At 55.7% G+C, this 57671-nt stretch carries 52 protein-coding genes (2 of these 52 only partly in view); 20 read left to right on the top strand and 32 right to left on the bottom strand.

Going from position 1 to position 57671, the window contains the following annotated elements; all coding sequences use genetic code 11:
- A protein-coding gene (locus C7820_RS24935; protein ID WP_258875388.1) for a hypothetical protein crosses the window boundary here: on the top strand, positions 1-164 show its 3' portion. The gene continues 466 nt to the left of window position 1, outside the view; only the last 164 of its 630 coding nucleotides appear in the window; its start codon lies beyond the left edge, outside the window; its stop codon occupies positions 162-164.
- A 72-nt stretch (positions 165-236) separates the two neighbouring features.
- Entirely contained in the window at positions 237-602 is a 366-nt protein-coding gene (locus tag C7820_RS24930; RefSeq protein ID WP_105445472.1) for a DUF423 domain-containing protein, read from the top strand.
- 238 nt (positions 603-840) lie between these two features.
- On the opposite strand, the gene rlmN is transcribed toward C7820_RS24930, so the two are convergent.
- Positions 841-1938: a dual-specificity RNA methyltransferase RlmN gene (rlmN, locus tag C7820_RS24925; RefSeq protein WP_116233330.1), complete on the bottom strand. Its 1098-nt coding sequence runs from the start codon at positions 1936-1938 to the stop codon at positions 841-843.
- Between the two features lie 272 nt (positions 1939-2210).
- On the opposite strand from rlmN, the gene C7820_RS24920 reads away from it, so the two are divergent.
- Positions 2211-3275 carry a bifunctional transcriptional activator/DNA repair enzyme AdaA gene (locus C7820_RS24920; RefSeq protein WP_116233329.1) on the top strand — a complete coding sequence of 355 codons (1065 nt, stop codon included), beginning with the start codon at positions 2211-2213 and terminating at the stop codon, positions 3273-3275.
- Between the two features lie 113 nt (positions 3276-3388).
- On the opposite strand, the gene C7820_RS24915 is transcribed toward C7820_RS24920, so the two are convergent.
- From C7820_RS24915 to C7820_RS24905, 3 genes are all read right to left on the bottom strand, one after another.
- On the bottom strand, positions 3389-4510 hold the full coding sequence (locus C7820_RS24915) for a DNA alkylation repair protein (protein WP_116233328.1): 1122 nt from the start codon (positions 4508-4510) through the stop codon (positions 3389-3391).
- A gap of 159 nt (positions 4511-4669) precedes the next feature.
- Entirely contained in the window at positions 4670-5128 is a 459-nt protein-coding gene (locus C7820_RS24910; RefSeq protein WP_116233327.1) for an SRPBCC family protein, read from the bottom strand.
- Positions 5129-5212: 84 nt separating this feature from the next.
- Positions 5213-5818, bottom strand: a complete 606-nt coding sequence (locus C7820_RS24905) for a TetR/AcrR family transcriptional regulator (RefSeq protein ID WP_116233326.1) — start codon at positions 5816-5818, stop codon at positions 5213-5215.
- Positions 5819-6083: 265 nt separating this feature from the next.
- Between C7820_RS24905 and C7820_RS24900 the strand changes: the two genes are divergently transcribed.
- Entirely contained in the window at positions 6084-7013 is a 930-nt protein-coding gene (locus C7820_RS24900) for an NAD(P)-dependent oxidoreductase (protein WP_116233325.1), read from the top strand.
- 61 nt (positions 7014-7074) lie between these two features.
- Positions 7075-7986 carry an NAD(P)-dependent oxidoreductase gene (locus C7820_RS24895; RefSeq protein ID WP_258875387.1) on the top strand — a complete coding sequence of 304 codons (912 nt, stop codon included), beginning with the start codon at positions 7075-7077 and terminating at the stop codon, positions 7984-7986.
- A gap of 92 nt (positions 7987-8078) precedes the next feature.
- Here C7820_RS24895 and C7820_RS24890 read toward each other — a convergent pair whose 3' ends face one another.
- On the bottom strand, positions 8079-8510 hold the full coding sequence (locus tag C7820_RS24890) for a MerR family transcriptional regulator (RefSeq protein ID WP_116233324.1): 432 nt from the start codon (positions 8508-8510) through the stop codon (positions 8079-8081).
- A 318-nt stretch (positions 8511-8828) separates the two neighbouring features.
- Here C7820_RS24890 and C7820_RS24885 point away from each other — a divergent pair, with 318 nt between their 5' ends.
- The 4 genes from C7820_RS24885 to C7820_RS24870 all read left to right on the top strand — a co-directional run bounded on the left by C7820_RS24885 (position 8829) and on the right by C7820_RS24870 (position 12463).
- Complete coding sequence (locus C7820_RS24885; protein ID WP_181909188.1) at positions 8829-9530, top strand: hypothetical protein; 702 nt, start codon at positions 8829-8831, stop codon at positions 9528-9530.
- Between the two features lie 81 nt (positions 9531-9611).
- Positions 9612-10043, top strand: coding sequence for a hypothetical protein (locus C7820_RS24880; RefSeq protein ID WP_116233322.1), 432 nt, complete (start codon positions 9612-9614; stop codon positions 10041-10043).
- Between the two features lie 99 nt (positions 10044-10142).
- Positions 10143-11306 carry a winged helix DNA-binding domain-containing protein gene (locus tag C7820_RS24875; protein WP_258875386.1) on the top strand — a complete coding sequence of 388 codons (1164 nt, stop codon included), beginning with the start codon at positions 10143-10145 and terminating at the stop codon, positions 11304-11306.
- Positions 11307-11563: 257 nt separating this feature from the next.
- Positions 11564-12463 (top strand): helix-turn-helix domain-containing protein, encoded by a 900-nt coding sequence (locus tag C7820_RS24870; RefSeq protein WP_397334224.1) that lies wholly within the window; start codon positions 11564-11566, stop codon positions 12461-12463.
- 39 nt (positions 12464-12502) lie between these two features.
- Here the strand turns inward: C7820_RS24870 and C7820_RS24865 are convergent, their stop codons facing one another.
- The gene (locus C7820_RS24865; RefSeq protein WP_116233321.1) at positions 12503-12880 is read right to left on the bottom strand and encodes a winged helix-turn-helix transcriptional regulator; all 378 of its coding nucleotides are present in this window, start codon (positions 12878-12880) and stop codon (positions 12503-12505) included.
- Positions 12881-13142: 262 nt separating this feature from the next.
- Between C7820_RS24865 and C7820_RS24860 the strand changes: the two genes are divergently transcribed.
- Positions 13143-13682: an NAD(P)H-dependent oxidoreductase gene (locus C7820_RS24860; RefSeq protein ID WP_116233320.1), complete on the top strand. Its 540-nt coding sequence runs from the start codon at positions 13143-13145 to the stop codon at positions 13680-13682.
- Between the two features lie 115 nt (positions 13683-13797).
- On the opposite strand, the gene C7820_RS24855 is transcribed toward C7820_RS24860, so the two are convergent.
- A complete protein-coding gene (locus tag C7820_RS24855) occupies positions 13798-14445 on the bottom strand; it encodes a FusB/FusC family EF-G-binding protein (protein ID WP_116233319.1) in 648 nt (215 codons plus the stop codon).
- 697 nt (positions 14446-15142) lie between these two features.
- Here C7820_RS24855 and C7820_RS24850 point away from each other — a divergent pair.
- On the top strand, positions 15143-16678 hold the full coding sequence (locus C7820_RS24850; RefSeq protein WP_116233318.1) for an ABC-F family ATP-binding cassette domain-containing protein: 1536 nt from the start codon (positions 15143-15145) through the stop codon (positions 16676-16678).
- A gap of 131 nt (positions 16679-16809) precedes the next feature.
- On the opposite strand, the gene C7820_RS24845 is transcribed toward C7820_RS24850, so the two are convergent.
- The 11 genes from C7820_RS24845 to C7820_RS24795 all read right to left on the bottom strand — a co-directional run bounded on the left by C7820_RS24845 (position 16810) and on the right by C7820_RS24795 (position 32143).
- Complete coding sequence (locus C7820_RS24845; RefSeq protein ID WP_116233317.1) at positions 16810-18636, bottom strand: APC family permease; 1827 nt, start codon at positions 18634-18636, stop codon at positions 16810-16812.
- Positions 18637-18830: 194 nt separating this feature from the next.
- A complete protein-coding gene (locus C7820_RS24840) occupies positions 18831-20249 on the bottom strand; it encodes a hypothetical protein (protein ID WP_116233316.1) in 1419 nt (472 codons plus the stop codon).
- A 76-nt stretch (positions 20250-20325) separates the two neighbouring features.
- Complete coding sequence (locus C7820_RS24835; RefSeq protein WP_116233315.1) at positions 20326-21300, bottom strand: aldo/keto reductase; 975 nt, start codon at positions 21298-21300, stop codon at positions 20326-20328.
- 98 nt (positions 21301-21398) lie between these two features.
- Positions 21399-22268 carry a DMT family transporter gene (locus C7820_RS24830; protein ID WP_116233314.1) on the bottom strand — a complete coding sequence of 290 codons (870 nt, stop codon included), beginning with the start codon at positions 22266-22268 and terminating at the stop codon, positions 21399-21401.
- Between the two features lie 216 nt (positions 22269-22484).
- A complete protein-coding gene (locus tag C7820_RS24825) occupies positions 22485-23891 on the bottom strand; it encodes a YfcC family protein (RefSeq protein WP_116233313.1) in 1407 nt (468 codons plus the stop codon).
- A gap of 3 nt (positions 23892-23894) precedes the next feature.
- Positions 23895-25091, bottom strand: a complete 1197-nt coding sequence (locus C7820_RS24820) for a M20 family metallopeptidase (RefSeq protein WP_116233312.1) — start codon at positions 25089-25091, stop codon at positions 23895-23897.
- Between the two features lie 228 nt (positions 25092-25319).
- Entirely contained in the window at positions 25320-26210 is an 891-nt protein-coding gene (locus C7820_RS24815; RefSeq protein WP_116233311.1) for a LysR family transcriptional regulator, read from the bottom strand.
- Positions 26211-26694: 484 nt separating this feature from the next.
- Complete coding sequence (locus C7820_RS24810; protein ID WP_116233310.1) at positions 26695-28290, bottom strand: PTS sugar transporter; 1596 nt, start codon at positions 28288-28290, stop codon at positions 26695-26697.
- 340 nt (positions 28291-28630) lie between these two features.
- Entirely contained in the window at positions 28631-30304 is a 1674-nt protein-coding gene (locus tag C7820_RS24805; protein WP_258875384.1) for a class I adenylate-forming enzyme family protein, read from the bottom strand.
- Between the two features lie 82 nt (positions 30305-30386).
- Positions 30387-31625 (bottom strand): beta-ketoacyl-ACP synthase II, encoded by a 1239-nt coding sequence (gene fabF, locus C7820_RS24800; protein WP_116233309.1) that lies wholly within the window; start codon positions 31623-31625, stop codon positions 30387-30389.
- Positions 31626-31681: 56 nt separating this feature from the next.
- Positions 31682-32143 (bottom strand): acyl-CoA thioesterase, encoded by a 462-nt coding sequence (locus C7820_RS24795; RefSeq protein WP_116233308.1) that lies wholly within the window; start codon positions 32141-32143, stop codon positions 31682-31684.
- Between the two features lie 265 nt (positions 32144-32408).
- On the opposite strand from C7820_RS24795, the gene C7820_RS24790 reads away from it, so the two are divergent.
- Complete coding sequence (locus C7820_RS24790) at positions 32409-34271, top strand: S-layer homology domain-containing protein (protein WP_116233307.1); 1863 nt, start codon at positions 32409-32411, stop codon at positions 34269-34271.
- Between the two features lie 42 nt (positions 34272-34313).
- Here C7820_RS24790 and C7820_RS24785 read toward each other — a convergent pair whose 3' ends face one another.
- The 4 genes from C7820_RS24785 to C7820_RS24770 form a co-directional block, all read right to left on the bottom strand.
- Positions 34314-35096 carry a GNAT family N-acetyltransferase gene (locus tag C7820_RS24785; protein ID WP_147306304.1) on the bottom strand — a complete coding sequence of 261 codons (783 nt, stop codon included), beginning with the start codon at positions 35094-35096 and terminating at the stop codon, positions 34314-34316.
- 146 nt (positions 35097-35242) lie between these two features.
- Complete coding sequence (locus C7820_RS24780) at positions 35243-35611, bottom strand: LSm family protein (RefSeq protein ID WP_116233305.1); 369 nt, start codon at positions 35609-35611, stop codon at positions 35243-35245.
- A gap of 17 nt (positions 35612-35628) precedes the next feature.
- A complete protein-coding gene (locus C7820_RS24775) occupies positions 35629-36375 on the bottom strand; it encodes a class I SAM-dependent methyltransferase (protein ID WP_116233304.1) in 747 nt (248 codons plus the stop codon).
- Positions 36376-36537: 162 nt separating this feature from the next.
- Positions 36538-36891 (bottom strand): hypothetical protein, encoded by a 354-nt coding sequence (locus C7820_RS24770; RefSeq protein ID WP_244867613.1) that lies wholly within the window; start codon positions 36889-36891, stop codon positions 36538-36540.
- A 534-nt stretch (positions 36892-37425) separates the two neighbouring features.
- Here C7820_RS24770 and C7820_RS24765 point away from each other — a divergent pair.
- The 3 genes from C7820_RS24765 to C7820_RS24755 all read left to right on the top strand — a co-directional run bounded on the left by C7820_RS24765 (position 37426) and on the right by C7820_RS24755 (position 42694).
- On the top strand, positions 37426-37767 hold the full coding sequence (locus C7820_RS24765; RefSeq protein WP_147306303.1) for a hypothetical protein: 342 nt from the start codon (positions 37426-37428) through the stop codon (positions 37765-37767).
- A 38-nt stretch (positions 37768-37805) separates the two neighbouring features.
- Positions 37806-41429 (top strand): CheR family methyltransferase, encoded by a 3624-nt coding sequence (locus C7820_RS24760; RefSeq protein ID WP_116233302.1) that lies wholly within the window; start codon positions 37806-37808, stop codon positions 41427-41429.
- A 188-nt stretch (positions 41430-41617) separates the two neighbouring features.
- Positions 41618-42694 carry a DUF4037 domain-containing protein gene (locus tag C7820_RS24755; RefSeq protein ID WP_116233301.1) on the top strand — a complete coding sequence of 359 codons (1077 nt, stop codon included), beginning with the start codon at positions 41618-41620 and terminating at the stop codon, positions 42692-42694.
- Positions 42695-43027: 333 nt separating this feature from the next.
- Here C7820_RS24755 and C7820_RS24750 read toward each other — a convergent pair whose 3' ends face one another.
- Together C7820_RS24750 and C7820_RS24745 are read right to left on the bottom strand one after the other, a co-directional pair.
- Positions 43028-44089, bottom strand: a complete 1062-nt coding sequence (locus C7820_RS24750; RefSeq protein ID WP_116233300.1) for an LLM class flavin-dependent oxidoreductase — start codon at positions 44087-44089, stop codon at positions 43028-43030.
- A 155-nt stretch (positions 44090-44244) separates the two neighbouring features.
- A complete protein-coding gene (locus C7820_RS24745) occupies positions 44245-44832 on the bottom strand; it encodes an NAD(P)H-dependent oxidoreductase (protein WP_116233299.1) in 588 nt (195 codons plus the stop codon).
- 124 nt (positions 44833-44956) lie between these two features.
- Here C7820_RS24745 and C7820_RS24740 point away from each other — a divergent pair, with 124 nt between their 5' ends.
- Positions 44957-45394, top strand: coding sequence for a MarR family winged helix-turn-helix transcriptional regulator (locus C7820_RS24740; RefSeq protein WP_116233298.1), 438 nt, complete (start codon positions 44957-44959; stop codon positions 45392-45394).
- Between the two features lie 133 nt (positions 45395-45527).
- Here the strand turns inward: C7820_RS24740 and C7820_RS24735 are convergent, their stop codons facing one another.
- From C7820_RS24735 to C7820_RS24720, 4 genes are all read right to left on the bottom strand, one after another.
- Entirely contained in the window at positions 45528-46544 is a 1017-nt protein-coding gene (locus C7820_RS24735) for an SDR family oxidoreductase (protein WP_116233297.1), read from the bottom strand.
- A gap of 87 nt (positions 46545-46631) precedes the next feature.
- Entirely contained in the window at positions 46632-47375 is a 744-nt protein-coding gene (locus C7820_RS24730) for a hypothetical protein (RefSeq protein WP_116233296.1), read from the bottom strand.
- 114 nt (positions 47376-47489) lie between these two features.
- Positions 47490-47813 carry a DUF6944 family repetitive protein gene (locus C7820_RS24725; protein ID WP_251678415.1) on the bottom strand — a complete coding sequence of 108 codons (324 nt, stop codon included), beginning with the start codon at positions 47811-47813 and terminating at the stop codon, positions 47490-47492.
- A gap of 172 nt (positions 47814-47985) precedes the next feature.
- On the bottom strand, positions 47986-48936 hold the full coding sequence (locus tag C7820_RS24720) for a bile acid:sodium symporter family protein (protein ID WP_089549556.1): 951 nt from the start codon (positions 48934-48936) through the stop codon (positions 47986-47988).
- A 191-nt stretch (positions 48937-49127) separates the two neighbouring features.
- Between C7820_RS24720 and C7820_RS24715 the strand changes: the two genes are divergently transcribed.
- The 3 genes from C7820_RS24715 (at position 49128) to C7820_RS24705 (ending at position 51571) form a co-directional block, all read left to right on the top strand.
- Positions 49128-49616 (top strand): RNA polymerase sigma factor, encoded by a 489-nt coding sequence (locus tag C7820_RS24715; RefSeq protein ID WP_116233295.1) that lies wholly within the window; start codon positions 49128-49130, stop codon positions 49614-49616.
- The gene (locus C7820_RS24710; RefSeq protein ID WP_116233294.1) at positions 49613-50323 is read left to right on the top strand and encodes a zf-HC2 domain-containing protein; all 711 of its coding nucleotides are present in this window, start codon (positions 49613-49615) and stop codon (positions 50321-50323) included. Before C7820_RS24715 ends, C7820_RS24710 begins: the two co-directional genes overlap by 4 nt.
- Positions 50324-50533: 210 nt before the next feature.
- Positions 50534-51571 (top strand): C40 family peptidase, encoded by a 1038-nt coding sequence (locus C7820_RS24705; RefSeq protein WP_116233545.1) that lies wholly within the window; start codon positions 50534-50536, stop codon positions 51569-51571.
- A 117-nt stretch (positions 51572-51688) separates the two neighbouring features.
- Here the strand turns inward: C7820_RS24705 and C7820_RS24700 are convergent, their stop codons facing one another.
- From C7820_RS24700 to C7820_RS24685, 4 genes are all read right to left on the bottom strand, one after another.
- Entirely contained in the window at positions 51689-53083 is a 1395-nt protein-coding gene (locus C7820_RS24700; RefSeq protein WP_116233293.1) for a sugar porter family MFS transporter, read from the bottom strand.
- Between the two features lie 265 nt (positions 53084-53348).
- Positions 53349-54698 carry an AraC family transcriptional regulator gene (locus C7820_RS24695; RefSeq protein WP_116233292.1) on the bottom strand — a complete coding sequence of 450 codons (1350 nt, stop codon included), beginning with the start codon at positions 54696-54698 and terminating at the stop codon, positions 53349-53351.
- A complete protein-coding gene (locus C7820_RS24690) occupies positions 54673-56148 on the bottom strand; it encodes a sensor histidine kinase (RefSeq protein WP_258875432.1) in 1476 nt (491 codons plus the stop codon). Before C7820_RS24690 ends, C7820_RS24695 begins: the two co-directional genes overlap by 26 nt.
- Positions 56149-56150: 2 nt before the next feature.
- Positions 56151-57140, bottom strand: coding sequence for a sugar-binding protein (locus tag C7820_RS24685; protein WP_116233290.1), 990 nt, complete (start codon positions 57138-57140; stop codon positions 56151-56153).
- A gap of 336 nt (positions 57141-57476) precedes the next feature.
- Here C7820_RS24685 and C7820_RS24680 point away from each other — a divergent pair, with 336 nt between their 5' ends.
- A protein-coding gene (locus C7820_RS24680) for a methyl-accepting chemotaxis protein (RefSeq protein WP_181909187.1) crosses the window boundary here: on the top strand, positions 57477-57671 show its beginning. The gene runs 1359 nt beyond the window's last position; the window shows 195 of its 1554 coding nt (coding positions 1-195); the start codon lies at positions 57477-57479; the stop codon falls past the right edge of the window.

The raw sequence follows: 57671 nt of genomic DNA, 5'->3' as shown, positions 1-57671 counted from the left end.
TTGCCAGCGGCTCCGGCACACACAGCACGAGCGGCACCAACTCCACCATCGACAGCCCTTGCACCAGACAGCAGGACTCGGTCGGCGGCGGATCCGGCGCTAGCGGCATGAACAAGTTTGTGAAGAAGAAAAAACGGAATCACCATATCCGCCGTCATTATTAAGAAAACAGGTCAAATCCAAGCCGTTGACGGCCGCTGCTCCAGAACGTATGATGACGCTTAGAGGTGATTGATGTGAACACGCTGCTCATTCTGGGCGGAATCATGATGTTTTTGGCCGTGGCCATCGGCGCATTCGGGGCGCACGCCCTGAAGGAAAGACTCGATGATAACCGGCAGAAAACCTATCAGACGGGAGTCCAATACCATTTGGCTCACGGACTTGGCCTGCTGTTGATGGGCCTCTATGCCCCATCCGCCGCACATGCGGGCACCATCCAACTCGCAGGATGGCTGCTGTTTGCGGGAATTCTGTTATTCTCGGGAAGCCTGTACGCGCTGAGCGTGACCGGCATCCGCAAGCTGGGGGCGATTACGCCGATCGGCGGGGTTGCCTTTTTGGCGGGATGGGTCGTATTCATCGTGGCTGTGGCTGGCTAACCGATTGAGAATAGGGCTGTTTCGTATAAATGCTCCTAGGCATAAGAAAAACGTCAATCGACGTACCTTCAAAGAAGACAGACCGCGTTTAAAGGTAATTTTTCTTGCAATACCAGGAAGCCATGGCTCTGGAGTTTATACTTTCTGGTATTATGACAAAAGCCTGCAAATTTGCAGGCTTTTTCGTGTTATTCATGTTTTTAAAAAGGGAGCTACCCTGTAAAACAGGATGCCGGCCTCAACCGTTTACCGCGCTGGCCTGGCCCGCGCCCCTGCCGTTTTCCTTACGGATTTGCTTGCTGCGCAGCTGTCCGCAGGCCGCGTCGATATCGGTGCCATGCTCCAGCCGGACGCTGACGCTGACCCGGTTCTTTTTGAGCGTGTCATAGAAAGCCAGGATCGACTCCTGCGCACTTCTCTGATATTGGCTGTGCTCATCGACCGGATTGTACGGGATCAGGTTGACGTTGACCAGCTGTCTGCGGTCACCGATCAGCTCCGCCAATTCAGCCGCGTGTTCCCTGCCGTCATTGACATCCTTGAGCAAAATATACTCGAGTGTCACTCTGCGCTTCGTTTTGGCCAGATAGTAATCCATGGCTCCCAAAACTTCCTCAATTGGATAAGCCTTGTTAATTTTCATAATCCGGGTTCTCAGCTCATTGTTCGGCGCATGCAGCGAAATCGCCAGGTTCACCTTCAAATCGCGGTCGGCAAATTCCATGATCTTCGGAGCCAGTCCGCTGGTCGATACGGTAATATGGCGCCCGGCAATCGCCAGCCCTTTGCGGTCTTTGACCACATTGATGAAGTCAACCATGTTCTCGAAATTATCAAACGGCTCCCCGATGCCCATTACGACAATATGGCTGACGAGGTCGCCCGGCTTGTTCTGGTCCAGGAACAGCTGAACCTTCATGAGCTGCTCCACGACTTCCCCGGCGGACAGGTCCCGGCTTTTCTTCAACAGTCCGCTCGCGCAGAAGCTGCAGCCGATATTGCAGCCGACCTGGGTCGTCACGCAGACGGAAAGACCGAACTTATGGCGCATCAGCACCGTTTCGATCAGGTTGCCGTCCTGCAATCGGAACAGAAACTTGACCGTCCCGTCGGCCGACTCCTGCTTCACATGCTCTTCGAGCGTCTGGATAACGTAATGCTCCGCAAGCAGCTTCACGCAGTCCGGATTGGCATCCGTCATATCGGCAAAATCGGTGACCCGTTGTACATATAGATAGTCCCACACCTGAGAGGCGCGGAATGGTTTATGTCCATATTCAAGCAGCCATGCAGACAGCTGATCGAACGTTAATCCATAGATGGATGGTTTGTTCATCGTTTTTCCTCTTTTCAAAAGCTTTAAATGCATACTCTCTCTACTTTACCAGATCCGGCAGGCAATCTGTCTATTATTGTCCCAAATTTTTTTTGTTAAAACAAGGGATGCAGCGGGAATTTAGCCACGGATGGGGGCTGCTGGCTCCGCCATTACGGCGTCCTGTTGAAAAAGAACGATCATTTAAAAATCAGTACCCGATTTTCGGCGGCGGGGATCTGCAGGGCTGGTCTATAATAAGAGTAAAGGATGATGAAAAAAGGAGGCCGGTCATGATTACGGCTGAACATAAAATGGAGTATTATCAGGCGCTGCTCGATAAAAAGTCGGAGTACGAGGGGATTTTCTATGTCGGGGTCAAAACGACGGGAGTGTTCTGCCGCCCGACGTGCCCGGCCAGAAAGCCCAAATATGAAAACTGTGAGTTTTACGAGACCGCGCAGGAGGCGCTGCTCGCTTCTTTCCGGCCCTGTCAGCGCTGCCGCCCGCTGTCCCATCCGAATCACGTTTCGCCGGTCGTCCAGAAGCTGGTCGAAGCCGTCGAGGCCTATCCGGAAAAACGGTGGAAGGAACAGGACTTTGATGAGCTCGACATCGATGCCTCGACGGCGCGGAGGCAGTTCAAAAAACGGTTTGGCATGACCTTTGTGGAGTATGCCCGCGCCCGCCGCATGGGGCTGGCGTTCAAGCAGATCCGGTCCGGCCAGGCGGTGATCGACGCCCAGCTGTCGAGCGGGTATGAATCCGGAAGCGGATTCCGGGACGCCTTCTCCCGCATCATGGGGGCGGCTCCGGCGAAATCCGCAGACAGCCGTATCCTGCGCGCGGCATGGATCGATACACGCCTCGGCCCGATGGTCGCGATCGCTGACGAGGAGGCGCTGTATCTGCTGGAGTTTGTGGACCGGCGGGGCCTCGAGCGCGAAGTGGAGCGGCTGCGCCAGCGGACGAAGTCGGCGATCATCCCGGGCGTCACCGCTCCCATACGCTCCATCGAGCAGGAGCTGACGGCTTATTTTGACGGGAGGCTGTCCGTATTCACCACACCGCTGCATCTGATCGGCTCTCCGTTCCAGAAGTCGGTCTGGGCGCAGCTGGTGCAAATCCCGCCGGGCGAGACCCGTTCCTACTCCGGGCTAGCCGGGGCTCTCGGCAAACCGAAGGCCTTCCGGGCCGTGGCCCAGGCCAACGGCGCCAACCAGCTCGCCCTCGTCATTCCCTGTCACCGCGTCATCAATGCGAGCGGCGACTTAGGCGGTTACGGCGGTGGACTGACGCGTAAAAGCTGGCTGCTTCAGCACGAGAAGCAGTTTCTTTCAAACCAGCGGCAGCACTGATTCTGAGCGTTCCCTGCTTATATAAAGGCACGCCGATCACGAAAAACAGGAGTCCCCTTGAGGTCCAACGACCGCTCGGGTACTCCTGTTTGGTTTGTCTGCGCATGCTTCGCCTATGCCTGCTGCTCCCCGCCGCTTTCCTTAAGCACGAGGCTGGCGGAAGCCGCCTCCCGGCCGTTGACCAGCAGCACGATCCGGTGCTCGCCCGGATAATGTCGGCGCGTCGTCAGATCGGCCCAGGAATGGGTTCGCGTCCCCGACAGGCGGGAGCCTCCGGGTACGGTCTTATCCGACAGCAAAAACGCTTTGCGTGATATTTTGCCGCGGGCTTTGACAAAGTCAATCCCGTATTCCACCCGGATATGGGCCGGCTGCCCGTCCCTCACGCGGATCTCGTAGTGAAGCTCTGTGCTGCCCCCGACGGCGACCTCGGACGGCTCTACCGTCAGCGAAGCGGCGGACGCCAGCGGTTCCTCCGCGGATGACTCTGCATATCCGAACAGAGCCATCGCTTCCGGATGGGACTTCTTGATCAAGGTCCGGCAGCCGTGGCGGATAATCCAATCGGTATGCGGATGAGTACCTTTCCAGCGCCGCGCCGTCTCCAGCACCACGTCAGAATGGTCTTTTGCGATGTCGTTCAGGTTGTTGGCGACGCTCTTGCGGACATAGAGCGACGGGTCCTGTTTCAGCAGCTCCAGCACGGGCAGCACCGGCGCCGGATCCTTCTTGAATATCGGCAGGGCTTGTCCCCACGGCAGCCGAGGCCGGCTGCCTTCGCTGGCCAGACGCCGGACATGCTCGTCCGGATGCTCCGCCCAAGCTGTCATCTGGCGCATCATCCGTTCCGGGTCCCGCAGCAGAAAGGGCCTGACGGCAAACTCCGCCGACGATTTGGACGTGAAGCGCTCGAGCGCTTTCATTGAAAGCTCCCAGTGCTCCGGCGCCTGCCCGAACACTTCCACGAAATCGGGAAAGAACAGGTACGGAAACCCCGCGCAGTGCTCGTCGATCGCGAAAAGCACCTCCAGCGCCTCTTCATATCGGGCGGGCAAGTGATCGCCCAGCTTTGCGCTGATCCGCCGCATACGGGCTTTCAGCTCAAGTTCCTCCCATGTGTCGTCCATGACGTCTTTGACAAACTTATCTGTATCAAACGCGGCGTGGGCCGTATAAACCTTCGCCCCGAATCCGCGCAAAAATTCCTCATTGTATACTGCCTTCAGCTCAGCCATTGGCAGACCTCCTCCTGAAGTTATTATAGTAAGCCGCAGCGGAGGAGGAAATCAACTCTCCAAGTCGTCTTACCGGCCTTACGGCTCCTTCGATTCATTCAAGCGATTCAAGTGGCGGCGTTTTACTCAATGATCCATTCGTTGAGGCCATGCCTTCGATCAGTCTGCAGCCAGCTGCTGCCGGATGTGGTCCGCTGCCTCCTCCCAATATGCCTTCATCTGCTCACGCTGCTGGATATCCGTCAGCTTTTCCTGATGGAAGCTGATCGTCGTTCCGGTCTTGGCCTCCAGCAAGCGGATCTGGACCGTGGTAGGATGGGGCCAGCCGGGCCGCTGCCAGGTCAAGCGGATTTGCTCCCCGGGTTTGACGACCCGAATCTCGCCGTGGTTTCCTTCCTTGGACGTATACGTCGTTCCCGGCTTGAATTCAAGGGCCGGAAGTTTCCCAAGCCATACCATCATACCCTCCGGGGAAGTCAGCAGCGACCACGCCGCCTCCCGTGATACCGGAAACGTTCTCCGGACGCCGACCTGAAACCCGGCAGCGGCGGTCAATCCCACGGGCTTCGCTGCATCATCCGCAATGGGTACCGCCAGCTTGCTTGTTGATTTGCTCATTGTCACCGCTCCTCGCAATGTAAAAATAGTTACTTAGCCTGTCCCGGCCGATCGAGCATTCCGTGCCACCGTCTGGCCCGTTCTCTACCGCTCTTTAATCCGTTCGTTCATCGGAGTGAGGGCATCGACGAACAATGCGATGCTCGTCTGCAAAAACTGCTCCTGGGACACGGCTGTAATCAAATCCGCGTTATGCAGACGGGAAATGAAGGCACCGTAATTCATCCACATAAAAGCCATAGCCTGCGCCTCGGAATCTATGGCCTTCACCTTCCCCTGCCGTTGCATTTCCTGGAAGTACGCCGTCAGCAGCTGCTGCAGCTGCCGCGGATGATCCTGGGCCCGGTCGCGCAGATCGGACAGCTCCGCGCTGCGCAGCATGACCAGCACCAGCTTCCGGTTCCGATCCATGATGTCATGGTAGGCACGGGTTATCCGCAGCAGATCTTCACGCAAGCTCCATGTCAGCCGGGTGGAAAACAGCTCCTCCATCTCGCCCGCGTAATGAAAACGGTCGATCGCCTGTTCCAGCAGCTGCAGCTTGGTGCCGAATTGGCGGAACAGCGTCATCTCGCTCACTCCCGCCGCTGCGGCAATTTCCTTCGTGGTTACTCCCTGATATCCCTTCTCGGCCATCAGGTCAATCGCGGTCAGCATCAGCCTGTCCCGGTTGGTCGTTGATTCCGTCATTGTGTCAGCATCCTTTGGAGTCGTCATCCGGATAATGTTAGTAATTACTAACATTCCGTTGATTCATTGTAAAACCTCCACGAGTCCGTTGTCAATAACTGGGATATAACGGAAAGCTGATTTCTCCCCTTAAAAACAATCCTATCGCCAATTCGTCACTGCCTTGAGCCGAAGCTTCGCATTTATAAAATCGTGAAAAATACGCATTGACTTTGACACTGTGTCAACCTTTTAAGATGGGTAGGAAAGGAGATGAGAACATCCTATGAAGGAAAATAAACAAGGGAATCCGCTGGGGCAGGATTGGAAGCAAACTGAGGGGCATCTTTTGCCGGTGAGCGTCATCGGACTAGGCATGATGGGGTCGGCGCTGGCCCAAGCCTTTCTGAAGGAGGGCCGCCGGACCACCGTCTGGAACCGCACGCCCGGCAAAGCCGAGACACTCGCGGCGCAAGGCGCGGTGGCCGCTCGCACGGTCGCTGAAGCCATTGCGGCCAGTCCACTGATTGTAATCTGCGTGCTGGATTATGCAGCCGTGCAGGAAATCCTCGAGCAGGCGGGTGATGTGCTGGCCGGACGGACGGTGGTGAACCTCACCAACGGATCGCCGGCACAAGCCCGGCAGACGGCCGCATGGGCAGCCGAACACGGCGCTGAATATTTGGACGGCGGCATCATGGCTGTGCCGCAAATGATCGGAACCTCCGGGGCGTTTGTCCTGTACAGCGGTTCGTCTAGTGCCTTTGAAGCCTGGCAGCCTGCTTTGGAAAAACTGGGGAGCACGAAGTACCTCGGCGGCGATCCCGGACTTGCCCCTCTCTACGACTTGGCGCTGCTGAGCGTTATGTACGGGATGTACGGCGGCCTTTTCCATGCTATAGCCATGGTCCGCTCGGTAGGAGTCCAAGCCGAATCGTTCACGCCGCTTGTGGTTCCCTGGCTTTCGGCCATGTCGGCCTCCATGCCCCAGATTGCGCAGGCGGTGGATGCCAACGATCATCGAACAGATGTATCCAGCCTCTATATCAACCAGACGGGGTTCGTCAATTTCATCGACGCCTCCAGAGAGCTGGGAATCAGTACGGAGCTTATCACGCCGATGCAGGCCCTGATCGACAGGGGAGTAGCGGAAGGTCACGGTACCGACGGCCTCACCAGGATCATCGAGATGATACAGCATCCCCTACCTGACTGACCGCCTGCTGCATCACCTCAATCGGAATGGAATGGATAAATGAAAAAAAGGAGGAATTCCATTGACAGCCAATAACCCGGTTCAGCACAGCCATCCCAGACAAGAAACCCGGGCACCGGTGACGATTCTCGGTCTTGGTCCCATGGGTCATGCACTGGCCGGGGCCTTCCTGAAGGCCGGGCATCCAACCACAGTCTGGAACCGGTCTGCCGGCAAAGCCGATGCGCTCGTCGCACAGGGAGCGAGTCTTGCCGGGACGGCCGCTGAAGCCGCTCTGGCCAGTCCGCTGGTTATCGTGTGCGTCCTTGATTATGACGCCGTCCATGCGATCATCCGCCCGCTGGGCGACGCACTGAAGGGGCGTACCTTGGTGAATCTGACCGCCGACGCACCGTTTCGCGCACGCCAAACCGCCGAATGGGCGGCAGAACACGAGATTCACTACCTTGACGGGGCAATCATGACACCGACGACAACGATTGGCCAAAGCTCGGCTGTGGTTTTGTACAGCGGGCCGGAGTCCGTCTACCAAGCCCATCGTCATACCTTGGCAAGCATCGGAGGCACTTCCTCATACCTCGGGGAGGATCCCAGCCGGGCCGCAGCCTACGATGTGTCGCTCCTGGATATTTACTGGACGTCCATCAGCGGTTATATTCATGCCCTGACCTTGGCGAAAGCGGAAAACATCAGCGCGAAGGAACTTCTTCCTTTTGCTCAAGGAATCAGCATCATTCTCCCGAATATTATGGCTGGACTCGCTGAGCAAGTCGACAACAGGCAATATCCCGGACACGGCTCGAACCTGCTCTCGGCAGCCGCTGGCATGAAGCACATTATTGAAACTGCACTTCCCCATGGGATCGATACCAGCGTACTAACGGCCGCAAACGACATCGCCCTGCGCGCGATCGACGACGGGCATGGTGCGGACGGATTTTCTTTTCTTACCGAAATACTGCAAAAAAAGTAAACGTGAAGATGTCAGCCCTCGGCAAACGTCCGAGCCTGGCCGAATAGCCCGATCCACCTAGTGGATCGGGCTATTCTCGATGATTTTTCCGTTTATCTTATCGATGCTTCTCCAAGTGAGCGGGTCTCTTCCACAGCGCTGCCCTCTTTGTTGACCAAGACCCGCTGCTCTCTCATTTGTTCGATGCGTTGATCCAGCCGCCGCTGAACGGCCATGAGCGATTGAATTTGCCCGGAAATTTCTTCGCGTTTGTCCTCGTAGGCTTCGAGCATTTCATCACAAAATCCGTCGCTGCCAGTATAAGCGTTGATATCGTCATGGCACTTCAAAATTTCAAGAATTTCCTTCGTCGACATCCCGAGCTCCAAATAAATCTGGATCGTTTGAACCCGCTTGATGTCAACCTCGTCGAACTCCCGGTATTCATTGTCCAACCGCTTTGCCGTAAGCAGCTTTTGCTTCTCGTAATACCTGATCGATCGTGGGCTGACGCCGGTTGCTTTGGATAGCTGACCTATTTTCACTGTGGCAGGCTCCTTTCTGTATCGTGTCTTTCCCATTATTTTCCCATTATACCGCATCGTTCTTTGCGTAAACAGCGGCTCAGCCCTGCGCAACGATATATGCATATCCTTTTGTTTAGCTCGTTATCTCAGCCTTATCGGTATTAAACCGGCTATGCATAGGCAAAAAAGTTGGACTCCACTGCTTTTGCATCGCTCCCCAATAACATGTTAATGTTGAGGCATCTGCCCCAAAGATCCCAATAACTGGATCTCAATAAACTGTAGAATCGCAATTCAAACACTTCACTCTGACAACTTTCCATGAAAAAAGAGGTGATGATGATCGCTGCATTCGTGGATAAGGAAACAACGGCCTTGCCGCATGTTCTTTGGATCGGCGGCCCTCCGGATTGTGGTAAAACGATGGTAGCAGACCTGCTTGGCTCAACATACCAGTTACAGGTATACCACTTCGACCGGTATGAAATGGATCATATCCGTCGCGCGGATCCTGAGCGGCATCCCGCATTGTTCGCGTTAGGAACCAAACTCGCGGATTTGGATGAGAAGGCGTTTCTGGAATGGTTATGGCTGTCATGCACACCAGCGGAAATGGCTGCCAGTGGAAAATCGGTTTGGTTGGAGCGGCTTCACATGGTTATTGAAGATTTGCATGCCATGTCCGCGGATCGTCCCATCATCGCAGAGGGGCCAGGCTTTTTTCCGGAAGCGCTCCTCCCTTTATTGCCAGATCCCCAACGAGCCATATGGATGGTGCCGAGCGAACCCTTCAAAAGAGCTTCCCATCATCGGCGTCTCAAGGGGCAGCGGCGTGCCGAAGTTCTGGATGACCCCGAGCTTGCCCAGCGGAACCACATCAAACGTGACCTGCTGTGGGCCGAGCAGTACAGACAGTCTGCAAAGGAACGGGGATTACCCCTCATTGAAGTGGACGGCTCCAAAGGACCGGAAGAGGTCGCTGCCGAAGTCGAGGCTTATTTTAAAATACTTCTCCCACCTCCAAATCAGCAGCTGTGAATGGTTCCGCATGATACACGGGGGTGGCCCGGTAACGGACCCGGTCCCTGTGTATAATTACCTTTTCGGGGAGGGTTCCGCATGATTCGGTTTTGTTATGTATTGTGGACAGGCCTGTCTCTGGCCTTGTGCGCTTTCGGCCTGCTTGCCTTCTGGCCATGGTACGGTCCGGAGCAAGAGTTTCCCTTGTTTCAGGATATCGTCACGGTCATGCTGTTTCTGAACTCTGTTTCGATTTTGTGCTACTCGCTGCTTCTGCAAGCCGTTTCCAGGTTAGTTGCAGCTTATTGGAAGCTGCGGCCTGGAGTACTGCCGGTTGTATGGTATGTTCTGGTGTCCTGCCTATTGCTGTTCTATCTGAATCATAGAAGCATATCGGCCCGGCCGCTGCTGATTCTGCTTCTCTCGGTACCCGGCCTGCTGCACTATTGGATTTCCACCATGCTCCGTATTTTGGCTTCCGTCCCGAAAATCCACAGCGATCCCCGGGACGAGGATCACAAATTCCTTTGACCGTACTCTCCAAACCCTGACATATTGTTGTCAGCGTTGATGGCTATACTGAAGTTATAAGATCGTATAGACCATGAACCTTAAGGAGGCGCTGCCGTCGTGACCGAGCCGATGCCCAAGCCAACCGATACATCCCTTTTTACGAAAAATGTTCCCAAGGTGCTCAGCCGCCGGGCGTTGAACCGGGCACTGCTCGAACGCCAACTCTTGCTGCGCCGGACAGAGATGCCGGTGCTTGACGCGCTGCGGCATCTGGCCGGCATGCAGGCCCAGGCTCCGACCCCGCCGTATTACGGCCTGTTGGCCCGGCTGGCTGGCTTCCGGCACGAGGAGCTGTCCCGGCTGATCGAGACGCGCCAGGCCGTGCGCATCGCGATCATGCGGTCGACGATCCACCTTGTGACGGCCGAGGACGCTCTTGCGCTGCGCCCGGTCATTCAGCCCGCGTTGGACCGCGGCCTGAAGGGAGGCTACGGCAAGGAGCTCGCCGGCCTGGATACCGGCGCGGTCGCCGCAGCCGGGCGGGCCCTCGTGGAGGAGGCCCCGCTGGCCTATGGCGAGCTCGGCGCCCGCCTGCAGGAGCGCTGGCCGGACCGCAGCCCGGCCGCGCTCGCCAACACGGTGCGCACGCTCGTGCCGCTCGTGCAGGTGCCCCCAAGGGGCCTGTGGGACGCCAGCGGCCAGGCCCTGCACACCACCGCGGAAGCGTGGCTGGGCAGCCCGCCCGCGGCAGCTTCCAGCTCCGGACTCGAGGAGCTGGTCCTGCGTTACCTGGCCGCCTTCGGTCCGGCCTCAGTCAAGGACATCCAGGTCTGGTCCGGACTGACCCGGCTGAGCGACGTCATCCGCCGGCTCGAGCCGCGTCTGCGGACCTTCCTGGATGAAAAGGGCGTCCTGCTGTACGACCTGGCGGACGCCCCCCTGCCGGCGGAGGATACACCCGCACCTCCGCGCCTACTCGGCGAATTCGACAACATGCTTCTCTCCTTCGCCGACCGCTCCCGGATTATGGATGAGCGCTACCGCCGCCGTATCTTTACGGTGAACGGCATCATCCGGGCAGCGGTGATCGTCGACGGCTTCGTTTGCGGCATGTGGAGCCTGGAGCGGAACAAGCAGTCTGCCGAGCTCGTGATCAAGCTGTTTGAGCCTATCTCGGACGCCGATCAGGAGGCATTGGCCGATGAGGGCCGCCGCCTGCTGGATTTTGCCGCAGCGGATTGCCCGAACCGGGAAGTCCACTTCAGCCTTTCCGAGCTCTAACACCGAAGCCTAGCTAGTGGCTGCCATGGCGTGTCTTCTTGAACAAAGGGGAGCGCGACAGCCCTTAATGTCCGAATTGATTCACCACGTGGACACCGCCCCGCAGCTTTCCCGTTCGCACCCGAGGACGATTCCGCCCATGCCTCCCATATTCCAGCCCGAATGGCCTGCCCATCCCGGGCTTTTTCGAATGTTAGCAAGAACGGTCAAAACGCACCCTCTCCCATCTGCTATGCTGATATCAAAGGAGGGGCACGCTGGTGTATTCAAATCGGATTCAACACAGCATCCGGTTCATGGAGGAACAGCTTCACGAGCCGTTGACACTTGGGCAGATCGCGACGGAGGCCGGATTCTCGCCGTTCCATTTTCACCGTCTGTTTCGCAGGGAGACCGGGCTGAGCATCGCGGAATATTTGCGAAGCCGCCGGCTGTGTCTCGCCTCGCGGATGCTCCTGTACTCGGAGGAGCCGATCATCGGCATTTCGCTGCAGTGCCATTTTGAGAGCCAGGAGGCGTTTACCCGCGCCTTTAAAAAAATGTACGGCATGCCGCCAGGGCGATACCGGAAGATGTTCAGTCTTCATACTCAGGCCCATGCCGCTCAAGGAGGAGAAAAGAACATGATTGAGATTGAGGAATCGATGGTGAAGGGCTGGGTGCTCAGCGGCAGCCACCCGCATCAGTATGAAATCGGACTGGACCGCCACAACGTCCATCAAGGGAACGCCTCGGGTTATTTGAAAGCCGTCACCCCGGAAGGCCCGAACGTGTTCGCCACGATGATGCAGCAATTTAAAGCCGATCGGTACCTGAAACGCAGAATGCGCTTCTCCGGCTTCGTTCGGACGGAAGGGGTTACCGAGTTCTGCGGACTGTGGATGCGGGTCGATAATCAAGCCGAGGACGTGCTTCGGTTTGACAATATGAACAACCGCCGAATTGTGGGCGACACGCATTGGAACCATTATGCCATCGTGCTTGATGTCCCAGACAATGCTGCGACGATTTCGCTCGGCGTGCTGCTGATGGGACCGGGGCAGGTATGGGTGGACAGCTTCCGGTTTGAAGAGGTTGACGAGAGCGTACCCACCACGAATTTGGAGATCGTCTACGAGCTCCGGGACGAGCCGTCTAACCTGACATTTGAAGAGTGACATCCAATATACAGTAAGGGAGGGCCCTCAGGCCCTCCCTTACATATTTCCGTCCGCTTCGGAGGCGGTATCCTCCTTGGCAGCATTCGCCTTGAAGTCCATATGCTCAAAACCCCAGCTGCACATATCGTGGAGCACGGATCTCAGCGACTCCCCATGTTCCGTCAAGGAGTATTCTACCTTGGGAGGAACCTCCTGATATACCTTCCGGTGGATCAATCCATCCTGCTCAAGCTCACGCAATTGGTTGGTCAGCATGCCCTGTGTAATATGAGGAAGTTGTCTGCGCAGCTCCCCGAACCGTTTCGTCCCCTGGTGCAGCAGTATAAACAAAATGAGCGGCTTCCACTTGCCTCCGATCGCTTGCAGCGTCGTGATGATTCCTCCCGTGTTTCCCGTCCCGTGGTCCTTACTCATCTCGCTGGCTCTCCCCTTTCCCACCGAAGCGGCAGTGCTGTCTTTGCTGCCATTGTACCAGAGTACACGGAATCGTAACAGTACTCTTCTGAATCGTACATAGTATGGTTTTTCGTACTACCCAGCAGTTCGCGGGTCTGGTCCACAGTACGGTTTACAAGACTTAGTCTGTTTAAAATGCGTACTTTTCAAAGCGGCGGTCTTGAACAATACTGGGGGTGCATCATTCATACCGCATACCACCCGAAAGGATGATTTTGGAATGAAAACCATGGTCATTGTATCCCACCCGGATCTGTCCAAGTCCAGAGCGAACCATGCGCTTCTCGAAGCGCTGCCGAAGCATACCGATATCCACGTCCGCGATCTGTATAAGGAATATCCGGATTGGCAAATCGATGCGGACCGGGAGAAGCAGCTGCTGCTTGCTTACGACCGGATTGTTCTCCAGTTCCCTTTTTATTGGTACAGTTCCCCGCCTTTGCTCAAAAAATGGTTTGACGATGTGCTGACGTTTGGCTGGGCGTATGGCCCCGGAGGCGAGCATTTAAAGGGTAAAGAGTTTATCGTCGCCACCACGGCCGGGGGCACGGATAAAGCGTACCAGGCCGGAGGGGACAACTGGTTCACGATCAGCGAGCTGTTAAAACCGGTCCAGCGCACGATCACCCGCTGCAACGGCATCTTCCTCCCCCCGTTTGTGCTGTACGATGCCAACCGGGCTGAACCGGATCAATTGAAACAAGAGGGTATCCGGTACGCAGAGCATATCCAGACGCCTTCGCCTGTGCTGATTCACTAAACCGTCTCCGGATAGCTCAAACGGAAAATAAAACGGGCAAGGCCCCTCGGCCTGCCCGCTGTATTTCTCCCGGAATCAACCCGGGTTCCTCTGCATTTTACGCATGGTCAGCATGTTAGTTCAAGACATCCTTCATAAACCGTTCCAGTTGAGACACATCGGTAATATTCTGGTTGCACTTGGCGCTGTCGATGCACATATAATTTCCGACCCGCCCGAAATGGTCCAGTGCCGAACCTTTGGCTTTCGTCTGCGCGGTCACGAAGGCCACCTCTTCATGCTTGTTACAGAGGCAGCAGACCCCCTTCTTGTTCGTCGGGGTGAACCGGCCCTCAATGCCTGTCATTTTCCCGTCCAGGTTGTAGACGATGAACAGTTTATTCGTTGAAATGTCGGTCCAGCCGATATAGGTCAGGAAGCGGAAATCGAGCTCGGCCAGCGGTGGAAGCTTCAGCTTTTTAATTTTGGGATAGAGCTTCTTCAGCTGCTGTTCCGTTACCTGCGGAAAGGCCGTGACGTATTGCTCCAGCTCGCTCAAATAAGCCTGGAATTCCTCGGCACGGTTTAGCGTCGGAATCCGGTCGAAGAACCTCTTCTGCTCCTCCGTCGCAGCAGGGAACATCTCTATGACCCGGGTCCAAGTCGTGTGCCGGATCGCGGATATGACTTTCTGGTCGGCTGTAGTCTTGATGTTATATTCAAGGCGCCCCAGCAGGCGCTTGATCAAATTATACTCGTGGTTTTCCATAAATGGCGTTAGCATGTGTTTTCCTCCTCATTTCACCAAAAAACGGAGTACCTCAAATAAGGCACTCCGCCGGTATCGAAAAAAATACGATGCGAGAAGTTCCTTGTATTAGGTCAAAAGGGCATACGTATCCCGTGAACGAAATCACGAAATTTTGCACTTTTGCCGGCTACAAGCAAACAACTGCCACTTATGGATTCCCCTTTCGAACTTCTGCACATACATCGACATTATAAATTCTCATGTCCGCCTTGTAAAGATATCTCCGGGCAAAGGATTCTTAACCGCCTGCGGCGGGTTGAAGAGCTAAGCTACCCCGGGCAGGTGTCCGATTGACAACTGCAGGAAGCCTCGCTTATACTGTGTGGCGTAACGTATAAACTTGAATGAGGTGGAAAGGTAATGGAAATTTTGTCTACTGTTCTTAGAAGAGATTTGGCTTGATACGGGAGAAGTCTGCCCTTTTTTAGCCATCTCGAGAACAGTCGATATGATTTCCACATCTTTTCCAGCTTTGGTATGTAAGCGGGTAGGGTGTGTTCACCTTACCCGCTTTCTGTATATTACGGAACTGTAAGATACCTAATCTCCAGGTACAGACCCCTGAGGCCGGAGTATCTTGCAGTATTTACAACCGAATCGTCACGTCATTTCGCTGTCCTCCTGATGGCTTCATTTGTTCGCAATCAATGAAACCTAAGGAGAGAGAACCATGAGCATATTAAATGTCACGAATCTTACGCATATGTACGGAGATCAAGTTACTTTTCGCCATATTGAGTTCCGCCTGCTGCCGGGCGAGCATGCCGGACTGGTGGGCATGAACGGCGCCGGCAAGTCGACACTGTTCCGCCTGCTGACCGGAAGCCTGCTGCCGGAGGAAGGGCGAATCGAGTGGTCGCCGCGCGCCCGGGTCGGCTTCCTGGAGCAGCACATTACGCTGCAGGAAGGGATGACGGTCCTGCGGTATTTGGAGCGGGCCTTTCAGCACTTGTTTGACATGGAACGCGAAATGAATGAAATCGCGGCCCGATTCGGTGAGGCGGGAGACGGGCTTGACGCGATGCTCAGGCTCTACGGCGAGCTGCAGGATGGGCTGGAGCAGGCAGGGTTCTATGCCATTTCCGCCAAAATTGAGGACGTAGCCCGTGGGCTGGGTCTTGCCGAGATCGGCCTGGACACCGACGTTAGCCGCTTAAGCGGCGGCCAGAAGACGAAGCTGCTGCTTGCCAAGCTGCTGCTGGAGGAGCCCGATGTGCTGCTGCTCGACGAACCGACCAACTACCTGGACGCCGTGCATATCGAGTGGCTGACCGGCTACTTGAAAAAGTACCCGCACGCCTTTATCGTTGTGTCGCATGACGAGCATTTCCTGAACGAAATCACGAACGTGATTTTTCATCTGGCCCATCAGACCTTGAATCGCTATACAGGCAGCTATACTGCTTTTCAGAAGCAGTATGCGCTCGCCCAGAAGCAGCAGCAGGCCGCCTATGAGCGGCAGACCCGGGAGATCGAACGGCTGGAATCCTTTATTAATATCAACCGGGTCCGCAAGGCGAAGCAGGCCAAGAGCCGCGAGAAAATGCTGAGCCGGATCGAGCGGGTCGAGAAGCCGGGTGACGGCCCGGCGCCCCGCTTTGAGTTCCGGGCGGAAGGAAACCTCAGCGGCTCGGTGCTGATCGAGGCCAGACGGCTTCAGGCGGGATACGCGGTGCCGCTGTTTCGGCCACTTGACCTCACCGTCAAGGGCGGCGACAAAATCGCCATCATCGGGGAGAACGGCGCCGGCAAGTCCACGCTGCTAAAGACCCTGCTCGGCGGCATCAACGCACTGGGCGGCGCCGTAACCGTTCAGAACACGGTCCGGACCGCCTATTACCAGCAGGAAGACACGCCGTCTTCGGACACGCCGCTGCAGTATGTCTGGTCCTTGCGTCCGGATTTGACGGAGAAGGAGATCCGCCGCACGCTGGCCATGGCCGGCCTGAGCGCCGATCATATCCGCAAGCCCATGCGGACGCTGAGCGGAGGAGAGCAGGCCAAGGCCCGGCTCGCCGAGCTGATGCTCACCCGGAGCAATCTGCTCGTTCTGGATGAACCGACGAACCATTTAGACGTCCGCGCGAAGGAGTCTCTGCAGAAGGCACTGGCCGCCTACCCCGGCACCGTGCTGCTGGTGTCCCACGAACCCGCCTTCTACGAAGACTGGGTCACGGACATCTGGCGGGTGCAGGATTGGAAGTAAGACCAAGAGGCAAGGCGCTCAAAGCTCAATCACAGATGCAGTATGGTTTCGCAACGATTGATCTTCAAGGAAGAAGCTGCCGCACCGGAACAACCCGGTCGGCAGCTTCTTTTGTGTAACAGGTAAAGCGGCTATTTTTTCAAATGGTACGGCACCGTAGTGACGATGATATTTTTCCGGTAAAGCAAAAAGGCACGGATCAGCAGACTCGACTGGTTGTGCAAAATGTTGTGCCAGCTCTTCTTGGGAATAAACTGCGGGATAAGCACCGTCACCCGGTAGTGCGACTCTGAAGCTTTGTACTCCACGGTATCCACGAATTTCGTCAGCGGCTGGATAATGCTGCGGTAAGGAGACAACAGCGTCACCAGCCGAATGTCGGGCTGCCACTGCTTCCACTTCTCCTCCATCTTCCGCTCCGATTCCCGGTCATAGGCTACATAAACAGCGATAATCTGGTCGGGCGACAGCAACTTGGCGTAATTGAGCGAGTTCTCCACGACATGGGTGATCCCGGCGACGGGTACGATCATCACATTGCCTTCGACGGGAACGGCCGGCTCGCAGGTCGTAATCCGCAGCTGGTCGCCGACGGCCTCGTAGTGCCTTTTGACCGCATGAAATATATAAACGATCAGCGGCAGGAAAATCAGCACAGGCCACACCTGGCCAAACTTGGTAATAAAGAAAATCATCATGACCGTGAAGCTGATCAGCGCCCCCACAAAGTTGATGATCAGCTTGCCCAGCCAGCCTTTCGGCTTTTCACGCATCCATTTGACCAGCATCCCCGTCTGGGCCAGCGTAAACGGAATGAATACTCCCACCGCATATAGCGGGATTAAATGCTCCGTGCGTCCTTTGAAGGCGATGATCAGAATGATCGATGCCGTGGCCAGAAACATAATGCCGTTGGAATACCCGAGACGGTCTCCGCGAACGGTAAACATCCGGGCGATGTATTTATCCTTGGCCAGGTTGACGGCGAGCAGCGGAAAGGCGGAATAGCCGGTATTAGCCGCAAGAACGAGAATAAGGGCGGTTGTCGCCTGGATAAAATAATACAGGAAGCTCCTCCCAAAGGTGGTGGAGGCGATTTGGGATACGACCGTTTCTTTAGCATTCGGTACGATCCCGTAATAGTAAGCGAGAAAGACGATGCCGGCGAACAGGATCGCCAGCAGCGTGCCCATCGCCATCAAGGTTTTGGAGGCATTGTTCGGCGCCGGGTCGCGAAAGTTCGGAATGGCATTGGAGATGGCCTCCACCCCGGTGAGCGCCGAGCTCCCTGAAGCAAAAGCCCGCAGCAGCAGAAACAGGGAGATTCCTGCTACCGGCGTGCCTATTGGCGCGTGCAGGGTTGGGGGCACCTGTCCGGTTGCGATTTTGTACAACCCTACCCCGATCAGAATGAACAGCGCGAGCACGAACAGGTAAACCGGATACGCCAAAATTGAAGCAGATTCGGTAATCCCGCGCAGGTTCAGAATGGTAATCAGAACGACCAGCGCACAGGCGATGACCACATTATACGGGTGAAGGCCGGGAAACGCCGACGTAATGGCATCCGTCCCGGACGACACGCTGACCGCCACCGTCAAAATATAATCGACCAGCAGCGAGCCGCCGGCAATCAGTCCCGGATTGATTCCCAGGTTCTTCTTGGAAACGACATACGCTCCACCGCCGTGGGGATACGCAAAGATGATCTGTCTGTACGATAAAATGAGGGCCAGCAGCAAAATCAGAATGCCGATACCGATCGGGATCGTGTACCAGAAGGCTACTGCACTGACCGTTACCAGCACGAGCAAAATTTGCTCGGGACCGTAGGCAACGGAGGACAGCGCATCGGAGGAAAGGATGGCCAGCGCCTTGGTTTTATTCAGTTTTTGTTCACCCAATTGGCCGGACTTCAGCGGGCGGCCGATCAGAAATCTTTTGACGGCTGACAACATGAATAACACCTCGATCTCTGTCGATAGTATGGTTTCCTTAGGGTATCCCTAACCCAGCCAAACGACTCCGGGTATATCTAGGAATCCCCTCCCCAAACATTTAAACCGCCGCAGGGCATGAAACAACAAAAAAGCCTTCCTTTCGGAAGGCCTTGTGTGAATGGATAGAGACGGCAGGAATTATCGAAGCCCGGCTATACCAAAAAGATCGCCACGGCCGTGGTCACCGCCAGCCCGATCAGCACGGGCTTCAGGTTCCGTCTCGCCAGCTCGAACGGGCTGACGCCGCAAATGGCTGCGGCGGGAATCAGCGCCCAGGGGATCAGCGTGCCGCCGCCGACCCAGATCGCCGCCACCTGGCCGAGGGCCGTCAGCGTGGCTGCATTGGCATGCGTGGCGGTCGCGAACAGCTGGGCGATCGAGCCGGCGAGCGAAATGCCGGAGAAACCGGAGCCGTCGAGTCCGGTGATGGCCCCGGTGATCGTCAGCGTGACGGCGCCTACCGCTCCGTTCAGCGGCACTACATGCGCCAGCGCGGCGCCCAGATCGTTGACGATGCCGTTCGAGGATTCCGGCAGCACCTTGCCGAAGAGGTCGGTAAACGCCGCATCGCCGAGGTAGAAAAAGGCGGCGATCGGAATGACCGGACCGAATACTTTAAAACCGAAGGTGAAGCCGTCGATCAGGTAAGAGGTCACCTTTTCGAGCCCTTGGTTCCGGTGGGCAAGCAGCGTCACCGCGATCAGGATCAGAACGGCCGTGCCGCCTACGAGCGCCGTGGCGTCTCCGCCCTGCAGCTTCAGCACAAACATGGCGGCTACGTCGATCAGGAACAACACCGGGATGATGACGGCCAGCCATACCCTAACGCGTGGGGGAAGCGGCGCTGCCGATTCTTCCGCTCCTCCGCCTTTGCCTGTAAGGGCACCCGCTCCGCCGGACCCGGTGACGAGACCGTCCCGCCACGTGCCGTTCTTCATGTCCCTGCGCATCATCCAGTAGGCCGTCACGGTTGTCACGAGGCCCATCACGATGACGAGCGGAACGCTCGCCTCCATGACCTGCGATACGTGAAGTCCCGCCGCATCGGCGGTCAGCTTGGGCGCGCCCTGAATGATATAGTCCCCGGAGAGCGCGATGCCATGCCCGAACAGGTTCATCGCGATGGCTGCGCCCAGGGCGGGCAGCCCAACGCGGGCCGCGACCGGAAGCAGCACCGCCCCGATCAGCGCGACCGCCGGCGAAGGCCAGAAAAACAAGGACGTGACCAGCATGATCAGTCCGATTCCCCAGAAGGCGACTGCCGGCGTCCGGATGAACCGCGTCAACGGTGCAACCATCGTCTCGTTAATGCCGGTGCGGATCAACACCCGGCTCATCGCCACGATAATTGAAATGATCATGATGGTGCCCATCAGCTCTTTGGTCGCATAAATAAAAGAATTAAAGACGCCCGACACCGAGCCGCTCAGCGTTTCGGTCGCCAGCCATCCGAGCACGAAGATGCCTGCCACACAGATCATCGTCGTGTCCCGCCGCTTGATCAGCAGCGCCATAATGAACACAATAAACGCCAAGTACACATAGTGTAAGGCCGTTAAATGAATGACCATACCGGTCACACCCTTCCCCTGCTGCAATTGTGCTATATGCTATGCGGGGGCCTGGGCATGTGTTCATGTCTATGGCTCAGGACAAACGGTAAGTGGCGAACGGCTCACCATTTCGGAACGGCTCGCTGATGCGGTCCAGTTGTTGGATCGTCTCCTCGCTCAGGGTCATTTCTACGCTGCGCAGGTTGTCTTCCAGCTGGCTCGTGCGCGTCGCCCCGACGATGACGGTCGAAACCGCCGGACGTCCCATCAGCCAGGCCAGTGACAAGCCGCTTGGCGCTAATTCCAGATCGGCAGCCAGCCGTCCAACCTCTTGGCCAAGCCGGATGTTGCGGTCAATGACAAACCGGCTGAAGTTCGGATCGGTATCGGCCCGGGATTGCTCCGGCGCCCGGTTCTCCAGCGAATATTTTCCGGTGAGGATGCCTCCGGCCAGCGGAAAATAAGGGATGATGCCAACGCCTTGATCCAGGCACATCGGGACCAGCTCCCGCTCCGGCGTCCGGTCTGCAAGCGAGTAGCTGACCTGGGTGGACACGAACCGGTTCAGACCTTTGGCTTCGCTGATGCCGATCGCCTTCATCAGCTCCCAGGCGGCATAATTGGACGCGCCGATGTAGCGGACTTTGCCGGAGCGGACCATATCGTCCAGCGTCCGGAGCGTTTCTTCCAGCGGGGTATGCGGGTCAAACGTATGAATCTGGTACAGGTCGACGTAATCCGTACGCAGCCGTTTCAAACTGTTCTCCAGCTCCTGCATCAGATGGTACCGGGAAGAACCGCGGCCGTTAGGGCCCTGCCCCATGACCAGGCCGGCTTTGGTCGCAAGCACCGCCTCCTGCCGTCTGCCTTCCAGCGCCAGACCGATGATGCGCTCCGACTCGGTTCCGGCATAAATATTGGCGGTGTCGATAAAGTTCACCCCGCGATCCAGCGCGTGGTGGATGATCCGGATGGAGGTATCCTGATCCGCCCGCTTTCCGAAGGCGTTCGTGCCTAGTCCCAGGACGGATACTTCCAGTCCGGTATGGCCGAGGTAACGGTATTTCATCAGTTCATTTCCCCTTTACGATAAAGTGAGTATTCAGCGGCACGTCTTGAGTCTTGAGACATTGTGCAGCCCAGGTTCATATTCTTTGCTCCCGGGACCTAGCTTTCCGCCGATGTTTCCGCCTTCGGCTTCCCGCCCCCGTTCACGAGCCAGATCCCCAACAGCACTAGCACAATGCCGACCGCCACAACGGGGTTCAGGCTTTCCTTCAGGAACAGGCATCCGCAGACGACCCCGACGACAGGCACCAACAGCAGCGAAATCGAGGCTTTGCTGGCCTCCACCTTGGACAAAATGTACGACCACATCACAAACGCCAGCGCCGAGCCAACGACGCCCGAGAACACGACGTACACGGCCGGCATGACGCCCCAGTGGCTCGTCCCGTGCTCGAAGATCACTGAGTATAGCAGCAGTCCCGCTGCGCCAGCCACCATCTGCCAGGTCGTAAACTGGAGCATGTCGCTGCCCGCAAGCTTGCGTTTGATGAGAAGGTTGGACAACGCCCAGGACAGACCTGAGGACACTGCGAGCAGCAGCGCTCCGGTGCTGCCTCCCCAGTGGGCATCCATGGCGATGAAGAGTCCGATGATGCCAATGATAATGCCGGCGAGTTTGCGCAAACGCAGCTTTTCTCCCGGAAGCCAAAAATGGGCCATCAGCGTCAGCCAGAGCGGCATGCTGTACGTGAGGACCGACGTCAGACCGGCGCTTAGATCCTCCAGCGAAATCTGGATCGCCAGGTTAAAATACATCGTCTGCAAAATGCCGCAAACGATATACCACTTCAAATCCTTCCAGCGGGGCAGCGTCACCTTGCGGAAATAACAAACCGCCAGAAGTACGAGTGCCCCGAGCGCAAAGCGGTAGCCGGCAAAAAGCACCGGCGGAAACACGCCGTTGGCCAGCTTCATAAAAACCCAATTGAAGCCCCATATTAAACAGAGAAGACCGATCAAACCATTCATGTTCACACCCCGGATGTCTGAGATTGACCCCCCCGCCCGCAGGGTGCAGCCCGGTGAACCCTGCCTGCGGCGGTTCCAGCTATCTTTCATGTTAGTCCAATTCCGGACCCATGGGAAGAAAGAAAAATCGCACCTCCATGCGGTTGGCACGGCGGTACGATTGGATTCCTTGCAGATTTTGGCCTGGCACTGACACGGCTATCCGCTTCTGCAAGGCTAGTATTTGATGATGTTGGCGATCACGATCAGAATCGCCCCAATAGCGATCCACATGCACATCAGCGGCCAGAAAAATTTCACCCACTTCTGATACGCGATGCCGGATACGGCCAGGCTTCCCATCAGCGCCGAGGACGTCGGCAGAATCATGTTCGTGATTCCGTCCCCAAGCTGGAAGGCGAGCACCGTCGTTTGGCGGGTAACGCCCAGAATATCCGACAGCGGCACCATGATCGGCATCGTCGTCACCGCCATCCCGGTTCCGGACGTAATAAAGACGTTCATTACGTTCTGGAACACGTACATGCCGAGCACTTGAACGGATCCCGGCAGCTCGCCGACCACAACGGCCAACCCGTTCACGATCGAATCGATGACGTTGCCTTGGTCCAGCACGACCATAATTCCCCGGGCAAAACCGATGATCAGTGCGCCGTACGTAATCGACTTGGCGCCTTTAACGAATTCCGAGGCGATCCGGCTCGGTCCGTACCCGGCGCAAAAGCCGGACACGATGCCCATGGTGAGAAACAGCGCGGCGAGCTCCTCCATCCACCAGTCCTTTTTCGATACGCCCCAGATCAAGGAAGCGAACCCGATCACGACGGTGGCGATGGTCAAGTAATGCTTGAGCTGCATGGGAGGCAGCTTGGAGAAGTCGAGCTCCTGCTTGTCCGCATCCTTCTCCAAATCTTGGACAAGGCTGCGCTCCGGATTTTTTCTCACTTTACCGGCGTACCGGACAATATACAGACTGGTAACCGTAATCAGACACACGAGCAGGATGATCCGCAGCCAAGCGCCCGAAAACATCGGCACCTGGGCGATGGCCTGCGCCAAGCCCACATTGAACGGGTTCAGAATCCCTGCGGTGAACCCGCATGAAGCGCCGAGGGAGATCATGGCGGTGCCCGTCAGGGCGTCAAACCCGAGCGCCCGGGCGATGGCGATGCCGATCGGCACGAAAACCATGACCTCGGTCGACATCCCCATCGTGAAGCCGGCGACCGAGAAGAGGGTAATAAAGATCGGGATGACCCAGCGGCCCTTATTCGAAAACCTTTTGGCGACCCGGCCGGTAATGGCTTCGATCGTCCCCGTGGAGGAAATAATTTCGAAGGTGCCGCCGATAATCAGGATAAAGAAAACGACGTCCGCCGAATCAATCAGCCCGTGTACAATCGCCTTCGGTATGCTGACGATGCTGACCGGACTGGCCTCCACCTGGTGGTAGGAACCGGGAACGACCAGGGATTTGCCTGTCGCCTTGTCCTCGGCCCGGTCGAACTCCCCGGCCGGAATGACGTAGGTGAGCGCCGTGGCCACCAGCACCAGGAAAATCAAAATGACATACGTATGAGGCATTTTAAACCATTTGCGGGATGCAGTATTAGCGGTGTTCATCGGTTACCCCTCGTTTCTCTGCGCTTTCCATTGTTCAAATTCGCTGCGGACCTCGCGCAGCGCTTCCTTGTCGATACACAAATCGTAAGCCGTCAGCGCGAGCGCCTTGGCCGCACGGTTCAGTTCGATCATGCCTTCCTCCGAACCGGCCAGCGCGGCGAATTCCGGCGTATGCGTCGTAGCGTCACCAAGCCGGATATACGGGTGGATTGCGGCGGTCATCTGGCTGACGTTGCCGATATCCGACGAACCGACCCCTCCTTTCTCCGGCGGATCGTTCACTTCAATGCCGAGGTCCTCCAGATTGCGGGCAAACAACCCGGCTAGTGCCTTGTTATTGTTGCGCTCCGCATAAATCAATCCCTCGGCGATATCCACGGTTGCGCCAACGCCTTCGGCTGCGCATCGGACGGCGCGGTATACTTTTTCCCTAACTATCTCCAGCTCCTGAACGGTCGATGCCCTGAGGATGAACACCGCCTCGGTCAGTTCCGGCACGACGTTGGGCGCGTCCCCGCCTTTTGTAATGATGCCGTGTATCCGCACGTCCTCTTTCATAAACTGTCGCAGCGAGTTAATCGCTACATAAGCGTTGACCAGCGCATCCAGTGCGCTGATGCCCTTTTCCGGCGAGGAGGAGGCATGAGCCTGCTTCCCGTGGAAGGTAAAGGTCGCATCCACGCAGGCGAGCGCTCCGCGCAGCACCATCGTTTTGTTCTGCGGATGAACCATCATGGCCGCGTCAACGTCATCAAAGACGCCGTCCTGGCACATGATGATCTTGCCGCCGCCCTCCTCTTCGGCCGGGGTGCCCAGCACCACGATTCTGCCCGGGAGATCCGGGCATGTATCCTTCAGCGCCAGAGCCGCTCCGACGGCAGCCGTTCCGATCAGATTGTGCCCGCAGGCGTGGCCGATGCCCGGCAGCGCGTCATATTCGGCGAGCAGAGCGATCGTCGGTCCGCCCGGTGCTCCTTCCCAGGTTGCGCGAAAGGAGGTCTCCAGCCCGGAGATGCCCTTTTCCACGGTAAATCCCGCTTCGATCAGCGGCTCGGTCAGCCACTGCTGCGCCTGATGCTCATGGAAGCTCAGCTCCGGGTTGGCATGGATTTTCAGCGAAATCTCCCGCAGCATGGCGTCACGCGCGTCAACCGCGTGAATCAGCTGCTGTTTTGGTTCTGTTCCTTGCTGTGCACTCATTGCTATCCCACCCTGTCGATATAAATGTTTTATGAAGCCGTCATTCATTCCGGCATTGGTTCGTTTCGTATATTTATGCATTAATATGTATTAAATAATAAGGGCAGCCGCAGGAGGATGTACAATCAAGATTTTTTCGCGCTGGACCTAAAGAATTTTTATGTAGGCGCTTCGTTTCATTCAGATTGGATAAAAAGAAGCCCCGCCCGATACCCAGGCAGGACTTCGTTAAGACGGATGTTCGGTTTTCATAAAATCGACGAACCGGTCCACGATGGCCAGCTCGAGCGATGGCTCCCGGTACAGCATCCAGGTGTTGCGCCGGATCGGCTCCCCGTTCTTCAGCTTAAGCTCCAGCGTGTACAAGCCGTCCTCCGGCGAGACAAACACGCCCGGCACGATGGAATAGCCCAGCCCGTGCTTGACCATTTCCTTGCATGTCTCATACGCATCCACCTGCATGGCGATGGTGGGCGGCGTGTCGTAATGCTCGTGCCACCAGGCCCGGATTGTCTGCCCAAAATGGGAGGACACCTGGCGGGCGGCCTTGGCCTTCGGCTCGCTGTAGTGAATATGCGACAGCTCCGGCAGGATGGCCAGATCGATCGGCTCCTTGGAGATCAGGCAAATCGGCTCATCATGCAGCAGGAAACGGGATTCCACCCAGGGATAATCGCCGCGGACGATGCCCACATGAATCTCCTGCTCCATCAGCGAGTCGAGAATCTCCGGGCTGAGCGCACAGGTGACGCTGAACTGCACCTCGGGATACAGGTCCCTGAACTTCTTGAGCAGCGGCGGGAGCTTGTAGAGGCCGTAATAACTGGCGACCCCGAGCCGGAGCGTTCCCTTCACCCGGCTGCGCATATTCAGGAGATAATCTTTCATATGGTTGAGCTCGTCCTGCGTCTTCTTCGCGTACACAGCCAACGCTTCGCCTTCCGGCGTTAAGTATGTGCCCTTGGGGTGTTTAACGATCAGAGGCACGCCGAACTCCCGCTCGAGCAGCTGAATCCGGTAGGTCAGCGCCGGCTGCGTCATGTACAGGCGTTCCGCCGCTTTGGTCAAGCTCTGCTCTTCGACGAGATGCTGCAGGATGGCAGCGTCCTTTTCGTTCATGTGAGTGGCCTCCTTTCCACGGATCCGTTGTTATTTTGTTTATCATACCACACCGACTGCGGCGGACCGGCCCCATGTCACCTTGGAATAAATGGATGTCGGACCGATCTATGTGTAATCTAAAGAGTATAGGGTGATGGTTGGGTCTACTGGTGTTCGACCGGGTGAAGAGTGAAGTTGTTTATTACATTAACAAGGGAGATGGTATGACTTGCGAAAGAGACTGGCGCTTATCATTCTGCTCATCGTAGTTGTTTTAATCATTGGATACTTTGTTGACCGTTAAACTGTCTTGTCCCAGTTCTTGCGAAGGTAATAACAAAAGGATAACAGGAAAGCCCTAATCTCCTTGTTGAAGGGATTAGGGCTTCTTTCTGCTCAGTGTACTGATTACCTGCTTTACCTTCCTTGGAACATTGCCTTCTCCGTGTTAAACCTTCCCCGATGAACTGAAATGACAACGCTGTTCCATCCACGGCGAATGTTAGGCTGACGCCTCGATTACCGGCTTCTGTTCGGACTTTCGGCCCGTTCTCCACGCCTTGTTCGCCACCAGCGTCACCAGCATGGCCAGAATCAGTGCCACGAGCATAGCCGCGGCAAAGCCGACCACGTTGTTCGACAGAAACGGCCCCATAAAGGACGGAACATACGCCGTTCCGCGCACATTAAACAGTCCCACCAGTCCCCCGCCGACGCCGGCCGCCCCTATGGCGCCCGCAAAGACGACCTTGTTCGAGAACATAAACGGGTACGCCGCCTCAACAAAGGTGCCGAAGCCCATGTTGATCAGAAAGCCCGGCGCGGCCACTGCCGCCTCTCCCCGGTCCCGCGGAGCGATGATGTTGGCCAGGGTGATTCCTGCGGAGACCATCACGAGTCCGACCATGTCAATGGCCCCCAGGAAGCTGTTGCCGGTCTTCTCCATTTCCAGCAGAACGATCGGAAGAATCGCCGCATGATACACGCCGCCGATAATCGCCGGCCAGATCAGAAGGCCTGCAACCACGCCAGCGATGATCGGATTAAACGAAATCGCCTGATTGATGATGTATTTAATGAACTCGCCGAGCTGCAGGGCGAACGGGGCGATCAAATAATACATGATCAATCCGGATATGAGGCCCGCCAATCCCCCGGCCACGATATTGACCGTCGTCATCGGAAACTTCCACTGCACGCATTTGACAAATAAATACTGCACCAGCAGGCCGGCGCCAATCCCGCCGATAATGCCCCCGATAATGCCACCGTTCACCGACAGCACCCCGGCGATGACGCCCGCGACAATCGACACCTCGTCCATGTCGGAAATCTGCTTGGCCGCCACGACCGCCAGCACGACCGGCAGCGCCTTGAGCATCAGGTCGAATACCTCGCTGAGTCCCTTCAGCGCCGGGATCTGACTGATCGCCAGCACGATCGCCATGGCGATGAAGCCCGGCAGCGAGGACTGCATGATGCCCTTCAAATTGATCCTCCGCAGCGGGTTCCCCGCAGGTGCGGCGGACTTGTCCCCGGCGCTTCCAAGCACCGGGATGTATTTGATCCCCCAGTATTTGCAGAGGGACGTCATAAACGAAACAGCCCGCGTCCGGTTCGTTGTTCCGGTCGTGCCCGACGTGGCGATAACGTTCGCCCCCTTGGAGCTGATCATCGCCATCGATGTTCCACCGGTCCCCACGACGGGAATGCCCGCCTCAGCCGCGGCCTGCACCGCCTGCCGGTTGGACCCTTGCGGATCGGCGCTCATCACGATCAGCCCGTCGATGCCGCCGGACCGGATCCGGTCTGCCAGCTCCGCATCCGCTTCTGCTGCCGCCTCATTCGTATCCTTCAGCGTCCCTTCGTACCGCTTCGCCAGACGCTGCTCATCCTCATCCCATCCGTACAGCACGGCGGCGGTGTGGTCCTTGGCGACGTCCATCGATTCGGATGCGGCAATGAACTGCACGAGGCCGATGTCCACGCCTGCGCTCTGACACTGCGCCTTGATCTCCCCGATCAGTTTCTCGGGATCCTTGCCGCCGAGGTTAAACAGGTTGCCTCCGCTGCTGCCTGCAATCGCTATTCGCTTCATCTCGTTCTCCTTGTTGTGTGGCTTTCGCTCTTTATCTGATTACCGTATTACCATATTATAAGAGTAAAAGGTTGGGCCGACAACCGTTTTACCTTCAGAAAATAGGCCTCTCTCTGCGTTACTGCTGGCACCCGGTAGTTAAGCCGTATCTGGGGTTCCTCATTTCGGTTCGACGTTCGGCGGCATTTCCAACCGCCATCCACCTTCTCCTTCACCCAAGCAGCTTCGCCTTTTCCCCTATGGCTGGCAGAAGGCAGCAAAAAAAGGACACCCCTGACGGGTGCCCTTTCACCGAATCTTATTTTTTATAACGAACCGTAAATAGCGTTTTCCGCCAACTTTATTGTCTCTCAAACAATCCGTTCTTCTGATCCTCTACCGCCATCTGCTTCACGACAAAATGCTTCTTCTTGCCGGTTGCGGTATACGGCAGCTCGTCAATGAACCGGTAGAAGCGCGGTTTCTTGTAATTGGCCAGCATCGGATGATCGCTGCAGTACTTGTTCAGTTCTTTGGCTGTCAGCTCCGGATCCTCCTTGATCACGTAAGCGACGATTGATTCGCCGCGCAGCTCGTCCGGTGCACCGACGACGACCGACTCCTTCACTTTCGGGTGCTGATTCAGAATTTCCTCGATCTGCACCGGGTGGATATTTTCGCCCGAGGAGACGATCATGTCATTTTTACGGCCGACTACAGTCACGAACTCATTCTCGTCCCAGGTTCCCATGTCCCCGATGTACACCCAGCCTTTATAAAAGACCCTCTCGCTCTCATTCGGGTTGTTCACATAGGCATACGTGGATTTGCCCGGCGACTTGACGATGATCTCGCCGACTTCGCTGCCATCGCGCGCCACCACATCATCCGGTTCCGCCCGTCTGTCCGGGTAGACCTTAACAACCGCGACATCGTCGTCGGTGCAGGAACGTCCGGCCGATCCCGCCATTTCCGGCAGATCGTAAGGACGGAGGAACGTGTTCCAGAACGCTTCCGACGTGCCGTAGCCATTGAAAATATTGGGCGTCAGCGTTTCCTGGAATTTGATGCAGTCCTCGCGCTCCAGCGGCGCACCCATCGTCACGATGCCTTTTAATTTGGACAGGTCCACAGGGTTTTTCTTTTGGGCGTCATAGAGCATTTTGAGCATAGGCGGCGCCCCGATCAGGAAGGTCAAGTTGTATTTCTCGGCGAGTTCCAGGCATGTTTTCGGATGGAAGTATCGTAGAATGACGATTTCAGCCCCCACATACAGGGATGGAGTCGGTCCTCCGGAATGGATGCCTCCGCGGTGGAACCAAGGGCTCATATTCATCGTTTTGTCGGTAGGGTTGAGAGGGAAATGCATCGCCACGTCGTGGGCGGACAGGATGTCGTTGATGTTGTTGATTGGAACCCCTTTCGGCTGGCCGGTGGTTCCCGAGGTATACAAGCGTGTAATTTCATCGTAAATGTGGGATGGCCGCTCGATGGCCGGATTATGCTCCGGCTTGTCCTGCACATAATCGCTGTAGGTGATGTGATCCGCAGGTGCCTCTTGATTGCCGTTTATATCGACCATCACGATCCGGCGGGGGCGGTGTTTGGCCATGGCCAGCGCCTGCTCGGCCGTTTCCTTGATTTCCGCATCGTAGATGTAGACGGCAGGCTTGCTGTCATCGAGGATGAACGCGGTTTCTCCGGGGGAGAGCTTGAAGTTGATCGGGCAGTTGATCGCGCCGATTTTCTGCGGAGCCAGGTAGCTGAACACAAATTCGGCCGAGTTGAGCAGCTGATACACAATGACCTCATTTTTGCCGACTCCGTCTCCGAGCAGGGCATGCGCAAGGCGGTTTACTTCCCCGTTCAGCTCAGCGTAAGTCCAGGTGCGGTCCCGCACCGGATCGGTCAAGGCCGGACGACCGGCAAACCGGTGCACGTTCCGCATAAATCCGTTGATATACGTAAACTCATTTTCAAATGTATCTTTAAACATCCGAACATCATAGGTGAATTGTTGTTCCATGGTACCCATCTAACTTCCTTCCTTCATATTTAAAATTAAACCTTTGCGAGACTTCGAAAAGCGGAACAGGGCTTCTTGCCCGTCCGCTTCGTTAATTGGTTCCTTCGTATTTCCCGACGATCAGGGACGTATTTTGTCCGCCAAAGCCAAAAGAATTGGACATCGCGATACGGACCTTCGCCGCTCTCGCCTCATTCGGCACATAATCCAGATCGCATTCCGGATCCGGCTGCTCGTGATTAAGCGTCGGCGGTACGATCCCTTCGCGGATCGCCTGAATGCAGGCAATCAGCTCCGTGACGCCGCCCGCACCCATCAAGTGGCCGGTTGCCCCTTTGGTCGAACTGACCGGGATTCGGCCCGCCCCTTCGCCAAACACGGCTTTCAGGGATTTGGTTTCGATCCGGTCGCCAAGCGGTGTGGACGTTCCGTGCGCGTTAATATAATCCACGTCGGACGGAGTCAGCCCGGCTTGTTCCAGGGCCTGTTCCATACACCGCACTTCCCCGGCTCCTTCAGGCTCCGGCGAAGTCACGTGGTAGGCGTCCGAGCAGTTGGCGTGGGCGAGCAGCTCAGCCTTAATGTCGGCTCCCCGGCTCTCGGCCGATTCGAGCCTTTCCAGAATGACCGCGCCGGCTCCCTCGCCCATCACGAACCCGTCGCGATCGAGGTCAAACGGCCGGCTCGCTTTGGCCGGATCGTCATTCCGGGTCGACAGCGCCCGGGCCGACGCCAGTCCGGCGTCCATCAGTCCGCACAGGATGGATTCCGCGCCGACGGCCACGACCGCATCCGCTTGTCCGGACTGCAGGAGCATGGATGCCATGCCGATGGCGTCCGCACCGGAAGAGCAGGCGGTGTTGACCGTATAGCTCGGGCCTTTGAAGCCATACGCGATCGAAATTTGGGCGGCAGCAATGTTGCCGAGGATTTTGGGAACCAAATACGGGCTCACGCGGGCGCTTCCCGTTCCGGTCATCTGCTCCTGCGCCGCCGCTGCCGTCGTGATGCCTCCCAGCGCCGTTCCCAGCACGATGGCCACCCGCTCGGGCTTCGCGTCGAGTTTACTGTCAGCCAGCGCCTCTTGGGCTGCCACCAGGGCAAACTGCATGAAAATATCGGTCTGTCCGGCTAACTTTTTCGGTATGTAGTCCGTTGGGTTAAACGCTTTGACTTCGGCTGCAATCTTGACCGGCAGCTCCGAGGCATCAAACCGCGTAATGCTTCCGATCCCGCTGTTTCCTTTCAAGAGATTGTCCCAGTAGGCCGGCACGCCGATGCCGATCGGGGTTACGGCCCCCATACCTGTAATCACTACGCGCTCCTTCACTTCGAAAGCACCTCCTCTCTATTTTTGCCGCAAAATATATCGTCTTTACTTGTAGATTAAGCTTGGGCCGATGGCTTGCCTGCCAACGCGCCGCTCCATGTGCTGCTGATCTGTTTCCACAACTCCGGGAAACGCTTCTCCACGTTAAAAGGAAGACCCTGGTCATCCACGTACGTATGGGACGTCGTCCCCTCGCACGCCAGCTTTCCGTCCTGCTTCAGCACCTGATAGGTGAACGTCATCCGGCTCCGTGACAGGGCTGTCAGCGACGTGCGGACCGTGACGGGCTCCTCCGGGCGGAGCATTTTTTTATAATCGCAATCCGCTTTCAGGCAAACCAGCGAAATGCCATTACCATGAAAGGTTTCCATGTAAGGAAATCCGTATACGTGCATGAATCTCATGCGCCCGTTCGTGAACCAATCAAAAGCCTTGGCGTAATAGGAGATTCCCGCCGCATCGCAGTCCCCCCAGGTCACAATCATCTCCATGTCATGGCTGGGAAAAGAATCTGCCAATCTCGCTCCCTCCTTTCGCTCGTGCTATTTTTCACACTGAACATTATACTCCGATTATCAAAAATAAAAAGTAATTTGCTAACTTTTATAAGGTGGCCCACTCTTTACCTGTGATTCCAATCCACCATTGAATCTATTGTCCATTCAAGGATTGCCCTGCCGGCATGTTTTCAAACCGCGAAAATTTTGATTGAAATACGCCTGATAATCACTACAATTCAGATTAGGCTTATTGGTTATTATTTCATGTCCAATTGGGGGAAATATGTTGAGAAATACGTTGATGAAAGTCCTCTCGTCCGCGGCGCTGCTCAGCGCCATCGCCGTACCCGCCGTTAGTGCGGAAACCGCCACCACCCCGTTCTCGGATATCGCCGGATCCTACGCAAAAGATGCCATTAACGAGTTAGTCGAAAAGGGCATCGTTAATGGAAAAGGCGACGGCAAGTTCGATCCAACCGGAAAAATTGAAAGGCAGGACTTTGCCATCATCCTTGCCAAGGCATTAGGTCTGGACGTTTCCAGTACACCAACGTCGCCGACTTTCTCGGACGTACCTTCTGACAGCTATGCCTATGCTTCTGTCGAGGCCGCCGTCAAGGCGGGGCTGATCAAGGGGCAGGGAAACGGAACTTTTGGCACCGGCTCCAATTTGTCGCGCCAGGATATGGCGGTCCTGTTCGTTCGCGCTCTGGGCGTCGATTCACAGGGGAAAGGCTCCATTTTAAAATTTTCCGACGCGAGCTCCATTTCCGACTATGCCAAGGATGCCGTCGCCGTAGCGGTTGGGTTCGGATTGTTCAATGGAGGCACCGACGGCAAATTTGATCCAAAAGGCGGTGCGGCAAGAGAAGAAGTGGCGCTGGTGGCCAGCCGTTTTTTTGACGCCAAGGAGATTATAGACAGCCAAACGCCGCCTTCGCAGCCGGATCCAGCTCCAACCACGCCGCCGGAACCGGCAAAGCCAGCCACTCCGACACCTCCGGCAACCTCTGTGCCATCCTCATCGGGCGGCGGCAGCTCTAATGGGAATCATGGCGGCAGCACGCCTAGCCAGCCGGAAACGTCAGCACCGGCGGTTACCTTGGTTTCTTCGTCTCCACTAATTATTGGAGATCCGATCAAATTAATCAGCAGCAAAGTAGGCAAAGTGTATGTGGTGACATATGCAGCAACTCCAATGAGCAAAGCGGATCTAGATTCACTGGATGATCGGTTTAAGAGTTCAGTTCTAAGCGCGAATCAGGTGACGGAAATGCAAACATCCTCGTTGACAGCCGGAGAATACAAAGTATATTTCGTCGATCAAGAAGGGCGTATGTCGGCGCCGTCTGCTAAAATCGTGCTTCAGGATAATCCTAGGATCACATTAACGAATGAAGAAGAATCCTCCTTCCTTTTAGGTAAGGAAGGTGCTGTTCTTAAAGATCTCACCGATAATCCTTCTAGTGCAGACAGAAATATTAACGATTGGATTCAGGTAAAGTGGCACGGTAAGTCTTTGGATATGATCTATAATTCAACGCAACACAATTTCAAAGTTTTTGAAGATGACAATCGGGTAGGCACATTGGAAGTAAGCTCTGAATCTTCCGTAATTTCTATTGAGCCTACTGAAGATGGGTTGCATATCCGGCCAACCGAAGAGGCCAATGAAACAACAAAAGCTGATTTGCAGTTTACCCTAAAGAGTTACAGTAGAGAGGAAGAAACTCAACAAGAGTTAGGTCATGTTGATTTGCCGGTTCATTTTGACCTTGCACCTTCCGTTACCGAGGCGACTTACCAAGACGGCGTTATCACTTTAACGGTAGATCAAGTTCTTCACCAAATGGATGTTCTCCCTCTCGTTAAAAGCATCTCCTATTCTTCAAGCGGCGAGTTTGGTAATGACAACGGATATTTACTTCAAGATGAAGAGTTCAAAGTTGCGTTAAGTGAAGACCCAAAGCAATTTACTATAACTCTCACCGACTCTGTGCTGAACGAGCTACTCTTGAACGAAAACGGAAAATTCCGCCTGGTTATCTCGGGACTTAGAGACGAGACTGGCAACCTGTCCGAAGAAGAAACCTACGACGTGAACATATCAAATGTAGAGCCAAACCCCACTTCCAAAGGTGAATAACGCACACAAAAAAACGGCCAACATCCTTGGCCGTTTTTCCATTTACCCCTCCTGCCCCACAACTTTCATCCTCAGCAGACGGGTCCGGGTCACCATCCCTGCGCTTTCCAGCGTCCTCTTGGACGCCTCGTTGTAATACCAGCAGCCGCTGAGCGGCCGGATCCCCTGTGCATGACACCAAGCTTTCAGCCACAAAATAATCTTTTGCCCTATTCCCTGATGGCGGTACGACTCGTTTGTAAACATGCCGATACTGGCGGTGCCGTCGATTAAGACCGAGCGCTCCACAATGCCGACTCCCAGCAGCTCACGGCCCCGATACCAGGTAAAGAGCTCTCCCTTTTGGATCCGTAATGCGACAGAACCCAAAAAGTCTCCGCATACCCGCTCAATGTCTTCCAGATCGGCAAGCTCTGCGGGACGTAACATGCCCGGGTCCGAACCTGGATCACTCGTCAGGTCTAACCCGCTGTCCTGAAAGAAATAGGCCTGCTTCGCGATAGCCATGTCATGGTCCAGTGCCAAGCTGAGCAGCAGCTCATCTCCCGTCGACACGAGCACCTCACTGACCTGATGCTCTTCCAGCACCCGCCGCAGTAGAACCTGCGCATGCCTCTGGTGAGACCGACGCAAGTAAAACTGCGTCAGAAGACTGTGATCATGAATGGCGTAATATCCTATCGACACGTTTTCAGACAGGATGATATGAAATTGCGAGGCCAGAATATACTGCTCGTAAAAGGTATCAAACGGCGAAGACAACCCTTTTATGTACTCCTGCTGCAACTCTCGTATTTCTTCGATCCCACACGCTCTGGTGTCCATGCTCGAAGCACCCCTTCCAACCATCCTTTTCCTTCATTTTACATCGGCTTCCCGCTGGCCGAAACTACAAAAAAAGACCATTCCCGCACGGAATGGCCTTATGTTCCACAGTGCTCCCAGGAGGATCGCTTGCGGCTCGCCCCCCGTTAGATTTTAAAAGCCCCCATCAGCGGCATAATCATCTGCAGCATATTCATGCCCACCCGAATATTCGGGATAATCTGGCCGAACATGCCCATGAGCCCTCCGGATTGGCCGGCAGTCTGACCCTGCGCATTGGGTTGACGGCCGCCGCCAAACAAGGCGCTCAAGATGCCGGATACCTGCACTTCTTTTTCCCGTGTCGGCGGGCCTGTCATTTTCGACCGTCCTCTGGCCGCGGACAGTACAACCTGCCCGTTCTCAATACCCGTTACGTAGCCTACATACTGCGTACCATCCTTGAGTACCACCCAAACCGGCTGCCCCAACAACTGGGCGGCTTGTTTAGGATCGACAACATACTCCTGCTTCATGAATCTCACCTCACTTCTCAGCTATCTGATCCGCCCGCCAATCCCTTGACTCCGATCCATACCGCATAAGACAATACATCGCCAAACTCTTCGTAGAACTGATGATTCCTCTGCAGCAGCTGCAGCGCTGCCGGATCGTCCAGCCACTCCATATCGAACATTTGGTATGGATCAAAGGATATGTTCACTCCCTGCTCCTGCAGCGAAGCCAGACGGTCCGAAGGAAGCCGCGCGTCCAGACTGCGGAAACCCGCCTGCTTCAATAGCTGCTCCCATTCTTCCAAGGAAGGAATGTCCCGGGCACCGTACAGCTCCTGCGCCGCTTCCTTCAGCCCCGGATAGTCCTGCTTCCGGACCATTTCCCGGTCGTATAACAATCCGCCGTCCTTGAGCACGCGGTGATATTCCTTCAAGGCAGCCGGAATGTCCACAAATAAGGTAACCGACTCGACAAAAACGACATCGAACCCGCCGGCTTCAAACGGAAGTGAGGCGGCATCCGCAATCCGGAAGTCGACCTCCACCTCCATGGCCTCGGAACGCCGGCGGGCTTTTCCGATCATGCCGTGATGTACATCTACAGCGGTTACCCGGTAGCCCATTTTCGCCAAGTGACAGGCCGTTCTCCCGGTTCCGCAGCCTACCTCCAGAATATTCGCCCCGGCCGGTATGGCATCGCGCTCAAGGAGTGCCAAGGTGCTGTCAAAGCCGCCTGGATGAGCAGCCCCTTCACCCAACGCAGCCAACATATCAAAGTACTTCAACGTTTTTCGCCTCCATCAGGCACTCCGTCCGGTCTTCGGCCCGCCATGGCGGACGGACAGGTCTCCCGTTTTCCTTTTAAAAAAAGATCCCTGCATTCCCTATCGTCTGCAGAGATCAGTTCACATCCGGCAAAGCGCCAGTATATATATCTTCTATTCTATTTAGATGAAGAGGAACGGTATCAGGAATAATAAAGCAATGGAAGTCCAGGCCAAAGCCCCGTATCCCGGCGGGTAACCGTAACCGTAGCGGCCGCCATAGCCGCCGTAAGGACCGTATCCGGGGTAGCTGGATGTTTTGGCTTTTTGCTGCAGCTCGCTTAGCTGCTTGCTGGCTTTTCCGGGGTTCGTGGACAGAATGGTCGCACGGGGAGCAGCGTCACCGAGCTCCAGTCCATGATCCGAAACTCCCTTAATCGTGCCATACACTTGCGTACCATCCTTAAGAACCGCACAAACGTGCTTGCCGACATACGATCTGCACGTCTCAGCCGATGGTGATTGGATCAGCATCATGCCTATTCCTCCTTCCCACTTCATTCCTTTATCCTATTCACCTGCATCCGGAGTCGAAAGGGGAATATGACCATTTATAGGGAGCCCTGCGCTTCAAACTTCAAATGTCCGCATAGACGGCTCCCCCGCCAGATTGGCTAAACTCGCTCTTCGAAGAGGCCCGATACCATTTTCAGACCGAATAATGCGCTTTTTCCTCCCGCACAGAAACATATGGATAAATCACAAACTATATAAAGGTCTTATATACTATCATCCATACGATCAGTAGGGGATGTAGATTCAACACAGGTTTTGTCGAATTTGACGACATCGGGCATGTTCCTCTACGATGAACACAAATAAAAAAAGATAGACTTGAAAACTTTGGGAGATTATACCCATGATCTTTATTATAATAAAATTAGCCCTTAACCGAGGGGCAAGGAGGAACATGCTTGTATATCGTTTACTCAACTGTCGTTGTACCCGCCGATAAGGCCGACGAAGTTATCCATATTTCGCCCGATGAAACAAGCCGGCACTTACGAACGATTGATCGATCGGGTAACGCAGCTGATTTACGAAGCCGACCCTTCACTCATGGACCGGTACGGCGAGAAAGGAGTGCAGAAATGCAAAGATGATAATGCGCACCACATGCGTCATCTGGAAACGGCACTCGAACTTGGCGATTCACGGGTATTTAGCGATTATGCCGTTTGGCTGAATGGTATTCTGAACACTTACGGCATGAGAACGCGTACGCTGACGGATAACTTCCGATACCTTCAGCAATCTCTTTCCACAGTGGATGAATTGGACGAGCCCACCAAACGGGCCCTCGGCCAGTACCTGACCGATGCGATAAATCGGCTTGAGGCAGATCAAGATTGATTGCTTTTCAAGAATGATAACGGAAGGGGTAGACGCGGATGAACGGGAATGGACGTAATGAACTGCAAGCTGCAGCACCGGTATCGACACAAGAACTGACGCTCGTCAATAAGGATACACAGGAATTGGACCCCAGCTTTGTGGTGGGTCTGGGTGCATCAGCCGGCGGACTGGAAGCATTGGAGACTTTCTTTGACCAAATGCCGACAGACACAGGGATGGCCTTCATTGTCGTTCAGCACCTTTCTCCGGATTACAAAAGCCTGATGGACGAGATTTTGCGCAAATACACTTCCATGCCCATTCGCGAAGCCAAGCACGGCATGAAAATCAACGCGAATCATATTTATTTGACCCCTCCACGTAAAATCCTCACCGTTATGGAAGGACGTCTGCAGCTGACCGATTCCATTCCGCCTGCAGCCCTGCACCTGCCGATCGATATGTTTTTCCGCTCACTTGCCATGGCTTACGGCACCAAAGCCGTAGCCGTGATTATGTCCGGAACCGGCACCGACGGTTCACGGGGAATACATGACATTAAGGAAGCCGGGGGACTCGTCATTGTTCAAGACAGTCAATCGGCTAAATTTGACGGAATGCCCAGCAGCGCAAGGCTGTCCGGTAACGCCGACGTCGTGCTGGCCCCGAAAGAAATGACCGAAAGGCTGATGCAGCACGTGCATGGCGCAGAGTACGAGAGCATGACATCGGTCCGGGAAACCATTACGACCGAGCAATACATTCAGCTCATTTTTGAGAAAATCCGCCAGGACTGCGGCGTGGATTTTACCTATTATAAACGAAACAGCGTGCTGCGGCGGATCGAGCGGCGGATGGCCATTCATAACGCCCCCTCCATGGCGGCTTACATGACCTATCTGGAAGAGCACCGTGAGGAGCTGCAGGCGCTGCGAAAGGATCTCCTGATCGGTGTCACCAATTTTTTCAGGGATCCCGAAGCGTTTCAGACCATTTATGACAAGGTACTCCCGGAGATTTTCGAGCGCAAAAGCCTCTCCAAGGAAATCCGCGTATGGGTGGCGGGGTGCTCGACGGGGGAGGAAGCCTACTCGATCGCGATGCTGCTGCGCAAATATGCGGATACGCTGGATGAGCCTTATCTGATTAAAATTTTCGCCACCGATCTGGACAAGGAATCGATTGAATACGCCAGCCAGGGCATCTATACGCAGAGCAACATCAGCCATCTTTCGGAAGAAGACCAGGAGCGCTTCTTTATTAAGGACGACGATATGTTCCAGGTGAGCAAAGACATCCGCAAGATGGTTGTATTCGCGCCGCAGAACATCATCAAGGACCCCCCGTTCCGGAATCTCGACCTGATCACCTGCCGGAACATGCTGATTTACCTGCAGCCGGAAATGCAGCAGAAGGTGCTATCCCTGTTTCATTTTGCGCTGAATCCGGAAGGCTTCCTGTTCCTTGGGCCCAGCGAAACGATCGGGCGCTTTGCGGGGCAGTTCGATTTTGTGGACCGGCGCTGGAACATTTTCTCGCACAAGAACGGAAAAGCCGAAACGGAATCGCGGCTGTTCTCACTCGAAGGGCGGATTTCGCAGACCCAGTCCTACCGCAAAACCACGCCCCCTCCGGCTGCTGTCCGCGACCAGGCAACGCCTAAACGTCTGGACGATCTGCAGGGGGCGCTGGTCGAGGAGCACATTCCGCCCGGCATGATCGTGGACCAGAACAACGATGTAATTCACCTGAATGGAGCGATCAACGATTATCTCATGCTTGCCCAAGGCAAGCCCAGCTGGAATTTGTACAAAATGATCGACCCGAACGTATCCGTCGCGGTATCGGCCGCCGTCCAGAAGGTCCGGCAGGAGCGGCGGGGCGTCGTCTATCACTCGCTCGGCATCGCCACCAACACCGGCGAAACGGTCGTGGACCTGCACATTCGGCCGTTTTCGCTAAAGAATAAAGCGTTCGATAAATACGTGCTCATCCTGTTCATGGACCCCGAAGAGCCGGATGCCGCGGCGCAAATGGTCTTGGAGCCGTTCGAAATCGACCGCAACGTCAGCTCCCGGATCATTGAGCTGGAGCAGGCGCTCCTAATGGCGGAGGAATCCCTTCAAGCCACCGTTGAGGAGCTCGAGACGTCCAACGAGGAGCTGCAGGCGACGAACGAAGAGCTGGTGGCCGCGAACGAGGAGCTGCAGAGCGCCAACGAAGAGCTGCAGTCGGTGAATGAGGAGCTGGTGACCGTCAACACGGAATACCAGTTTAAAATCCAGGAGCTCACCGACGTGAACAACGACATGAACAATTTTCTGGTCAGCACGCGCATCGGCACCATTTTTCTGGACAAACGGATGTGCATCCGCCGCTTTACCCCGGCGATCACGAAGGAGATCAACCTGCTGGAGGTCGATTACGGCAGGCCGATCGAGCACATCTCCCACCATTTTAAATACGATACGCTGGTGGCCGATGCGAAGCAGGTGCTGCAAACGCTCGTTCCTTTCGAGAAGGAGATCCAGAGCCAGGACGGCACCTGGTACAGCATGCGCATCCTGCCATACCGTACGGAGCAGAATTTCATCAGCGGAGTTGTGCTGACGTTCGTGAACATCACGGATCTCAAGGCGGTAAATGAGGAGCTGACCAAGCTCAGCTACGCCGTCGAGCAAAGCCCGAGCATAACCGTCATTACCGACGTCGGCGGGTCGATTGAGTACGTGAATCCGAAATTCACCGAGATTACCGGATTTAGCCTTTCTGAGTCGCGGGGAAACAGCCTGAAGGCTTTTTGCAAGACGTCTGAGGGAAGTCCCACGGTCGATCTGATCATGGAAACGGCCAAAAACTGCGGAATCTGGAAAGGCGAGCTGAACAGCACCAAGAAGAACGGGGAATTGTACTGGGAATCGGTGAAGCTCATTCCAATTAAAAACAAGAAGGGCGAGATCATTCACTTCGTCAAACTGTCCGAGGATATCAGCGAGCGCAAGCAGGCGGAGGAGATGCTCCGCAAGACCGAAATGCTGTCGGCCGTCGGCCAGCTGGCTGCAGGCATCGCCCACGAAATCCGCAACCCGCTGACCGCGCTGAAGGGCTTCACCAAGCTGATGTCCAACAAGGGGACGGGCAACGACTCTTATATAGGGATCATGCTGAACGAGCTGAACCGCATCGAGCAGATCGTCAGCGAGCTGTTGGTGCTGGCGAAGCCGCAGGCGGTCGATTTTGTCCAAATGGACCTGGAGCCCATCCTCCATGACGTCATCATGCTGCTGGAATCACAGGCCAACATGAACAACGTAGAGATGAACATCGACCTGAAGCCGGGCATGAGGGTGGTCTGCGTCGAGAACCAGCTCAAGCAGGTATTCATCAACGTGCTGAAAAATGCGATTGAAGCGATGCCGCGCGGCGGCGAGGTGAACATCCAGGCCAGCCTGAGCGACAACCATAACATCATCGTGCGGTTTGCCGACAACGGCTCCGGCATTCCGGAGAGCAAGCTGGCGAAGCTGGGCGAGCCGTTCTATTCGACGAAGGATAAGGGAACGGGCCTCGGCCTGATGGTCAGCTACAAAATCATCGAGAATCACCAGGGGGCGATCCGTTTTGAAAGCGTTGAAGGCGAAGGAACGACGGTCACCATCACGATTCCGGGCGTAGCGTAAGGATTACCGCAGAGTTCATCATGATATCAGTAACGGCAAGGCGGATCATCAAACCGAAGGAAAATTATTAAAGGAGGCGTTGTCTATGGTAACTCCCTTAGTTAACCGGGCAGAACAACGAAAGGGGATAACGCATCACTAGCCCGACAACCTGCGTGTTTCCCCGATGATCAGGAGGATGGGAAACCTTGAGTTTATTTATTCCTGGATTACAGCTGTCTCAGTTGTTTTATGAAGAAGTCGTCAGCAAACTGATTCAATGTCCGCATGCAGCGGCTTTGATCGGCGAAGGCTCCGAGGTGCTGGGGTATGACCAGCCGCGCTCGACCGATCACAGCTGGGGACCGAGGCTGCAGATTTTCGTTTCAACTACCGAGGTCGGAAAGGTGAGTATGCGCGTCGACAGTGGGCTGCCGGACGATTTTATGGGATATCCCGTGCGGTTCTTTTCATGGCAGAACGGGACGGTTCAGCACCATGTCCAAGTGACGACCCTTGAGGAGTGGCTGGCTTCGCAACTCCGCATTCACGGACCGGACCCGCTCACTCCACAGCGGTGGCTGTCTCTCCCGCAGCAGCATCTGCTGCAGTTTACGGCAGGCGCCGTATTCCATGACGATGCCGGTGAGCTGACCCGAATGCGCGGGCAGCTCGCATGGTATCCGCAGGATATTTGGCTCTGGATGCTGGCGTCCCAGTGGCATTTAATCGGCAATTTGCAGCCGCTTATAGGCAGGACAGCCGAAGCCGGCGACCTTCGCGGCTCCGTTCTGATCGCCTGTACCCTGGTCCGCCGGATCATGGAGATGTGCTTCCTGCAGGAGCGGACATACTGGCCTTACCCTAAATGGTTCGGAACAGCCTTCTCCCACCTGGCTGCCGCCCCCGCAGTGGGACCGGTTCTTGACCGTATCCTGGCCGCTGCAGACACGGGAAGCCGGGAGCAAGCCGTCAATCAGGCGCTGATTCAGCTGGCAGAGCGGCATAATGCGCTTGGGATCACCCCGGAGATCCCGCCGCAGATCACGGATTTTCAGGTCGGGATTAACGGCGCCGTCCGGCCGTATCCGGTCTTGAATGCTGGAATCTATGCCGAGGCCTGCCGGAAGGCGATCGCCGATTCCGCCATCGCCCGCCTGGTCCCGACCGGGGCGATCGATCAGCTGACGCACGCGGATGACGCACTGATCAACTTCACCTCCTGGCCAGAGCGCTTGAATGATGGATATGCGCAGGAATTGAAGGGTTCTGCGGGCTCGGAGTGAAATGCTGCCTTAAATAACTAACCAAATTCAGTGCGAAACCAGTCGTCTGCTTCACACTAAGTGAAAAGTATATCTATTTCACCTGCACGCTGGCAGGCGGCGGCTTAAGCGCACAAAAAAGAGGGGCTCTCCCCCCTCTTTTTTGTGCTTATTGTAAAGTGTGGGCATACAGCAGTAAGCGGAACTGAAGTGCTGCGTTAAGCCGTTTGCTCAGGGCACCCGTGTGCCCGCGGCTTGCTAGCACGCCTGAGCACACTTGCCCGCTGCCCGGTTCGCCAGCCGCATTATTCCTTCCGCTCTCGCATACCCGCGAGCCCCCGGCCGCAGCAAGCCTTACTCCTTCGGCTCTCCCGCGGCTTCCCATTTCGCAATCTCCTCGCGAACGAGCGGCGCCACTTCGGTTCCGAGCAGCTCAATGGCGCGCATCACGAGATGATGCGGCATGGAGCCGACCGGCACGTGCAGCATAAAGCGCGTGACGCCCACATTCTTGCGGAGATGGATGATCTTCCGCGCGACCGTCTCCGGATCGCCGACGTACAGGGCGCCTTCGAAGCTGCGGGCGTTGTCGAAGCTGTTGCGGTCATAATGGCCCCAGCCCCGCTCCCGTCCCAGCACATTCATGCTGTACTGCGTGGAAGGGAAGAACAGGTCGGCAGCCTTCTCCGTATTCTCGGCGATAAAGCCGTGCGAATGGGAGCCCACCGCCAGCTTCGATACGTCGTGGCCCGCGTGGGCAGCCGCCCGCTTGTACAGCTCCACCAGCGGCGCAAACTGCGTCGGTCTGCCTCCGATAATGGCCAGCACCAGCGGCAGGCCCAGCAGGCCGGCACGGATGACCGACTCCTGGTTGCCTCCGCTGCCGATCCAGACGGGCAGCGGATCCTGAACCGGGCGCGGATACACGCCCAGGTTGTGAATCGCCGGGCGGTGGCGGCCCTCCCAGGTCACCTTTTCGGAAGACCGGATTTTGAGCAGCAGCTCCAGCTTCTCGTCAAACAGCTCGTCGTAATCGTTCAGATCGTATCCGAACAGCGGGAACGATTCGATAAAGGACCCCCGGCCCGCCATAATTTCGGCGCGTCCGTTTGAAATCCCGTCGACCGTGGCAAAATCCTGAAAGACGCGCACCGGGTCGGCCGATGACAGCACCGTGACCGCGCTGCTGAGCCGGATTCGCCGGGTCTGCGGCGCAGCCGCCGCCAGTACGAGCGCCGGCGAAGACGCGGCATAGTCCTTCCGGTGATGCTCGCCTACTCCGAATACGTCCAGCCCCACCTGATCGGCAAGTACAATTTCCTCCACTACTTCGCGCAAACGCTGCGCGTGGCTGATGACCTCACCCGTCTCTACGTCCGGTGTCGTTTCCACAAAGGTACTGATGCCTATTTCCATGGGATCCCCCTAGTTCAATAGATTGGTATACTCTAACCGACCGCCGCAGCGGCCCACTTTTTCTTAATTGCGTATATCTTTATATTGAACTATTTTAGGATCCATTTCAAGCCTTCCCGCAAAAATCCCCATTCGCCTTCCTGCTTCATCCCCGGTCAACGCGCGACGGTTCTAAAATACCGATACACCCGGTCCAGCTTCGCCTCATGCTTGCCCTTGGGACTTTCCATATTTCCGAACTCAAAAAATTTCACCCGCTTGATGCCCACGAACCGGAACAGCGCCTTCCGCATCAGCACTTTGTGTGCGTTATTCAGCCACAACAGAGGATATAGCGCCGGCCCCTTCATGGAGGAGATGCATACGACCGATCTACCTTTCAGCAGCCCTTCCGGCAGCAGTCCGCCCTTGTCCCTGTAAGCGAAGCCCGAAGCGAACATCTGGTCGATGAATCCCAGCAGCATGGCCGGCGGCCGGCCCCACCAAATCGGGTAGACCAGGACGATTTTATCCGCCCAGAGCAGCATCTCCCGATACTTCTCCAGCGCCGGGTCCTTGTGCATATCCCGTCTCCGTTTGGTCTCATTGAAGATCAGAACCGGATTAAAACCCTCTTCATAGAGGTCGAGCGTCCGGATTTGCGAAACCGCCGGATTCTCACGGCTGCCTTCCAATACTTTCTGCAAAAACGAGTAACTTAAGCTTTGATGATTCGGATGCGTGTAAATGACCAGTACCTTCATCGTGCCACCCCATTTACTTATCATTTGATAACCAAATCCTACCACGCAGTCCGTTTAGTTGTCAAATGATAATTGTTTATTGATAATAATTTTGATATGTTCGTGAGGAAGAGGTGGTGACATCATGGATGAAAATAAGCTTTTTGACAAGTTGATTGCCTTTACGGCAGCCGTGCATCAGGTCAAGCACGAAATGACTCAAGGCATCAAACCCGAAGGTATTACGCCGGTCCAGTACAGCATGCTCGAATACATCGCTGTAAGCCAGCCGGTAACCTTGAGCCAAATCAGTGACTGCCAGCAGATGTCCATGCCGAATACGAGCCGTGAAATCAAGAAGCTGTGCGACAAGCAGTTATGCGAAAAATACGATGACCCCAGTGACCGGCGCAAACAGTATGTCCGCCTGTCCGGCGAAGGAGAGCGTGTGATGAAAGAGGCCTTCGGCCATATCGGCGCGCGGTTCCTCACCCGGCTGCAGGACGCTTCCGAGAAGGATCTGCAGGAGATCGTTCATGCGATGGACGTGCTGCACTCCCGGGTATTTTATACGGATAAATAATGATGTGAAACGGCCTGTATGATCTCAGGATCATGAAGACATGGTCCTTTCAATGCAAGCAAAAAAGGCGCCTGTCTCCAGGCACCTTTTCATAAACAATTATATATTCTTGGCAGCTCCGCTGCCTCCTGCCTTACCCTTTAATCCGCTCAGCCGCTTCCTGCAGGGCTTGAACCACCTTATCGCACCAGCTGTCGAACTCAGGATCCTCGGTCTGGTGCTCCGGATGGGACAGAATATACTGCACCGTCTCCTTAATGCCCTGATCCACCCGTGTGGTCGCCACAAAATCGGGAACGAGCCGCTTCAATTTGGCATTGTTAAAGACAACCGTATTGGCCTTGTCTCCCAGCAGGCTACCCCTGAAATCCTCCTTGCTGCAGGCATCGAGGAACTCGGATGCGACATGAACCGCATTCAGCTTCACGCCCAGAGCGTCGGCGATGATCTCGTAAATCTGGTTCCAGGTGACCGATTCATCCGATGTAATGTGCACGGACTCGCCGATCGCATGGATGTTGCCCATCAGGCCGATAAAGCCTTTGGCAAAATCCCGGTTATGTGTCATCGTCCACAGCGACGTACCGTCTCCGTGAATAATGACGGGCTTGTTCTCCAGCATCCGTTTTGCCACCTGCCAGCTGCCCTTGCTTCCGTGTACGCCAAGCGGTATCGAGCGCTCGTCGTACGTATGGCTTGGCCTTACGATGGTCACCGGAAAGCCCTGCTCGCGGTACTGCTTCATCAGGTAATCCTCGCAGGCGATCTTGTTCCGGGAATACTCCCAGTATGGATTGGATAGCGGAGTTCCTTCGGTGATGAGGTAATCGGATAAAGGCGACTGGTATGCCGAAGCCGAACTGATGAACATAAACTGCTTCGTACGGTCCTTGAACAGACGGTAATCCCGCTCCAAATGCTCCGGCACGAAGGCGATAAAGTCGGCCACCACGTCAAACTGGAGATCGGCGATCAGACCGGCTACCTGCTCCTCGTCGTGAATATCGGCCTGGATGATATGAGCCCCTTCCGGCAGGGCATCATTCCGGTGTCCGCGGTTCAGCAGGTACAGCTCGCAGCCCTGCGCCAGCAGCTGCTTCGTAATGGCGGTACTGATCGTTCCCGTTCCTCCAATAAATAGCGCTTTCATAAAAAGACACCTCCATCAAGATGGTCTAGAAACTTTTGGATTCCTTAAGCCCATCCTAACGATAACACGGGAAGGCCCGCCAGACAATCAAGAGAAGTAACGGCGCAGGCTCTTTTTCATCTCCGCTTTCCGTGCGGCAAACTGTTTGTGCCGATGGCCGTTGGCCCCCGAAGGGTGGGGAAAGCCCCATAGGCACTGCCCGGCGTCCAGCGCTCCTTGCTCGGCCAGAAGCCGGAGGATGCCTTCCACGGCTGTTCCAAGCGGAATGATGAAGGGGCGATGCGGAAAAACGCTCAGCTCTTCGGTGATGCCGGTTAGCGCCGTGTCCCTTAGACTTGGAGTCCCCAGTAGACTCGGGCGGCTGCCGTTGTAATTGGCCCGGTTGACAAAGACGGGATAGCGGAGCACCGAACTGGTATGCAGCAGCTCCCGCTCTGTGCCAAAGAAAGCCTCACTCGTGCGGATCCCCAAATACTCCGGCATCCCCAGCTCGTCCAGCATGGAGATCAGGTTCGCGCGCAGACTGCCGGCAAAGCTGGCCGCCTCCTTCGCCCTCCGGCACACCGCCTCATCGCCCAATCCTTGATCCATGGCATGCCGCGCCGCTTCATAAGCGATTCTCATCTGTGTAAAGCCCGGGGTCAAGCCCACGATAAATAGGCTCGCGAATGAATGAACATAATCATTATGCGGAGCGTAAAATGTCTCTACAAAGCCGTCTGCCGATAGACGCAGTTCCGGGATCAGAAGATCCTCCCGGGTGAGCCGCCCGTCTGCCGGCAGCGACCGAATGGCGCATCGGAACGTGCTCAAGGCGCTTGATAACAGCAATATCATCCCTCCAGTATGCCGGAACGCGGGGATATGTTCGCCTGCTGTGCATACCTGATCCCGAACATTCTCGGAAGCGGCTCCCCCGCTTTATCCTTATCCTTGCCCCGCCGGTTAGGACCCATCCCCTGCAATCACCTCCAGCGAGTTCCCCAGGGACTGCAGCAGGTTGCCTGCGACCATCATGTCGTTCACTTCCTTGCTCGATGCAGAGCTTCTCAATCTGGCGGTTAATTCTGCCTGTGCGGCATTGGCAATCGCCTGCATCGCATTGCCGATAAGCTGCAGCTTCTCTCCTTCCTGCTGCTTCTTTTTGTTGGATGAGAGCACTTTCGTCTGGCCGATGGCCGCGACATTGGTCCCCCATGCCTGAAGCCAAGCAAACGCCGCAATCTGCTCCTGAATCCTCCTTTGCTTTGACCGCATCTTTGACCGCATCGAATCCCTTCTTTCAATCTACAATCTATGAGAAGTATCTACTGCTATAACATACGCTTCTCTAGCACGGCCCGCCGATGGCGTATGACCTCCCCGATGCGGCGCCTGTCCGATTGCTAAGGAAAAAGAGGCTTGTCACATGGACAAGCCTCCTGCAAGTTCTAAAATTGACTTACCGATTCTTACCCATCTCCGCCTGCTCATAGCGCCGGGCGAACCATGTGGCCAGGAGCGAGCCGGAAATGTTGTGCCACACGCTGAATATCGCGCTCGGCACGGCGGCGACGGGGTTGAAATGAGCCGCGGCGAGCGTCGCCCCCAGGCCCGAATTCTGCATACCGGTCTCAAACAAGACCGCTTTGCGTTTGCTCAGGTTCATGCGGAAGAGCTTAGCAAACAAATAGCCAAGGGCATACCCGAGCAGGTTGTGAAGAATGACGACCGCAAAAATAAGCAAACCGCTTTCGATGATTTTGGTGCGGCTGCCGGCCACGACGATCGCCACAATCAGCACAATGGCCAGGGTGGAGACGAGCGGGAGTGCCTGAGCGCTGGCTTCGGCCTGCTTTTTAAACAAGGACTTCACGATAACCCCGAGCACGATCGGCAAAATGACCACCATCAGAATGTCCTTGATGAGCGCACCGGCATCGACCGGCATCCAGCGGCCGGCCAGCAGGCTGATCAGCGCGGGTGTAGCCAGCGGTGCGATAATGGTAGACACGGAAGCGATGGATACCCCCAGCGCAACATCCCCTTTCGCCAGCAGCGTCATCACATTGGACGAGGTGCCGCTCGGGCAGCATCCGACGAGGATGACGCCTACGGCGATATCCGGCGGCAGGTTTAGCACCAGCGCCAAAACATAAGCCAGCAGCGGCATAATGATGAAATGGCCGACCACGCCGATCAGCACTTCGAGCGGCCGGCGGAAAACTTCGCGAAAGTCGGCGGAGGATAAGGTCAGCCCCATGCCGAACATGACGATTCCCAAAAAGATCGAAATGTAGCCCTTTAACGGGATAAAGACATCAGGTAAAAAAAAGCCCAGACAAGCAAACAGAATGACCCAAACTGAAAACGTGCCACCGACAACCTTGCTCACTTTTGCAACAGCATTCATCTCTCCGAACCTCACTTCTTGTGTAATAAAAATCATTCTACGACAAAAGCTGTGAATCGTCTACGAATTCCGGAGAATTGGAGAGGGTTGCTGTTGCAGGAATGTACTGGTGAAAGGCGCCTTTGTTTTTTTCTATAGCGTGTAACGAATCCTGTTGATCTGGGTCTTATAACTGACAAGGAGGTGAACCGTTGGAGGATCTTCAGCAAATCTACGATCAATATTTTCAAGAGGTATACCGTTTTGTACTCTCGCTCTGTCGGGATGAACACATTGCCGAAGAGATTACCCAAGAGACGTTCTATAAAGCGCTCAAGCGGATCGACACCTTTCAAGGGACATGCAAGATCAGCGTATGGCTATGCCAAATCGCGAAGAATACATATTTCTCGTACTGGGAAGGGCAAAAGCGGTATCCGCGTGCTGAACCGGAGACAGATCCCGTGAGCCAGCTGAATGTGGAATACAAGGTTATCCTTGATTCGGAAGCGCTGCGGATTCACCGCATTTTGCACGAGCTCGGGGAGCCCTATAAAGAAGTATTTACGCTAAGAGTATTTGGCGAATTACCCTTTGCGGACATATGCAGCATATTCGGAAAGACGGAGAGCTGGGCACGAGTGACTTTTCACCGGGCTAAACAGAAAATTCAGGATCGCTATCAGGAGGAGGAACAATGAACAAACCTTTTATATCATGCCAAGTCATTCAGGACTTGCTGCCGTTGTATCACGACGATGTGTGCAGTCCGGATACCCGCGAGCTGGTCGAAGGCCATATTGAGCTTTGCCCGGATTGCCGATCCGTATTAGATAAAATGAAGGATAATCTGATGCTGGGTCCGGAGGCCACCCGTGAACAACAAACCCAGGCCAGCAGCCTACGCCGGATCGCCGCATACTGGAACCGCTCCAAGGCTGTCGCTTTTATCAAAGGACTAGCCATTGCTACCGTCGTCTGCGGGCTGCTGTTCGGAGGCTACCTGTTATTAACCGGTTGGAATATCCGGAGTGTACCCACCAAAGTAATCGAGGTTACAGACGTTGGCCTGATGAAAAACGGAACCATCGCGTATCACGTCAAAATGACCGATGGCTATAACGTGAAGCAAGTCAGCTATCATCTCGATGAGAATGGAAATTTTTATATGACTCCCCTTCGCCCTGTCATCAAATCGAAGGCCTTTGCCGATATTGGCCTGGCGAATACGTATTACTGGATCAATCTCGACGAGCAAAAAGCGAATCATGACCCTGACGGCACCGGAGCTGAGATCCAAGCAGTTTTTTTGGGGACCCCGGAGGATCATATCCTCATTTGGAAAAGGGGCATGACGCTACCACCCGCCAGCAAGGCGGCAGAGGACCAGCTCGCTACGAACGAATGATCAAGTCCCTAACGATACGAACGAAGAAAGGCCCCTGGGGCATCTATTATGTTTCATTAATTTACCAATGCTGAAGAACAAAACCAATCGCCCTCCCTCTCGTCCAACTATACAGGGACTTCTTGGTAAAGATACCCGCCGGGAGTCCCTGTTCCTATGCGGTTCATCATCCACGAACCGTCAATCCAGTTGAAACAAGGTGATGAGAACATGATGAGAAAAAAAGGGGCGGTTCTTGCCGGCCTGGCCGCTGCCATGATCGCAGGCACGTCGATCTATGCGGATGCCGCTCCGGAATCCTCCAAGCCGATCGCCGTCTATCTGGACGGCCGGCAGCTGCAGACCGAAGTGCAGCCGCTGAATGTTGGCGGTACGGTACTTGTACCGATGCGCGGCCTGTTTGAGCGCCAAGGGGCCAAGCTGGCCTGGGATAACGCCACGAAGACGCTGAAGGCCACCAAGGGAGGCACCACGCTGACCTACCGGATCGGCGAGCATACCGCGAACCTAAACGGACAAGCCCTCGAGGTGACAGTGCCCGGTCAAATCTGCGGCGGATATTCCCTCGTGCCGCTGCGCTTTGTGAGCGAAGCGCTGGGCAGCGAGGTCGCTTGGCAGCCGGATGCGCACACGGTGCGGATTACTTCCAAAGTTTCGCTTGAGACTTCTATCCGCTGGGGTGTGAACCTGCGGAGCAAGCCGGATTCAGCGAGCGATGCAACGTCACTCGGCATGCTAGCCGCCGGACAGAAGGTGCATGTCATCCGCGAGGTGAACGCCCTCTGGCTGGAGGTGGAGACGGAAAACCATCAAACAGGATACATATCGGCCAAGCCGAAATATACCGACTATGCCAGCGTTTCGCTTGCCGACATGCAGGCGGACGAGCTGATCGCTTACGGTAAGAAGTTCCTCGGGACCCCTTACGAATTCGGGGCTTCTCCAGACCAAACGAAGACATTCGACTGCTCTTCCTTCGTCAAGCGGGTTTACGAGGATGTGCTGTTAATCGAGCTGCCCCGCGTGTCCTACGACCAGGCGAAGGCCGGCAAGGAAGTGTCCTTAAGCAATCTGCGCAAAGGGGACCTGCTGTTCTTCAGCGCCCGCGGGCTGGATATCGGCCACGTTGGCATCTATATGGGCAATAATCAAATTTTGCACACGTACTCCAAAGAGCTCGGCGTTCACATCGAGGCCTTTGACGGCCAGTGGAAAAAACGGTTCGTCACCGCGCGCCGGATTCTGTAACCCGGATCGTCGGCTGAAACCGGTGTATGTCGGTAGTCCATACCGGTTGTTCCAACACACAAAAAAGGGGAGTTCCCAGGTTCATCGACCCAGGGAACTCCCCTTTTTATATGCGTATTATTTACCTTGCGCCCACATAGCTTCCATATCCTCCAAGGACTTTCCTTTGGTTTCCGGTACCGCGCGCCAAGTAAATACGAGGCAAATCAGCGACATGACGCCGAAAATCCAGAAGGTAGCCGCCGGACCTGCCGAAGACAGCATCGGCGGGAAGGCTTGGGATACGACGTAGTCGGCGATCCACAAAGCCATCGAGGCAATGGCCGTCGCGATACCGCGGACCCGGTTCGGGAAGATCTCCGAAATGAGGACCCATACCACCGGTCCGAGCGAGATCGCAAAAGCCGCGACGTAAATCAGAATAAAGATCAGGACCAGCGGGCCGGAGGTATGTCCGGTCTGGAATGCCGTTCCGATGACGGCCAGACAGATCAGCATGGCAGCTGATCCGACCATCATCAGCGCTTTCCGCCCCACTTTATCGATCAGCCAAACGGCCAGGATCGTAAACAGGAGATTGATCACGCCGACAAAGATCGTTTGAATCAGCGCCGCGTTCGTGCCGGCACCGGTCTCTTTAAAGATCTCCGGCGCATAATACATGACCGCATTGATGCCGGTCACCTGCTGCAGAATCGCCAGTCCGACACCGACGATCAGCGCCATGCGCAGCCCCGGAGTGAACAGCTGGCGGAACGATCCTTTTTCCTGGTTAAACGACTCCTTGATATCCCGCACTTCCTGCTTCGCCAGCTCTTCGCCGTGAATTTTGAGCAGGACCGGCAGCGCTGCGGCTGCCCGGCCTTGCTTGATCAGCCATCTTGGGCTTTCCGGCACGAAGAACAGCAGCACGAGAAACAGTGCGCCTGGAATGACGCCGAAGCCAAACATCCAGCGCCAGGCACTCGACACGTCCCAAGCATCGTCACCCATGCCGGCGATCCACAGATTGATGAAGTATACGAGCGAAATGCCTGTAACCGTTGCCAGCTGATTTAATGCGACGAGGCGGCCGCGGTATTTGGCCGGAGCGATCTCCGCATTATACAGCGGACACAAGGTGGATGTAATGCCGATGCCAACGCCTCCGATCATCCGGGCGATGATAAACCCGCTGAACGTATTCGGTATGGCTGAGCCAATGGATCCGATAATGAAAAGAAGCGCTGCCGCAATGATGACTTTTTTCCGGCCGAACTTGTCGCTCAGCATGCCGGAGAACAGGGCTCCGGGGATACAGCCGATGATCAAGCTGGAAACCGCCCAGCCCGTTTGGAAATCGTTCAGGTTAAAGCGCTTTTCCATGAAACCGATGGCGCCCGATACAACGGCTGTATCAAAACCAAACAGCAAACCGCCTAAAGCAGCTACGATGGACACCAGTGTCACGAACTTCATGCTGATCTTCTGGTTATCCTGCTCGCTGCTATGTTCCAATGTAATAGAGCTCATATATTATCCCTTCCATGTCATTAATTTGGATAGAATGAACTAAAGTTCAATCTATTTAGATCGATGAATTCTTAGAAATCATCACGAAAAGCCTACATCCATTGTAACATGGGGGACCTTTGCATCCGCTTTCGATTCCCTTCACTTATTTGCGGTAGATCAGCATAAAATCGCTCCGTCATTCGCCTGTTAAGCCTGGACTAGCACAAATTCGGCTCGCATCACAAATAAGTCCATGCCCGCATTCGGCATGGACTTATGTCTCTCATTGATACTGCACTCTGTAGTCGGACGGCGTGAGGCCCGTCACTTTTTTGAATACCCGGCTGAAATAATTCGGATCCTTATACCCCACCTGGTAACAGACCTCCTTCATGCTGTACCGGCCGTCTTTCATCAGCTCCTTGGCTTTGTCGATCCGCAGCCGGGTCACATAGTCGATAAAGGTTTCCCCGGTCTGCTGTTTGAATACCTTGCTGAAATAGTAAGGATTCAAGTGGACATGCTCCGCCACATCTTCGAGCGACAGCTCCTCCTGAAATCGGCCCCGAATATACAGCACCGCCCGGTCCAGCATATTGGTGGTCCGCTGCTCCCGTTCTTCACGGATTTGGCGGATCGCCAATTCAACATAGGCGCTCTCTCCGGCATCGCCGGATCCGTTGATCAGCTTCTCTGCATGCGTTCCGCCGGCGCCCGAAGCCTGCACCAGGTCTTCAAAGCGGCAGATGCCGCCCCCTTCCTGATCATACCTGGAGGCGAAAACCGCCTCATAATAAGACCGCTTGATTCCTTCCGCCCGATTCTGGACGGTTCCGATGCCCACCGGGACGGCCATCCCGCACTGCTCTCTCAGCACATCAGCCAACCGAGTGCCGAGCTCGCGGGCACCTTCGGCCAACGCCGAGTCGCCAGTCTGCCTCGTTCCCAGCAGGAACAGGGCCATATGGCTGTGAATGAGCGAGCTGACGACCGTGCCGTAGCCGTCTTTCGGGGCAGCGTGCGCCGCCGTTTTTACGGCGTCGTACACTTTTTTCTTGGCGTCCCCCACTTCGGACAGTCCCAGCACCAAAGAACAGCCTTTGTCGACCGGGAGCTGCAAAATATCCGCCAGATGGCCCGTCTCCGTCTCATTGACATGGCCCGACATCAGATGCAGCGCGATTTCCGTCTCGGCCAGCGGCAGCAGCTGAAAGAACTGCTCGCGCACCGCGAGCTCCTCACCGCGCTTGTGCTGCTCCTCCTCCAGCTCCTGCACCAGCCGGCTTAGCACGGCAACGATCTGCTCCCTTTTGGCCGGCTTGACCAAATACTCGTGCACGCCGAGGGTGATCGCCTGCTTGGCGTATTCAAAATTTTCATAAGCGGTGATGAGTACCATTTTGGCCTGCGGATTTTGGGCTTTAATCTCTTTTAATGCCTCCAGCCCCTGAATGCCCGGCATTCTCACGTCCATCATGACGATGTGCGGGCGGTGCTCTTCCGCCTTCTGTATGGCCATCCGGCCGTTCTCCGCATGGATCGTTTCAAACGTACCCGGCATCATCCGGTTCACAATCCATTCGATACCTTCCCGCTCCAGCGCTTCATCATCGGCGATCAGCAGACGATACATGGCCGTCCTCCTTTCGTGCGGCAGGGATGTTCAAAAGGACCGTCGTCCCCTTCCCGGGCTCGCTGACAATGTCAATCAAATCCTTCCTGTCATAAAACAGCTCCAGGCGCTTAAACACGTTGCGGGTTCCGAGGCCCGTCGAGTGCCCTGCGGGGTGCCGGGCTTCTCCGCCTCCCTGATCTCGCAGCCGCGGAGCATCAGTATCCAGCAGCGACCGCCGGACTTCCTCGCTCATCCCGATGCCGTTATCGGAAATGGCAATCCGTGTCCCGCCCTGCACGGCAGAGACTGTAAGCCGTACCTCGGCCCCCTCCTCCATACCTTCGATGCCGTGCACGAATACGTTCTCCAGCAGCGGCTGCAGCGTCAGCACCGGCACGAGTACATCCAGAGCCTTCTCGTCGATATCCGTGACGAACTGGATGCGGTCGCGAAAGCGGGCCTGCTGAATCGTAAAATACTCCTTCGCGTGCTCCACCTCATCGCGGAGCGGCACCGGCCGGTCCAGCTGACGCAAATTGTAACGCAGCAGATTGGACATCGTGACCGTGAGATCGCTCGTCTTCTCGGCCCCTTCGATCAGCGCCAGCTTGGACAGCACGTTCAGGGAATTGAACAGGAAGTGAGGATTGATCTGGTTTTGCAGCACCTCAAGCTCCAGCTCCTTGACGAGCCGGTCCTTTTCCAGCCCTTCTTTTTCCTTGCGGATCAGTGATTTCAAATTGTCCTGCATCTGCACGAAAGCCTCGGACAGAATCCGAAACTCGTCGCGGCTCTTCATCACCGGCGGTTTCACCTGCAGGTTGCCGTCCGAAATTTGCCGGGCTGTCCGGGCCAGCTGACGGATCGGCCTGGTGATGCGGAGAGAAATCCAGTAAGCCAGCAGGACGCTGATCAGCGTGCTGAATATAAACAAGGCGACGCCCCATTGGTTCATCCGGTCGGTCTGCGCCAGAATGCTCCGGTAGAGGGGCTGATAATAGCTCAGCTCCTGGTCGATCAGCCGGTACGCCTCTTCCTGGATGAAGCCGGCCGTCTTCTCCGCCGCCGCATAGGAGTTGGCGTACGCCAACGGTGTCTTGCCGCTTAACGCCTGCAGGATGCCGGATTCCTGCGCAAGAAACGTCTCCAGCAGGTTGCGGTAGCTCCGTACGCTCAGCTCCGTGGTCGGAATAGCGTCCTGTGCGTTCAGTTCCGCCTGCAGTTTTCGGAGCTGACTCTGATGCTCCTGGTAGATTTGCCGGCTCCGCTCGCTCCGGTCCGTCAGATACACATTGACGGCGCTTAAATTGCTGCGGGTCTCCGCATCGATTTGTTTGTATAGTAATACCCGGTCCAGCATCATATTATAGCTCTGCTGAACGGTTCGCCCGCTTTGAAAAATAAAAAACGATACCGCGTTCGTCAGGACAAACAAGGCGGGGATCACAATGAGCAGCATCCGGCGCATGTTCACGGGCCTGCCACCTCCAGATTCAGCGCCGCCTTGTCCAAGACGCTCGTCGGGATAAAATGCTCGGCCGCAAAGGACTTGCCGTGAAAGTGCTCGTTCAGGAGGCCGATCGACCGGGCCCCCATTTCTTTCGGCGACTGCACAATGGACGCCGCGATTTCGCCCTGCTCGATCCCCTGCCGGGTCATTGCCAGGTCGTCAAAGCCGTATACGCGGATTCCCGTCCGGCCCGCAGCTTGGATGCCCTCGACGATTCCGGCGGCGTCCAGGGAACTGAAGCCGACGATCGTCTGGATGTCCGGATGCTGCTTTAGCATCGCCTCGGCCTGCTTAGCCGCTCCGATCCGCGAAATGTTGGACGCGCGGACGTCCACAATGGCGAAGCCGGGGGCCGCTGAAATCACCGAGCGAAATCCCGCCAGGCGCAGCTGCATATTTTCGGCCTGTTCGCTTCCGATCATGACGCCGATCTTCCCTTTGCCGGCCGCTTCCTTCAGCACCAATTCGCCCATTCGTTTTCCCGCTCCCAGGTTGTCGGTTCCCACATAGGCCAGGCGGGAGCTGCCCGGTTCGTCTGCATCCACCGTGATCACGGGAATTCCTTGCCCTGTGGCTCTTTGAATCAGCGCATCGTAATCCGGATCCACGATTCCCTGCACAAGGATGCCGTCGGGGCCGGATGCGATCGCCCTTTCCAGCAGCCTCATCTGCTCGGCGGGATTGATGCGGATCGGGCCGGTATAATCAATCCGCATCCCCAGCTTGTCCGCCGCTTCCTCCGCCCCCTGCTCCATTTCCCGCCAGAACGGGTTGTCGAGCTCCTGGGCGATCAGCACGACATGCTTAACGGACGGATCGTCGGCCCGCTGAAGCCGGATCTGTCCGACCAAATCACCGATGGTCATGGACGCGAGGAAAAACCGGACCAGAATATACGCAAAAATGAGAACAAGAACAATCAGCCCGAAGGGCCAGATTCGTTTGAGCATGAGCATCCCTCCTTAGCCCAAAAGAAATATATCTGTAGGGATTGGCATTTTACCGTAAATGCTGCCTATGATAAAGTTTTGCATTGAACTTCCTGTGATTTCGGCCCAATATGGCCCTCTAACATTTCGATTTAGTATGCGGAAAACCAGCCGCCCCTATCATGGTTAAGGCATAAGTTCCGAGGGTTCCCATTACAACAGTATAGCATTTGAATGAAAAGCCGCAGAACCGATACTGAATATTTTCTGAACATAGGGGGGCTTTTATGGAAGGAACGAAAAGATTCGGCGTCGAATACTCCCGGCATACAACGAACTTGGGGGAGCTTTCAAGGTATGATCACACAAAAAAACCGTTTTATGCTGCAGCTGTCGGCAGCCGTCATTCTGATTTCCGTGTTCCCGCATCTCTTAAACCGTCAATGGGATGTGTTTAGCGGTATGAACGCCAGCTCCATGGGCGGCATGGACATGGGCATGGGCGTCGCGGATTACGCCTCACGCTTTCGGGTAATCCTGAACATACTGCTT

The organism is Paenibacillus sp. VMFN-D1 (assembly GCF_003386155.1).
GTDB classification, from domain to species: Bacteria; Bacillota; Bacilli; order Paenibacillales; family Paenibacillaceae; genus Paenibacillus_AQ; species Paenibacillus_AQ favisporus.
This window is presented reverse-complemented; position numbering and strand designations above follow the sequence as displayed.

What these genes read in the sequence shown, in the direction of transcription:
- C7820_RS24880 (WP_116233322.1), top strand. Translation starts at nt 9,612, where the DNA reads ATGATTCGGTTTTGTTATGTATTGTGGACAGGCCTGTCTCTGGCCTTG.
- C7820_RS24750 (WP_116233300.1), bottom strand. Translation starts at nt 44,089, where the DNA reads ATGGAAATAGGCATCAGTACCTTTGTGGAAACGACACCGGACGTAGAG.
- C7820_RS24920 (WP_116233329.1), top strand. Translation starts at nt 2,211, where the DNA reads ATGATTACGGCTGAACATAAAATGGAGTATTATCAGGCGCTGCTCGAT.
- C7820_RS24820 (WP_116233312.1), bottom strand. Translation starts at nt 25,091, where the DNA reads ATGAGTGCACAGCAAGGAACAGAACCAAAACAGCAGCTGATTCACGCG.
- C7820_RS24910 (WP_116233327.1), bottom strand. Translation starts at nt 5,128, where the DNA reads ATGAGCAAATCAACAAGCAAGCTGGCGGTACCCATTGCGGATGATGCA.
- C7820_RS24725 (WP_251678415.1), bottom strand. Translation starts at nt 47,813, where the DNA reads ATGCGGTCAAAGATGCGGTCAAAGCAAAGGAGGATTCAGGAGCAGATT.
- C7820_RS24720 (WP_089549556.1), bottom strand. Translation starts at nt 48,936, where the DNA reads ATGAATGCTGTTGCAAAAGTGAGCAAGGTTGTCGGTGGCACGTTTTCA.
- C7820_RS24790 (WP_116233307.1), top strand. Translation starts at nt 32,409, where the DNA reads ATGTTGAGAAATACGTTGATGAAAGTCCTCTCGTCCGCGGCGCTGCTC.
- C7820_RS24850 (WP_116233318.1), top strand. Translation starts at nt 15,143, where the DNA reads ATGAGCATATTAAATGTCACGAATCTTACGCATATGTACGGAGATCAA.
- C7820_RS24840 (WP_116233316.1), bottom strand. Translation starts at nt 20,249, where the DNA reads ATGGTCATTCATTTAACGGCCTTACACTATGTGTACTTGGCGTTTATT.
- C7820_RS24685 (WP_116233290.1), bottom strand. Translation starts at nt 57,140, where the DNA reads ATGCTCAAACGAATCTGGCCCTTCGGGCTGATTGTTCTTGTTCTCATT.
- C7820_RS24805 (WP_258875384.1), bottom strand. Translation starts at nt 30,304, where the DNA reads ATGGGTACCATGGAACAACAATTCACCTATGATGTTCGGATGTTTAAA.
- C7820_RS24780 (WP_116233305.1), bottom strand. Translation starts at nt 35,611, where the DNA reads ATGAAGCAGGAGTATGTTGTCGATCCTAAACAAGCCGCCCAGTTGTTG.
- C7820_RS24865 (WP_116233321.1), bottom strand. Translation starts at nt 12,880, where the DNA reads ATGAGTAAGGACCACGGGACGGGAAACACGGGAGGAATCATCACGACG.
- C7820_RS24810 (WP_116233310.1), bottom strand. Translation starts at nt 28,290, where the DNA reads ATGAAGCGAATAGCGATTGCAGGCAGCAGCGGAGGCAACCTGTTTAAC.
- C7820_RS24785 (WP_147306304.1), bottom strand. Translation starts at nt 35,096, where the DNA reads ATGGACACCAGAGCGTGTGGGATCGAAGAAATACGAGAGTTGCAGCAG.
- C7820_RS24835 (WP_116233315.1), bottom strand. Translation starts at nt 21,300, where the DNA reads ATGAAATACCGTTACCTCGGCCATACCGGACTGGAAGTATCCGTCCTG.
- C7820_RS24830 (WP_116233314.1), bottom strand. Translation starts at nt 22,268, where the DNA reads ATGAATGGTTTGATCGGTCTTCTCTGTTTAATATGGGGCTTCAATTGG.
- C7820_RS24845 (WP_116233317.1), bottom strand. Translation starts at nt 18,636, where the DNA reads ATGTTGTCAGCCGTCAAAAGATTTCTGATCGGCCGCCCGCTGAAGTCC.
- C7820_RS24745 (WP_116233299.1), bottom strand. Translation starts at nt 44,832, where the DNA reads ATGAAGGTACTGGTCATTTACACGCATCCGAATCATCAAAGCTTAAGT.
- C7820_RS24860 (WP_116233320.1), top strand. Translation starts at nt 13,143, where the DNA reads ATGAAAACCATGGTCATTGTATCCCACCCGGATCTGTCCAAGTCCAGA.
- C7820_RS24695 (WP_116233292.1), bottom strand. Translation starts at nt 54,698, where the DNA reads ATGTATCGTCTGCTGATCGCCGATGATGAAGCGCTGGAGCGGGAAGGT.
- C7820_RS24815 (WP_116233311.1), bottom strand. Translation starts at nt 26,210, where the DNA reads ATGAACGAAAAGGACGCTGCCATCCTGCAGCATCTCGTCGAAGAGCAG.
- C7820_RS24700 (WP_116233293.1), bottom strand. Translation starts at nt 53,083, where the DNA reads ATGAGCTCTATTACATTGGAACATAGCAGCGAGCAGGATAACCAGAAG.
- C7820_RS24905 (WP_116233326.1), bottom strand. Translation starts at nt 5,818, where the DNA reads ATGACGGAATCAACGACCAACCGGGACAGGCTGATGCTGACCGCGATT.
- C7820_RS24900 (WP_116233325.1), top strand. Translation starts at nt 6,084, where the DNA reads ATGAAGGAAAATAAACAAGGGAATCCGCTGGGGCAGGATTGGAAGCAA.
- rlmN (WP_116233330.1), bottom strand. Translation starts at nt 1,938, where the DNA reads ATGAACAAACCATCCATCTATGGATTAACGTTCGATCAGCTGTCTGCA.
- C7820_RS24825 (WP_116233313.1), bottom strand. Translation starts at nt 23,891, where the DNA reads ATGAACACCGCTAATACTGCATCCCGCAAATGGTTTAAAATGCCTCAT.
- C7820_RS24690 (WP_258875432.1), bottom strand. Translation starts at nt 56,148, where the DNA reads ATGCGCCGGATGCTGCTCATTGTGATCCCCGCCTTGTTTGTCCTGACG.
- C7820_RS24885 (WP_181909188.1), top strand. Translation starts at nt 8,829, where the DNA reads ATGATGATCGCTGCATTCGTGGATAAGGAAACAACGGCCTTGCCGCAT.
- C7820_RS24740 (WP_116233298.1), top strand. Translation starts at nt 44,957, where the DNA reads ATGGATGAAAATAAGCTTTTTGACAAGTTGATTGCCTTTACGGCAGCC.
- C7820_RS24705 (WP_116233545.1), top strand. Translation starts at nt 50,534, where the DNA reads ATGATGAGAAAAAAAGGGGCGGTTCTTGCCGGCCTGGCCGCTGCCATG.
- C7820_RS24915 (WP_116233328.1), bottom strand. Translation starts at nt 4,510, where the DNA reads ATGGCTGAGCTGAAGGCAGTATACAATGAGGAATTTTTGCGCGGATTC.
- C7820_RS24735 (WP_116233297.1), bottom strand. Translation starts at nt 46,544, where the DNA reads ATGAAAGCGCTATTTATTGGAGGAACGGGAACGATCAGTACCGCCATT.
- C7820_RS24770 (WP_244867613.1), bottom strand. Translation starts at nt 36,891, where the DNA reads ATGATGCTGATCCAATCACCATCGGCTGAGACGTGCAGATCGTATGTC.
- C7820_RS24710 (WP_116233294.1), top strand. Translation starts at nt 49,613, where the DNA reads ATGAACAAACCTTTTATATCATGCCAAGTCATTCAGGACTTGCTGCCG.
- C7820_RS24760 (WP_116233302.1), top strand. Translation starts at nt 37,806, where the DNA reads ATGAACGGGAATGGACGTAATGAACTGCAAGCTGCAGCACCGGTATCG.
- C7820_RS24855 (WP_116233319.1), bottom strand. Translation starts at nt 14,445, where the DNA reads ATGCTAACGCCATTTATGGAAAACCACGAGTATAATTTGATCAAGCGC.